This is a genomic window from Saccharomonospora cyanea NA-134, assembly GCF_000244975.1.
Classification (GTDB): domain Bacteria; phylum Actinomycetota; class Actinomycetes; order Mycobacteriales; family Pseudonocardiaceae; genus Saccharomonospora; species Saccharomonospora cyanea.
The window spans coordinates 5,041,498-5,097,929 of the sequence record NZ_CM001440.1 but is presented as its reverse complement, the minus strand read 5'-3'; the positions used below and the strand labels follow the sequence as shown (position 1 = coordinate 5,097,929).

General features: G+C 70.8%; 49 protein-coding genes, 1 tRNA gene and 3 pseudogenes. 36 read left to right on the top strand and 17 right to left on the bottom strand.

Annotated features, from left to right (window positions below; all coding sequences use genetic code 11):
* Positions 1 to 173 precede the first annotated feature (173 nt).
* Positions 174 to 1,697, top strand: coding sequence for a sugar ABC transporter ATP-binding protein (locus tag SACCYDRAFT_RS23765; protein WP_043536870.1), 1,524 nt, complete (start codon positions 174 to 176; stop codon positions 1,695 to 1,697).
* Here SACCYDRAFT_RS23765 and SACCYDRAFT_RS27085 read toward each other — a convergent pair.
* Positions 1,672 to 1,887, bottom strand: a complete 216-nt coding sequence (locus SACCYDRAFT_RS27085) for a hypothetical protein (protein ID WP_232283887.1) — start codon at positions 1,885 to 1,887, stop codon at positions 1,672 to 1,674. The genes SACCYDRAFT_RS23765 and SACCYDRAFT_RS27085 overlap by 26 nt on opposite strands.
* Between SACCYDRAFT_RS27085 and SACCYDRAFT_RS27215 the strand changes: the two are divergent.
* The 14 genes and pseudogenes from SACCYDRAFT_RS27215 to SACCYDRAFT_RS23700 form a co-directional block, all read left to right on the top strand.
* Positions 1,808 to 1,990 (top strand): annotated as a pseudogene (locus tag SACCYDRAFT_RS27215) (ABC transporter permease subunit); the annotation flags it as partial. The gene SACCYDRAFT_RS27085 and the pseudogene SACCYDRAFT_RS27215 sit on opposite strands and share 80 nt — an antisense overlap.
* 59 nt (positions 1,991 to 2,049) lie before the next feature.
* Positions 2,050 to 2,697: an ABC transporter permease gene (locus SACCYDRAFT_RS23760; protein WP_269744635.1), complete on the top strand. Its 648-nt coding sequence runs from the start codon at positions 2,050 to 2,052 to the stop codon at positions 2,695 to 2,697.
* Positions 2,690 to 3,721, top strand: coding sequence for an ABC transporter permease (locus SACCYDRAFT_RS23755; RefSeq protein ID WP_005460119.1), 1,032 nt, complete (start codon positions 2,690 to 2,692; stop codon positions 3,719 to 3,721). Before SACCYDRAFT_RS23760 ends, SACCYDRAFT_RS23755 begins: the two co-directional genes overlap by 8 nt.
* A 22-nt stretch (positions 3,722 to 3,743) precedes the next feature.
* Positions 3,744 to 4,835 carry a rhamnose ABC transporter substrate-binding protein gene (gene rhaS / locus SACCYDRAFT_RS23750; RefSeq protein ID WP_005460118.1) on the top strand — a complete coding sequence of 364 codons (1,092 nt, stop codon included), beginning with the start codon at positions 3,744 to 3,746 and terminating at the stop codon, positions 4,833 to 4,835.
* Between the two features lie 61 nt (positions 4,836 to 4,896).
* A complete protein-coding gene (locus SACCYDRAFT_RS23745; RefSeq protein ID WP_005460116.1) occupies positions 4,897 to 5,229 on the top strand; it encodes an L-rhamnose mutarotase in 333 nt (110 codons plus the stop codon).
* Positions 5,230 to 5,262: 33 nt separating this feature from the next.
* Positions 5,263 to 6,441, top strand: coding sequence for an L-rhamnose isomerase (gene rhaI / locus SACCYDRAFT_RS23740; protein WP_005460115.1), 1,179 nt, complete (start codon positions 5,263 to 5,265; stop codon positions 6,439 to 6,441).
* A 1-nt stretch (position 6,442) separates the two neighbouring features.
* Positions 6,443 to 7,897 carry a BNR repeat-containing protein gene (locus SACCYDRAFT_RS23735; RefSeq protein ID WP_005460106.1) on the top strand — a complete coding sequence of 485 codons (1,455 nt, stop codon included), beginning with the start codon at positions 6,443 to 6,445 and terminating at the stop codon, positions 7,895 to 7,897.
* Between the two features lie 13 nt (positions 7,898 to 7,910).
* Positions 7,911 to 9,956 carry a bifunctional rhamnulose-1-phosphate aldolase/short-chain dehydrogenase gene (locus SACCYDRAFT_RS23730; RefSeq protein ID WP_005460105.1) on the top strand — a complete coding sequence of 682 codons (2,046 nt, stop codon included), beginning with the start codon at positions 7,911 to 7,913 and terminating at the stop codon, positions 9,954 to 9,956.
* 84 nt (positions 9,957 to 10,040) lie between these two features.
* Positions 10,041 to 11,447, top strand: coding sequence for an L-fucose/L-arabinose isomerase family protein (locus tag SACCYDRAFT_RS23725; protein ID WP_005460104.1), 1,407 nt, complete (start codon positions 10,041 to 10,043; stop codon positions 11,445 to 11,447).
* A 1-nt stretch (position 11,448) separates the two neighbouring features.
* Positions 11,449 to 12,858: a rhamnulokinase gene (locus tag SACCYDRAFT_RS23720; RefSeq protein ID WP_005460103.1), complete on the top strand. Its 1,410-nt coding sequence runs from the start codon at positions 11,449 to 11,451 to the stop codon at positions 12,856 to 12,858.
* Positions 12,855 to 13,601, top strand: a complete 747-nt coding sequence (locus tag SACCYDRAFT_RS23715) for a (Fe-S)-binding protein (RefSeq protein WP_005460102.1) — start codon at positions 12,855 to 12,857, stop codon at positions 13,599 to 13,601. Before SACCYDRAFT_RS23720 ends, SACCYDRAFT_RS23715 begins: the two co-directional genes overlap by 4 nt.
* Positions 13,583 to 15,010: a LutB/LldF family L-lactate oxidation iron-sulfur protein gene (locus SACCYDRAFT_RS23710; RefSeq protein WP_005460101.1), complete on the top strand. Its 1,428-nt coding sequence runs from the start codon at positions 13,583 to 13,585 to the stop codon at positions 15,008 to 15,010. Before SACCYDRAFT_RS23715 ends, SACCYDRAFT_RS23710 begins: the two co-directional genes overlap by 19 nt.
* Positions 15,003 to 15,614: a LutC/YkgG family protein gene (locus SACCYDRAFT_RS23705; protein ID WP_005460093.1), complete on the top strand. Its 612-nt coding sequence runs from the start codon at positions 15,003 to 15,005 to the stop codon at positions 15,612 to 15,614. Before SACCYDRAFT_RS23710 ends, SACCYDRAFT_RS23705 begins: the two co-directional genes overlap by 8 nt.
* A complete protein-coding gene (locus SACCYDRAFT_RS23700; protein ID WP_005460091.1) occupies positions 15,611 to 15,820 on the top strand; it encodes a LuxR C-terminal-related transcriptional regulator in 210 nt (69 codons plus the stop codon). The genes SACCYDRAFT_RS23705 and SACCYDRAFT_RS23700 overlap by 4 nt, the downstream gene beginning before the upstream one ends.
* 10 nt (positions 15,821 to 15,830) lie before the next feature.
* Here the strand turns inward: SACCYDRAFT_RS23700 and SACCYDRAFT_RS23695 are convergent, their stop codons facing one another.
* Entirely contained in the window at positions 15,831 to 16,277 is a 447-nt protein-coding gene (locus tag SACCYDRAFT_RS23695; RefSeq protein WP_005460089.1) for a GbsR/MarR family transcriptional regulator, read from the bottom strand.
* On the bottom strand, positions 16,274 to 17,104 hold the full coding sequence (locus SACCYDRAFT_RS23690) for an alpha/beta fold hydrolase (RefSeq protein ID WP_005460087.1): 831 nt from the start codon (positions 17,102 to 17,104) through the stop codon (positions 16,274 to 16,276). The genes SACCYDRAFT_RS23695 and SACCYDRAFT_RS23690 overlap by 4 nt, the downstream gene beginning before the upstream one ends.
* 168 nt (positions 17,105 to 17,272) lie before the next feature.
* On the opposite strand from SACCYDRAFT_RS23690, the gene SACCYDRAFT_RS23685 reads away from it, so the two are divergent.
* Positions 17,273 to 19,993 carry a family 78 glycoside hydrolase catalytic domain gene (locus SACCYDRAFT_RS23685; RefSeq protein ID WP_232283735.1) on the top strand — a complete coding sequence of 907 codons (2,721 nt, stop codon included), beginning with the start codon at positions 17,273 to 17,275 and terminating at the stop codon, positions 19,991 to 19,993.
* Positions 19,994 to 20,010: 17 nt separating this feature from the next.
* Entirely contained in the window at positions 20,011 to 23,013 is a 3,003-nt protein-coding gene (locus SACCYDRAFT_RS23680; RefSeq protein ID WP_043537511.1) for a glycosyl hydrolase, read from the top strand.
* On the opposite strand, the gene SACCYDRAFT_RS27345 is transcribed toward SACCYDRAFT_RS23680, so the two are convergent.
* The 3 genes and pseudogenes from SACCYDRAFT_RS27345 to SACCYDRAFT_RS23670 form a co-directional block, all read right to left on the bottom strand.
* Positions 23,002 to 23,475, bottom strand: a complete 474-nt coding sequence (locus tag SACCYDRAFT_RS27345) for a DUF234 domain-containing protein (RefSeq protein ID WP_232283876.1) — start codon at positions 23,473 to 23,475, stop codon at positions 23,002 to 23,004. The genes SACCYDRAFT_RS23680 and SACCYDRAFT_RS27345 overlap by 12 nt on opposite strands.
* A 397-nt stretch (positions 23,476 to 23,872) precedes the next feature.
* Positions 23,873 to 24,382, bottom strand: a pseudogene (locus SACCYDRAFT_RS27075) (AAA family ATPase); the annotation flags it as partial.
* Between the two features lie 104 nt (positions 24,383 to 24,486).
* Positions 24,487 to 27,258 carry a sensor domain-containing protein gene (locus tag SACCYDRAFT_RS23670; RefSeq protein ID WP_005460081.1) on the bottom strand — a complete coding sequence of 924 codons (2,772 nt, stop codon included), beginning with the start codon at positions 27,256 to 27,258 and terminating at the stop codon, positions 24,487 to 24,489.
* 199 nt (positions 27,259 to 27,457) lie between these two features.
* Between SACCYDRAFT_RS23670 and SACCYDRAFT_RS23665 the strand changes: the two genes are divergently transcribed.
* Positions 27,458 to 28,657: a beta-ketoacyl synthase N-terminal-like domain-containing protein gene (locus tag SACCYDRAFT_RS23665; protein ID WP_005460079.1), complete on the top strand. Its 1,200-nt coding sequence runs from the start codon at positions 27,458 to 27,460 to the stop codon at positions 28,655 to 28,657.
* A 15-nt stretch (positions 28,658 to 28,672) separates the two neighbouring features.
* Here SACCYDRAFT_RS23665 and SACCYDRAFT_RS23660 read toward each other — a convergent pair whose 3' ends face one another.
* Positions 28,673 to 29,104, bottom strand: coding sequence for an OsmC family peroxiredoxin (locus SACCYDRAFT_RS23660; protein WP_005460077.1), 432 nt, complete (start codon positions 29,102 to 29,104; stop codon positions 28,673 to 28,675).
* Between the two features lie 73 nt (positions 29,105 to 29,177).
* Positions 29,178 to 29,918: a TetR/AcrR family transcriptional regulator gene (locus SACCYDRAFT_RS23655; protein ID WP_043537509.1), complete on the bottom strand. Its 741-nt coding sequence runs from the start codon at positions 29,916 to 29,918 to the stop codon at positions 29,178 to 29,180.
* 135 nt (positions 29,919 to 30,053) lie between these two features.
* On the opposite strand from SACCYDRAFT_RS23655, the gene SACCYDRAFT_RS23650 reads away from it, so the two are divergent.
* Positions 30,054 to 30,542: a nitroreductase/quinone reductase family protein gene (locus tag SACCYDRAFT_RS23650; protein WP_005460074.1), complete on the top strand. Its 489-nt coding sequence runs from the start codon at positions 30,054 to 30,056 to the stop codon at positions 30,540 to 30,542.
* Positions 30,543 to 30,554: 12 nt separating this feature from the next.
* On the opposite strand, the gene SACCYDRAFT_RS23645 is transcribed toward SACCYDRAFT_RS23650, so the two are convergent.
* Positions 30,555 to 30,857, bottom strand: a complete 303-nt coding sequence (locus tag SACCYDRAFT_RS23645) for a glutaredoxin family protein (protein ID WP_005460073.1) — start codon at positions 30,855 to 30,857, stop codon at positions 30,555 to 30,557.
* Between the two features lie 78 nt (positions 30,858 to 30,935).
* On the opposite strand from SACCYDRAFT_RS23645, the gene SACCYDRAFT_RS23640 reads away from it, so the two are divergent.
* On the top strand, positions 30,936 to 31,739 hold the full coding sequence (locus tag SACCYDRAFT_RS23640) for a hypothetical protein (RefSeq protein ID WP_005460072.1): 804 nt from the start codon (positions 30,936 to 30,938) through the stop codon (positions 31,737 to 31,739).
* A 10-nt stretch (positions 31,740 to 31,749) separates the two neighbouring features.
* On the opposite strand, the gene SACCYDRAFT_RS23635 is transcribed toward SACCYDRAFT_RS23640, so the two are convergent.
* Positions 31,750 to 33,210 carry an NAD-dependent succinate-semialdehyde dehydrogenase gene (locus SACCYDRAFT_RS23635; protein WP_005460069.1) on the bottom strand — a complete coding sequence of 487 codons (1,461 nt, stop codon included), beginning with the start codon at positions 33,208 to 33,210 and terminating at the stop codon, positions 31,750 to 31,752.
* A 141-nt stretch (positions 33,211 to 33,351) separates the two neighbouring features.
* On the opposite strand from SACCYDRAFT_RS23635, the gene SACCYDRAFT_RS23630 reads away from it, so the two are divergent.
* Complete coding sequence (locus tag SACCYDRAFT_RS23630; RefSeq protein WP_005460068.1) at positions 33,352 to 33,774, top strand: hypothetical protein; 423 nt, start codon at positions 33,352 to 33,354, stop codon at positions 33,772 to 33,774.
* A gap of 7 nt (positions 33,775 to 33,781) precedes the next feature.
* Here SACCYDRAFT_RS23630 and SACCYDRAFT_RS23625 read toward each other — a convergent pair whose 3' ends face one another.
* Both SACCYDRAFT_RS23625 and SACCYDRAFT_RS23620 read right to left on the bottom strand, forming a co-directional pair.
* Positions 33,782 to 35,434: an ABC transporter permease gene (locus tag SACCYDRAFT_RS23625; protein WP_005460067.1), complete on the bottom strand. Its 1,653-nt coding sequence runs from the start codon at positions 35,432 to 35,434 to the stop codon at positions 33,782 to 33,784.
* Entirely contained in the window at positions 35,431 to 36,336 is a 906-nt protein-coding gene (locus tag SACCYDRAFT_RS23620; RefSeq protein WP_043536865.1) for an ABC transporter ATP-binding protein, read from the bottom strand. The genes SACCYDRAFT_RS23625 and SACCYDRAFT_RS23620 overlap by 4 nt, the downstream gene beginning before the upstream one ends.
* 60 nt (positions 36,337 to 36,396) lie before the next feature.
* On the opposite strand from SACCYDRAFT_RS23620, the gene SACCYDRAFT_RS23615 reads away from it, so the two are divergent.
* From SACCYDRAFT_RS23615 to SACCYDRAFT_RS23585, 7 genes are all read left to right on the top strand, one after another.
* Positions 36,397 to 36,906, top strand: coding sequence for a GbsR/MarR family transcriptional regulator (locus tag SACCYDRAFT_RS23615; RefSeq protein ID WP_005460064.1), 510 nt, complete (start codon positions 36,397 to 36,399; stop codon positions 36,904 to 36,906).
* Positions 36,907 to 36,997: 91 nt separating this feature from the next.
* A complete protein-coding gene (locus SACCYDRAFT_RS23610) occupies positions 36,998 to 38,146 on the top strand; it encodes a C1 family peptidase (RefSeq protein WP_005460061.1) in 1,149 nt (382 codons plus the stop codon).
* Positions 38,147 to 38,163: 17 nt separating this feature from the next.
* Entirely contained in the window at positions 38,164 to 38,802 is a 639-nt protein-coding gene (locus tag SACCYDRAFT_RS23605) for a hypothetical protein (RefSeq protein WP_005460059.1), read from the top strand.
* Between the two features lie 131 nt (positions 38,803 to 38,933).
* Complete coding sequence (locus SACCYDRAFT_RS23600) at positions 38,934 to 39,296, top strand: protease inhibitor I42 family protein (RefSeq protein ID WP_005460057.1); 363 nt, start codon at positions 38,934 to 38,936, stop codon at positions 39,294 to 39,296.
* A gap of 98 nt (positions 39,297 to 39,394) precedes the next feature.
* The gene (locus SACCYDRAFT_RS23595; RefSeq protein WP_043536863.1) at positions 39,395 to 40,006 is read left to right on the top strand and encodes an RNA polymerase sigma factor; all 612 of its coding nucleotides are present in this window, start codon (positions 39,395 to 39,397) and stop codon (positions 40,004 to 40,006) included.
* Positions 39,999 to 40,472, top strand: a complete 474-nt coding sequence (locus SACCYDRAFT_RS23590; protein ID WP_005460053.1) for a hypothetical protein — start codon at positions 39,999 to 40,001, stop codon at positions 40,470 to 40,472. The genes SACCYDRAFT_RS23595 and SACCYDRAFT_RS23590 overlap by 8 nt, the downstream gene beginning before the upstream one ends.
* 10 nt (positions 40,473 to 40,482) lie before the next feature.
* On the top strand, positions 40,483 to 43,059 hold the full coding sequence (locus tag SACCYDRAFT_RS23585) for a CHAT domain-containing protein (RefSeq protein ID WP_005460051.1): 2,577 nt from the start codon (positions 40,483 to 40,485) through the stop codon (positions 43,057 to 43,059).
* Positions 43,060 to 43,189: 130 nt separating this feature from the next.
* Here the strand turns inward: SACCYDRAFT_RS23585 and SACCYDRAFT_RS23580 are convergent, their stop codons facing one another.
* The gene (locus tag SACCYDRAFT_RS23580; protein WP_005460049.1) at positions 43,190 to 43,828 is read right to left on the bottom strand and encodes a response regulator; all 639 of its coding nucleotides are present in this window, start codon (positions 43,826 to 43,828) and stop codon (positions 43,190 to 43,192) included.
* Between the two features lie 8 nt (positions 43,829 to 43,836).
* Complete coding sequence (locus tag SACCYDRAFT_RS23575; protein WP_005460047.1) at positions 43,837 to 44,973, bottom strand: sensor histidine kinase; 1,137 nt, start codon at positions 44,971 to 44,973, stop codon at positions 43,837 to 43,839.
* 133 nt (positions 44,974 to 45,106) lie between these two features.
* Between SACCYDRAFT_RS23575 and SACCYDRAFT_RS23570 the strand changes: the two genes are divergently transcribed.
* From SACCYDRAFT_RS23570 to SACCYDRAFT_RS23560, 4 genes and pseudogenes are all read left to right on the top strand, one after another.
* On the top strand, positions 45,107 to 45,808 hold the full coding sequence (locus SACCYDRAFT_RS23570; protein WP_043536859.1) for a class I SAM-dependent methyltransferase: 702 nt from the start codon (positions 45,107 to 45,109) through the stop codon (positions 45,806 to 45,808).
* Positions 45,730 to 46,296: pseudogene (locus SACCYDRAFT_RS27340) on the top strand (DedA family protein); the annotation flags it as partial. The gene SACCYDRAFT_RS23570 and the pseudogene SACCYDRAFT_RS27340, both read left to right, overlap by 79 nt.
* A gap of 229 nt (positions 46,297 to 46,525) precedes the next feature.
* Entirely contained in the window at positions 46,526 to 48,472 is a 1,947-nt protein-coding gene (locus SACCYDRAFT_RS23565) for an FUSC family protein (RefSeq protein WP_043537506.1), read from the top strand.
* A 57-nt stretch (positions 48,473 to 48,529) separates the two neighbouring features.
* The gene (locus SACCYDRAFT_RS23560) at positions 48,530 to 48,769 is read left to right on the top strand and encodes an antitoxin (protein WP_005460041.1); all 240 of its coding nucleotides are present in this window, start codon (positions 48,530 to 48,532) and stop codon (positions 48,767 to 48,769) included.
* Positions 48,770 to 48,788: 19 nt separating this feature from the next.
* Here SACCYDRAFT_RS23560 and SACCYDRAFT_RS23555 read toward each other — a convergent pair whose 3' ends face one another.
* Together SACCYDRAFT_RS23555 and SACCYDRAFT_RS23550 are read right to left on the bottom strand one after the other, a co-directional pair.
* Entirely contained in the window at positions 48,789 to 49,799 is a 1,011-nt protein-coding gene (locus tag SACCYDRAFT_RS23555; RefSeq protein ID WP_005460039.1) for a prephenate dehydrogenase, read from the bottom strand.
* A gap of 8 nt (positions 49,800 to 49,807) precedes the next feature.
* Positions 49,808 to 51,040, bottom strand: a complete 1,233-nt coding sequence (locus SACCYDRAFT_RS23550; RefSeq protein WP_005460038.1) for a M20 metallopeptidase family protein — start codon at positions 51,038 to 51,040, stop codon at positions 49,808 to 49,810.
* A gap of 83 nt (positions 51,041 to 51,123) precedes the next feature.
* Between SACCYDRAFT_RS23550 and SACCYDRAFT_RS23545 the strand changes: the two genes are divergently transcribed.
* The 4 genes from SACCYDRAFT_RS23545 (at position 51,124) to SACCYDRAFT_RS23530 (ending at position 55,108) form a co-directional block, all read left to right on the top strand.
* Positions 51,124 to 51,606: a tRNA adenosine deaminase-associated protein gene (locus SACCYDRAFT_RS23545; RefSeq protein ID WP_005460037.1), complete on the top strand. Its 483-nt coding sequence runs from the start codon at positions 51,124 to 51,126 to the stop codon at positions 51,604 to 51,606.
* A complete protein-coding gene (locus SACCYDRAFT_RS23540; RefSeq protein ID WP_005460035.1) occupies positions 51,603 to 52,118 on the top strand; it encodes a nucleoside deaminase in 516 nt (171 codons plus the stop codon). The genes SACCYDRAFT_RS23545 and SACCYDRAFT_RS23540 overlap by 4 nt, the downstream gene beginning before the upstream one ends.
* A gap of 24 nt (positions 52,119 to 52,142) precedes the next feature.
* Positions 52,143 to 52,230: transfer RNA gene (locus tag SACCYDRAFT_RS23535), tRNA-Ser, on the top strand.
* 166 nt (positions 52,231 to 52,396) lie between these two features.
* Entirely contained in the window at positions 52,397 to 55,108 is a 2,712-nt protein-coding gene (locus SACCYDRAFT_RS23530) for a PQQ-dependent sugar dehydrogenase (RefSeq protein ID WP_005460033.1), read from the top strand.
* Here the strand turns inward: SACCYDRAFT_RS23530 and SACCYDRAFT_RS27070 are convergent.
* A partial coding sequence (locus SACCYDRAFT_RS27070) for a helix-turn-helix transcriptional regulator (protein ID WP_005460031.1) occupies positions 55,053 to 56,432 on the bottom strand: 1,380 nt, incomplete at its 5' end. The two genes, SACCYDRAFT_RS23530 and SACCYDRAFT_RS27070, sit on opposite strands and share 56 nt — an antisense overlap.

Genomic DNA, 56,432 nt, shown 5'->3' with positions numbered 1-56,432 from the left:
GACCCCGAAGCATTGAAGCACTGAAGCGCTGAAACGTGTCAACCACGTCATCACGCTGAGAAACCGTCGTTACGAGCAAGTTAGCACAGGATCTTGACGTCTTGGGCCGCACTACCTTAGCTTTGGCGCACCTCGTGAATGAAACGTTTCACGATCACTCCAACGAAGGAGGCATGGTGGGAGCACCGGAACACTCCGCCGCACCACCGTTGCTGGAGCTGGTCGACGTCACCAAGTCGTTCCAGGCCGTCCGGGCGCTCCGCGGTGTTTCCCTCGCGTTGAGGGCCGGAGAGGTGCACGCGCTGGCCGGTGAGAACGGTGCCGGGAAGTCGACCGTCGTCCGGATCATCGGCGGCGAGCACCAGCCGGACACCGGCGAGGTACTCATGGACGGCCGTCCGGTGAGCTTCGGCGCACCACGCGAAGCCCAGCAACGTGGCGTCGCCGTCATCCACCAGGAACCGATCCAGTTCCCCGATCTGTCCGTCGCGGAGAACGTCTTCATGGGGCGGCAGCCGCTGCGCCCCGGACGCCGTATCGACAGGCGCACGATGCACCGCAGGGCCACCGAGGTGTTCGAGCGTCTGGGGGTGCCGATCGATCCCGCGCGGCAGACCAGGGGTCTGTCCATCGCCGACCAGCAGATCATCGAGATCGCCAAGGCGCTGGTGTCGGACGCGCGGATCATCGTGATGGACGAGCCCACCGCCGCGCTGTCGGCGGTCGAGGCGGAACGGCTCTTCCGCGTGGCCCGCGGTCTGGCCGAGGACGGAGCGGCCCTGCTGTTCATCTCCCACCGGCTCGACGAGATGTACGCGCTGTGCGACCGCGTCACGGTGCTCCGCGACGGCACGTTCGTGGCGACGTCGGCCATGCACGAGGTAGACCGGGACACGCTGGTGCGCAACATGGTCGGCCGTTCGGTCGAGCAGTTGTTCCCGAAGCGGGACACCACGGCCGGGGACGAGGTGCTGTCGGTACGGAACCTGACGCGCGAGGGCGTGTTCGCCGACATCTCCTTCTCCGTGCGTGAGGGCGAGATCGTGGGTCTGGCCGGTCTCGTCGGGTCCGGACGGTCCGAAGTGGCCCGCGCGGTGTTCGGCGTGGACGACTACGACTCGGGTTCCGTCTCGCTGAAGGGCAAGGCGCTGCCGAAGGGCGATCCGCGTAAGGCCATCGACGCGGGACTCGCCCTCGTTCCCGAGGACCGCAGGGAACAGGGATTGGTGCTGGAACTTCCCATCGAGCGCAACGCCGCACTCGCCCGGCTGCGTCAGGTTTCGCCGGGTGGGCTCACGAGGGCGGCGAAGGAACGAGAACTCGCGCGCAGCTGGGGCGAGAAGCTGTCGCTGAAGTACGGGCGCCTTTCCGACCCGGCGGGCACGCTGTCGGGTGGTAACCAGCAGAAGGTCGTGCTCGGCAAGTGGTTGGCGACCGAGCCGTCCGTGCTCATCGTCGACGAGCCGACGCGCGGTATCGACATCGGCGCGAAGGTCGAGGTGCACGCACTGCTGTCCGACCTGGCGGCGAAGGGGATGGCCGTGCTGCTGATCTCCTCGGAGCTGCCCGAGGTGCTCGGCATGGCCGATCGCGTGCTCGTCATGCACGAAGGACGAATCACCGCCGAACTGCCCGGCGACGAAGCGACAGAGGAGTCCGTCATGTACGCGGCTACCGGGAACGGGACGGCGACATGAGCCGCATCCGCGAAGTGCTGTCCGGGCGAGAGCTGAGCATCATCGGCGCCTTCGTCGCCGTGGTGGCGGTGACGACGGTGGTCAGCCCGTCGTTCCTCAGCGCCCAGGGCGTGCACGACCTCTTCCTCAACGCCTCGATCATCGGGTTGCTCGCCATCGGGCAGACCCTGCTTGTGATCACCCGCAACATCGACCTCTCCGTGGGCTCGGTGATGGGGTTGACGGCCTACCTGTCCGGGCAGCTGTTCCTGGCCGACCAGGAGACGCCGACGCTGCTCGTCGTGCTGGCGGGGATGGCGCTCGGCGCGGTGTGCGGTGCGATCAACGGTGCGCTCGTGGCACAGTGGCGAAGGTGCCCGCTCTCGTGGTCACGCTGGGAACGCTGTACGTGTTCCGCGGTCTCGACCACGGTTGGGCCAGCGCCACCGGGGTGTTGCAGATCAACGCCGACCAGATGTCGCCCGACTTCCTGGCCTTCGGCAGCGGTTCGGTGCTCGGCATCCCCAACCTCACGTTGATCATGCTCGTCGTGCTGGCCGTCGCGGGGTACGCGTTGCACAACTGGCGGTCGGGCCGCGAGTTGTACGCCATCGGGTCGAACCCGGACGCCGCTCGGCTGGCCGGTATCCCGGCGGGCAAGCGGGTGTTCTCGGCGTTCGTGATCTCGGGTGCGCTCGTGGGGCTGGCCGGAGTGCTGCACGCGTCGTACTTCGGAACGATCAACGCCTCCGTCGGTACGGGCGAGGAACTCAGTGTCGTGGCCGCCGTCGTGGTCGGTGGGGTCGCGATCTTCGGTGGCAGCGGCACGGTGCTCGGTGCGGTGCTGGGCGCGCTGCTGCTCACCACCATCACCTCCGCGCTTCCGATCCTCGGGGTTCCCGCCTTCTGGCAGCGCGCCGTCGACGGCGCGGCACTGCTGCTGGCGATCTCGTTGGACCGGGCCGTGATGGTCCGGCTGTCGGAACGACTGCGCAGGGAAAGGAGTGAGCGGCGTGCGTGAGAAGGTGCTGCGCTGGGAATCGATCCTGGCCCTGCTGTGCGTGGTGGTGTTCGTGTGGGGCTCGGTGAGCACACCGGGCTTCGCCGAGGCCGGAAACATCAGCTTCCTGCTGCTCGACTACACCGAGGTGGCGCTGCTGGCGCTGGCGCTGTTGCCGATCATCCTGACGGGACAGATCGACCTTTCGGTGGCCTCGATCCTCGGTTTCTGCTCCGCGCTCACCGGCGTGTTGTGGAACTCGGGTCTGCCGTTCGAGACGATCGTGCCGATCGTGTTGTTCGCCGGGGCCGTGCTGGGTTCGGTGAACGCCACTCTGATCGTGAGGTTCGGTCTTCCCGCGCTCGCGGTCACCATCGGCACGCTGGGCCTGTACCGGGGGCTGGCATACGTGGTGCTGGGCGACGGCGCCGTCACGGGATTCCCCGACAACTACCGGCCGCTGGCGACCGACTCGATCGCGGAGTTCCTGCCGTACGCCACGATCTTGGCGCTGGTGGTGGGCGTGCTAGTGGCCGTGCTGGTGCACCACACTCCGATCGGGCGCTCGCTGTACGCCATCGGGCTCGGTGAGCAGACCGCCGTGTTCTCCGGGATCAGGGCCGACCGCATCAAGTTCGCGCTCTACATCACCTCCGGTGTGCTGTGTGCCGTGGCGTCGCTGATCTACACGCTTCGCTACAACAGCGCTCGCGCCGACAACGCCCTCGGCATGGAGTTGACGGCCGTCGCCGCGGTGCTGCTGGGCGGGGTGTCGATCTTCGGTGGCCGGGGCACCGTGGCGGGCGTGGCGGGAGCCCTGCTGTTGATGGCGGGCCTGCGCAACGTGCTGATTCTCAACGACGTGACCAACGAGATCCAGAACGTGGTCAGCGGCCTGCTGCTGATCGTCTCGGTGCTGGTCCCGGTGGTCACCAACTCGATCCGTAACCGCAGGTCGAGGGTCTCGCGAAACGCCGAGCCCGCGCCGCCCGACCGGACGGCGGAGCCTGCGGCCGACCAAGCCGACGCGCCAGCGCGCTCGTAGTGACGACAGAGGAGGACCAACGATGATCCACTCGCGATGGAGGAGAAGCCGGACGGCGCTCGCCGTGACCGCCGCAGGCCTGGCGGCGGCGTTGATCGCGGGCTGCGGCGGGACGACGAAGGGTTCGGACGCCGCCTCGGGCGGTGGCTCCGAGGAGGGCCCGCAGGCGACCGCGAACCCGGACGCTCCCATCAAGGAGGGCCTGAAGATCACCTTCCTGCCGAAGGAGATCGACAACCCGTACGAGAACATCGTCGACGAGGGCGGCATCGAGGCCGTCACCGAACTCGGTGGTGAGGGCAAGGAGGTCGGCCCGTCCGACGCGTCCGCGTCGTCGCAGGTCTCCTACATCAACACGCTGATCCAGCAGCGGCAGGACGCGATCGTGATCGCGGCCAACGACCCCAACGCGGTCGCCCCGGCCCTGAAGGACGCGATGTCGAAGGGCATCGCCGTGGTGACCTACGACTCCGACGCCGCCACCGACGCCCGCCAGGTGTTCGTCAACCAGGCCGACTCGGAGTCGATCGGCCGGAAGCAGATCCAGATGGTCGCCGAGCAGATCGACCACAAGGGCAAGATCGCCATCCTCTCGGCGACGCCCAACGCGACGAACCAGAACACCTGGATCGAGTACATGAAGGACGAGCTGTCGAAGCCGGAGTACTCCGACATCGAGCTCGTCACGGTCGCCTACGGTGACGACGACGACCAGAAGTCCTTCCAGGAGACGCAGGCGTTGTTGCAGGCCAACCCGGACCTGAAGGCCATCGTGTCGCCCACGACGGTCGGCCTCGCCGCCGCCGCGCGTTACATCTCGTCGTCGCCGTACAAGGGCGAGGTGGTGCTGACCGGGCTCGGTACGCCGAACCAGATGCGGCAGTACGTCAAGGACGGCACGGTCACCGAGTTCGCGCTGTGGGACCCGAAGCAGCTCGGCTACCTCGCGGGCTACGCGGCCGCCGCGCTGGCGTCGGGCCAGATCACCGGAGCCGAGGGCGAGACGTTGAAGGCCGGTGAGCTGGGCGAACGCACCATCGGCAAGGACGGCGAGATCATCCTCGGCCCGCCGACGGTGTTCAACGCCGACAACATCGACGACTACGACTTCTGACGCGACCGGCGGGGCCGCGGGCGGGCTCTCCGCTCGCGGCCCCCTCGAAAGGACTCTTGCGATGGCAGACGGCGAACCGAGGCGGATCTGCTTCCTGCTGCGGGTCAAGCCGGACCGGATGGAGGAGTACCGCCGCAGGCACGCGGAGGTGTGGCCCGAGATGCAACAGGCTCTCCGCGACACCGGCTGGCGCAACTACTCGCTGTTCCTCGCGCCCGACGGCCAGCTCGTGGGCTACTTCGAGACCGACGACTTCGACGCGGCGGTCGAGGGCATGGCCGCCACCGACGTCAACGCCCGCTGGCAGGCGGAGATGGCGCCGTTCTTCGAGAACCTCGACGGCAGGCCCGACGAGGGCATCGTGCCGTTGACCGAAGTCTTCCACCTCGCCTGACGAGGCGATCGAGCAAGGAGGCACAACCTCATCATGTCCGCCGACCACTCCGACCGTGCAGCCGTCAAGGCCGCACTGCGGGCGCAGCACATCGAGACCCCGTCGTGGGCCTTCGGCAACTCGGGCACTCGCTTCAAGGTGTTCGCCCAGGAGGGCGTTCCCCGCAACGCCTACGAGAAGATCGACGACGCGGCGACGGTGCACCGCTTCACCGGGGTGGCCCCGAGCGTGGCCGTGCACATCCCGTGGGACAAGGTGTCCGACTACGCCGACCTGGCCCGGCACGCCGAGGACGCGGGCGTGCGGATCGGAGCCGTGAACCCGAACGTCTTCCAGGAGGACGACTACCGCCTCGGCAGTGTCTGCAACCCGGACCCGGCCGTGCGCCGCAAGGCCGTCGACCACCTGCTCGAATGCGTCGACATCATGGACGTCACTGGCTCGCGGGACCTCTCGGTGTGGCTCGCCGACGGCCTCAACTACCCGGGGCAGGACTCGATCGCCGACCGCCAGGCGCGGCTGGAGGAGGCGCTCACGACCGTCTACGAGCGACTCGGTGACGACCAGCGGATGTTGCTGGAGTACAAGTTCTTCGAACCCGCCTTCTACGCCACCGACGTGCCCGACTGGGGCACCAGCTACGCGCACTGCCTCGAACTGGGTCCGAAGGCGCAGGTACTGGTGGACACCGGGCACCACGCACCCGGAACCAACATCGAGTTCATCGTCGCGTTCCTGCTGCGCAAGGGCAGGCTGGGCGGGTTCCACTTCAACTCGCGGTTCTACGCCGACGACGACCTCATGGTCGGTGCGGCGGACCCGTACCAGCTCTTCCGCATCATGGTGGAGATCGTGCTCGGCGGTGGGCTCGACCCGAGTTCGGGCGTGGCGTTCATGCTCGACCAGTGCCACAACATCGAGCCGAAGATCCCCGCGTTGATCCGCTCGGTGATGAACGTGCAGGAGGCCACGGCCAAGGCCCTGCTCGTGGACACCGACGCGCTCGCCTCGGCGCAGCGGGCCGGGGACGTCCTCGGAGCGAACGCCGTGCTGGTGGACGCGTTCTCCACCGACGTGCGTCCCCTGCTCGCGGAGCTACGCGAGGAGATGGGACTCGACCCCGACCCGCTGGAGGCGTACCGGCGCAGCGGTCACGCGGAGAAGGTCAGGGCCGAACGCGTCGGCGGTAACGCCGCAGGGTGGGGGGCCTGACATGCGCCGTGCCGCACTCCGGTTCGCGGGCGCCGTGGCCGTGGCCGTGGCGCTGACCCTGACCTCCACGGCCACGGCGGTCGCCGGAGCGAAGCCGGGAAAGGGCCCGAAGACCGACCAGCCGCGGGTGGAGAAGCTGTCGGACACGCTGCTCGATCCGCGGGCGCTGTACTTCGTGTCCTACGACGGTCTGGTCAACAACAACTCCTTCCAGCAGGACGCCGTGCTCACCCACGCCGGCTACCAGTACGCGGCCTGGTACACCGAGACCCGGCACGCCGTCGTGGCCCGCAGGGCGCTGAAGGGCGGGACGCCGGGGGAGTGGGAGACGGTGCGGCTGCCGCACCGGCTGTCGGCCGACGACTCGCACAACGTCATCTCGCTCGGCGTCTCGCCGCGTGACGGCCGCCTGCACGTCGCCATGGACACCCACAACACGCGGCTGTACTACGTGAAGTCCGAGCCGGGACTGGCTTCGAGGCCCGCCGCGCACGACTGGACGATCGAGCGGTTCGGGGAGGTGCAGCGCACGCTCGACGGCGTGGAGCTGGGCGGCATGACCTACCCGCGCTTCCTGGTCACGCCGGAGGGCGAGCTGCAGCTCAGCTACCGCACGGGCGGCTCGGGCAACGGCACGCTGGAGCTGGCGGAGTACGCCGGGGGCACGTGGCGCAAGCTGGGCGTGTGGTCGTCCGCCACCGGGCCGTGGACCGGCCCGAACGGCGTGGTGTCGCAGACCCGCAACATGTACCTGCACGGCCTCACCTACGACGAGACCGGCCGCCTGCACGCGGCGTTCACGTGGCGCGAGGGCAACTGGGACGTGCTGTGCCACCCGGGCGGGCTGACCAACCACGACACCGGCTACGTCTACAGCGACGACCGCGGCCGCACATGGCGCAACGACGCCGGTGACGTCGTGGGCGTCACCGGTTCCGACCCGGTCGGCATCACCGACCCCGGGCTCGTCGTCGACCCGCTCGGCCCGAACCACGGCCTCATGAACCAGGAGAGCCAGGCAGTCGACTCGCGGGGCAACCCGCACGTCGTCGTCAGCTACGTGCCGGGCCGGTTCACCCAGTGCGTCACCGACTACGCGGCCGACCGCGCCCGCTGGGGCCGCACGTTCCACGTGTTCCGCGACTCCGACGGCACCTGGACCAAGCGTGAGGTGCCGGTGCCGCCGAACCACACCCAGCGCACGAAGCTGGTGTTCGACGACGACGACAACGCCTACCTCGTCATGCCGAAGGGACGGATCGTCGCGGCCAGCGCCGAGAGCGGGTGGAGTGACTGGACCGTCCTGTTCGACCAGCCGTCGATGAACGCCTACGGCGAGGTCAACGTGGACACCTCTCGCCTGGCGTCCGACGGAGTTCTGTCCGTGCAGTACCAGCAGTCGTCTTCCGGGACGTCACCGTCGCCGATCCGGGTCGTCGACTTCAAGCTCGGTTGAGAAAGGAGAGGCGTTGAGCAACGAAACACACCCGGCCGTCGCCGAACTGCTCGCACGTTCGCACGAGCTCGGGTCCGACCGCCGCAACACGAACTACGCGGGCGGCAACGCGTCGGCCAAGGGCGTCGACGTCGACCCGGCCACGGGGCGGGACGTGGAGCTGATGTGGGTCAAGGGCTCGGGCGGCGACCTGGGCACCCTCACGGAGGCGGGACTCGCCGTGCTGCGGCTCGACCGGATGCGCGCGCTGGTGGACGTCTACCCCGGCGAGGAGCGCGAGGACGAGATGGTGGCGGCGTTCGACTACTGCCTGCACGGCAGGGGCGGAGCCGCACCGAGCATCGACACCGCCATGCACGGGCTGGTGGACGCCGCCCACGTCGACCACCTGCACCCCGACTCCGGCATCGCGATCGCCACCGCCGTCGACGGTGAGGAGCTGACCCGCACGATCTTCGGTGACCAGGTGGTGTGGGTGCCGTGGCGGCGCCCCGGCTTCCAGCTCGGCCTCGACATCGCGAAGATCAAGGCCGAGAACCCGCAGGCCATCGGTTGCGTCCTCGGTGGACACGGCATCACGGCCTGGGGCGCGACCAGTGAGGAGTGCAAGCGCAACTCGCTGCACATCATCCGCACCGCCGAGGCGTACCTCGCCGAGCACGGCGCGGCCGAACCGTTCGGCAAGGTGCTGCCGGGCTACGAACCGCTGCCGGAGGCTCAGCGCCGCGAGCGCGCGGCGGCGCTGTTCCCCGTGCTGCGCGGGCTGGCGTCCACCGACTCGCCGCAGCTCGGCCACTTCACCGACAGCGACGAGGTGCTCGACTTCCTCGCCCGGGAGAAGCACCCGGCGCTGGCCGCGCTCGGCACGTCGTGCCCGGACCACTTCCTGCGCACCAAGGTGCGGCCGCTGGTCGTCGACCTGCCGGGCACCGCGCCGGTGGAGCAGGTGGTCGAGCGCGTGAAGGAGCTGCACGCCGCCTACCGGGAGGACTACGCCGCCTACTACGACCGGCACGCCACGCCCGACTCCCCGCCCATGCGGGGAGCCGACCCGGCGATCGTGCTGGTGCCCGGCGTCGGCATGTTCAGCTTCGGCCGCGACAAGCAGACCGCCCGCGTGGCGGGCGAGTTCTACGTCAACGCCATCAACGTCATGCGCGGCGCGGAGTCGGTGTCGACGTACTCGCCGATCCCCGAGTCGGAGAAGTTCCGCATCGAGTACTGGGAGCTGGAGGAGGCCAAGCTGCGGCGCATGCCGAAGCCGAAGCCGCTGGCCACCCGGGTCGCGCTCGTGACGGGCGGCGGTTCCGGGATCGGCAGGGCCATCGCGCTGCGGCTCGCGTCCGAGGGCGCGTGCGTGGCCGTGGCAGACCGTGACGTCGACGCCGCCAAGGCCGTGGCCGAGGAGATCGGCGGCAGCGACCGGGCCGTGGCCGTGGCCGTCGACGTCACCGACGAGTCGGCGATCGTCGACGCCGTGGCCGCCACCACGCTCGCGTTCGGTGGTGTGGACCTCGTGGTCAACAACGCCGGGCTCTCGGTGTCGAAGCCGCTGCTGGAGACCTCGGCGAAGGACTGGGACCTGCAGCACGACGTCATGGCCAAGGGATCGTTCCTCGTGGCGAGGGAGACGGCCCGAGTGATGATCGAGCAGGGCATGGGCGGCGACATCGTCTACATCGTCAGCAAGAACGGTGTGTTCGCGGGGCCCAACAACATCGCCTACGGCGCCACCAAGGCCGACCAGGCACATCAGGTGCGCCTGCTCGCCGCCGAGCTCGGCGAGCACGGCATCCGGGTCAACGGCGTCAACCCCGACGGCGTCGTGCGGGGCTCGGGCATCTTCGCCTCGGGCTGGGGCGCCCAGCGCGCCGCCGTGTACGGCGTCGCGGAGGAGGAACTGGGCGCGTTCTACGCCAAGCGCACCCTGCTCAAGCGGGAGGTCCTGCCCGAGCACGTCGCGAACGCCGTGTTCGTGCTGACCGCGGGGGAGCTGTCCCACACCACCGGGCTGCACGTGCCGGTGGATGCCGGGGTCGCGGCTGCGTTCCTGCGCTGAGGTCCGCCGTGGGGGCCTCAGCGCAAGCGTTTGCTCCGGTCCCCACGGCCCGCCGGCCCACCCGTCCGTAGGAAAGGAGTCTTCATGAGCACCAGCACACGACGGCCCACGATCGGACTGGTGGCCGGGGGTCTCGGCGCGTACTGGCCGCAGTTCCCCGACCTGTTGCCGACCCTGAAGAAGTCGGCCTCCTACGTCGGCGAGCGGCTCCGCGGTTTCGATGCCGAGATCGTCGACGCCGGGTTCGTCTCGGACGCTCAGGAGGCCGCGACGGCCGCCGAGAAGCTGCGCGCCGGGGACTGCGACCTCATCGTCGGGTTCCTCACCACCTACATGACCGCGACGATGCTCATGCCGATCGCGCAGCGCAGCGGTGCGCCCGTGCTGCTGATCAACCTCCAGCCGACCGCCTCGATGGACCACGCGACGGTCGACACCGGCCAGTGGTTGGCGTACTGCGGCGCGTGCCCGCTGCCGGAGATGGCCAACGCCTTCCGCCGGGCCGGGGTGGAGTTCCGCAGCGTTTCCGGTCACCTGCACGACGAGCGGGCGTGGACGAAGATCGGCCGGTGGGTGTCGGCGGCGTCGGTGCGCCGGGTACTGCGTCACGGCAGGCACGGCCTGATGGGGCACCTCTACCCTGGCATGTACGACGTGTCGACCGACCTCACGATGGTGAACGCCCACTTCGGCGGACACGTCGAGGTGCTGGAGTTCGACGACCTCCGGGTGCGCGTGGAGAAGGTGACCGACTCCGAGGTGTCCGAGAAGGTCGCGGAGGCCGAGTCGGTGTTCGAGCTGGACTCCTCGGTGAACCGCGAGGACCTGGAGTGGGGAGCCAGGGTGGCGGTCGGCCTCGATCGCCTCGTGGCCGACTTCGACCTCGACAGCCTCGCCTACTACCACCGCGGCCTCGACGGCGAGCTGCACGAACGCCTCGGCGCGGGCATGATCCTCGGCGCGAGCCTGCTGACCGCGCGCGGGATTCCCGCCGCGGGCGAGTACGAGCTGCGGACCAGCATCGCCATGCTGGTCATGGACGTCCTCGGCGCGGGCGGCTCGTTCACCGAGTTGCAGGCGCTCGACTTCGAACGGGGCCACGTCGAGATGGGCCACGACGGGCCCGCGCACCTGCGCATCAGCTCGCGCAGGCCGCTGCTGCGGGGACTCGGTGTGTACCACGGCAAACGTGGCTGGGGCGTGTCGGTGGAGTTCGACGTCGCCCACGGCCCTGTCACGCTGCTCGGCCTGGGCCAGGACCGCGACGGTCGTTACAGCTTCATAGTGTCGGAGGGCGAGGTCGTGGCGGGCCCGCTCATGCGTATCGGCAACACCACCAGCCGCGTCGACTTCGGGCGCGATCCGGGTGAGTGGACCGACGAGTGGGCCGCGAGCGGGGTCGCCCACCACTGGGCGCTCGGCGTGGGACATCGGGTGGCGGAGATCGAAGCGGTGGCGAGCCTGCTCGGCATCGCGGTGGTGGAGGTCTGAGGTGGTCGACAACTTCGTCGCCGTCGACCTGGGCGCGACCAGCGGCAGGGTCATGCTGGGCCGGGTCGACCGTGGTGCCGTCGAGCTGTCCGAACTGCGGCGGTTCCCCACGGGGCCGAGACAGCGGCCCGGTGGAGGTCTGCGGTGGGACGTCGACGCCGTCCACGACGAGATCCTGGCGGGGTTGCGGGACGCGGCGCCCGCGCGAGTGGTCTCGATGGGCATCGACTCGTGGGCCGTCGACTACGGTCTCGTCGGTCCCGACGGCGAGCTGGACGGTGACGTGCGGTGTTACCGGGACCCGCGCACGGACGGTATGACCGAGCGGCTGCGGGAGCTCGTCGACGACGAGACGCTGTACCGGATCACGGGCATCCAGCACCTCCCGTTCAACACGGTGTACCAGCTGCTGGCCGAGCCGCCGGAACGGCTCGCCGACAAGACGATGTTGCTGTTGCCCGACCTCCTCGCGTACCGCCTGACGGGTGCGGTGGGAGCCGAGGTCACCAACGCGTCCACGACGGCGCTGCTCGACGCGACGACACGGCAATGGTCGGACGACCTCGTGGCCAAAATCGGGCTTCCCCCGACGCTGCTGCCTCCGCTGCGGCAGCCGGGCGAGCTCGTCGGCACGGCTTTCGACGGCACCCCGGTCGTCGCCGTGGCCTCGCACGACACGGCCTCCGCGGTGGCCGCGGTCCCGGCCGAACACGACGACTTCGCCTACATCTCGTGCGGCACGTGGTCGCTTGTCGGACTGCGGCTTCCCGCCCCTGTCCTGGGAGAATCCGCCCGAAGGGCCAACTTCACCAACGAGGCGGGCATCGACGGCACCGTGCGTTTCCTCCGCAACACGATGGGTTTGTGGCTGCTCAGTGAATCGATGCGCCTCTGGCGTGAGAAGGGGCACCCCATTACTCTCGACCGCGTGTTGCGTGAGGCCATGAGGGAACCGGCGTTCAAGTCGGTCGTCGACCCCAATCATCCGATGTTTCTCCCGCCGGGGGACATACCGGCGCGGATCGCGCAGTTCTGTGCGGACACGGGGCAACCGGTGCCGACGACGCCGCCCGCCGTGGTCCGGACGATTCTCGAATCGCTGGCCGTGGCCCACGCCGACTCGGTGCGGACGGCGGCGACGCTGGCCGGGCGGGACCCACGGGTGGTCCACCTCGTCGGCGGCGGATCGCTCAACGAGCCGCTGTGCAGGCTGACCGCCGACGCCTGCGGCCTGCCCGTCGCGGCCGGGCCGGTGGAGGCGAGCGCGCTCGGCAACGTCTTCGTGCAGGCCAGGTCAGCCAGGGTGCTCGCGGACACGCCCGCCGTGACACCGCACGCCCGGTACGAACCGACGGGTCCGCGCCGTGAGTGGCGCGACGCCGCGAAGCGGGTAGGGGTGGAGCTGGAATGACGTCCGCATCGAAAGCCGGCCCGAAGGTGGCGTTGTTCGCCACCTGCCTCACCGACACCCTCTACCCGGACACGGCGAAAGCCGTCGTCCGGCTGCTGGAGCGACTCGGCTGCGAGGTGGACTTCCCGCTGGACCAGACGTGCTGCGGGCAGATGCACTACAACACGGGCTACCAGGACGAGACCGTTCCGCTCGCCCGCCGCTATGCCGAGGTGTTCGACGGCTACGACTACGTGGTGGCGCCCTCGGGCTCGTGCGCGGGCATGGTCCGCGAGATCCACCCCGGGGTGTGCGGCACCAGCCCCGCCGTCGAGCGCACGTACGAGTTGAGCGAGTTCCTGATCGACGTGCTCGGCGTCACCGACGTCGGTGCGTACTTCCCGCACAAGGTCACCTACCACCCGACGTGCCACTCACTGCGGATGCTGGGCGTGGGCGACCGGCCGCTGCGCCTGCTGCGGGAGGTACGGGGCCTGGAGCTGGTCGAGCTGCCGCAGGCGGAGCAGTGCTGCGGCTTCGGTGGCACGTTCGCGTTGAAGAACGCGGAGACGTCCACGGCCATGCTGGCCGACAAGATGCGCTGCGTGCAGCACACGGGCGCACAGGTGCTCACGGCGGGCGACAACTCCTGCCTCATGCACATCGGCGGCGGACTTTCCCGGCTGCGCACCGGCGTGCGCGCCGTGCACCTGGCGGAGATTCTCGCGAGTACGGAGGAGCAGCCGTGGGTCGCAACCCCGTGACGTGGCTTGGCAGTCCGACCTTCCCCCGCGCGGCACACGCCGCGCTCGGCGACACGCAGCTGCGCACCAACCTGCGCAAGGCGACGACCACCATCCGCGGCAAGCGCGCGCAGGCCGTCGCCGAACTGTCCGACTGGGAGCAGTTGCGCAGGGCGGGCGAGGCCATCAAGGACGACGTGCTCGCCAACCTCGACACCTACCTGGTGCGGCTGGAGGAGGCCGTCACCGCCCGCGGCGGTGTGGTGCACTGGGCGCGCGACGCGGAGGAGGCGAACCGCATCGTGTTCGACCTCGCCCGGGCCAAGGGGGCCGACGAGGTCGTGAAGGTGAAGTCCATGGCCACGGCCGAGATCGGGCTCAACGAGTACCTCCGGTCGAGGGGCGTGCGCCCGGTCGAGACGGACCTCGCCGAACTGATCGTGCAGCTCGGTGACGACCGGCCGTCGCACATCCTCGTGCCCGCCATCCACCGCAACCGGGCCGAGATCAGGGAGATCTTCTCGCGCACGATGGCGGAGGCACCCGCCAGTGACGACCCGCGCGTGCTCGCGGAGGCGGCGCGGCGGCACCTGCGGCGCAGGTTCCTCTCGGCGAAGGTCGCGGTGTCGGGTGCCAACTTCGCCGTGGCCGACACCGGTTCCATCGCCGTCGTGGAGTCGGAGGGCAACGGGCGCATGTGCCTCACCCTGCCCGAGACGCTGATCACGGTCATGGGCATCGAGAAGCTCGTGCCGACGTGGCGGGACCTGGAGGTGTTCCTGCAGCTGCTTCCCCGGTCGTCGACGGCCGAGCGGATGAACCCCTACACGTCGGTCTGGACCGGTGTGACTCCCGGGGACGGCCCGAGCGAGTTCCACCTCGTGCTCCTGGACAACGGCCGCACGGCCACGCTCGCCGACGAGGTGGGCAGGCAGGCGCTGCGGTGCATCCGCTGCTCCGCCTGCCTCAACGTGTGCCCCGTCTACGAGCGCACGGGCGGGCAGGCGTACGGGTCGGTGTACCCGGGGCCGATCGGGGCGATCCTCGCACCGCAGCTCGCCGGGGACATGACGGACAAGCAGGCGGCTTCGCTGCCCTACGCGTCGTCGCTGTGCGGCGCGTGTTACGAGGTCTGCCCGGTGCGCATCAACATCCCGGAGGCACTGACCCACCTGCGGGCGCAGGCCGTGAAGGCGAAACCGAAGCGGAGTCCCGAGGCGCTCGCCATGTCGAGCGCGGCGTGGGTGTTCCGCGATCCGCGCCGGTACGAGAAGGCGCAGCGGGTGGGGTCGCTGTCGCGGTTCCTCGCCGCCGACGACGGCACGATCTCGAAGCTCCCGTGGCCGGGCTCCAAGTGGACGGCGACCCGCGACGTTCCGGCGGTGCCGAAGGAGTCCTTCCGGATGTGGTGGAGGCGCAACCGTGGATAGTGCTCGCAGCGAGATCCTGGCCCGTATCCGCGCCGTTGCGAGGCCGAAGCCCGCGCCCGTGCCGAGGGACTACGACACCGAACGCGCCGCGGACGACCGCGTCGGCCTCTTCGTCGAACGCGTGGAGGACTACAAGGCGGTCGTCCACCGCGTGACGGAGGCGGAGTTGCCGCAGCGGATCGGCGACTGCCTCGCCCGCCGCGAGGTGTCGAGCATGGTGGCGCCGCCCGACCTGCCCGAGTCGTGGCGCGTGGCCGGTGTGCGGTGGCGACTCGACGATCCGCCGCTGAGTTTGCCCGATGTGGACTCCGTTGACGGCGTGCTGACGGGCTCCGCGGTGGCCATCGCCGAGACCGGCACGATCGTGCTCGACGCGGGCGCTGTGCAGGGCCGGCGCCTGCTCACCCTGGTGCCCGACTACCACCTCTGCGTGGTACGGGCCGACCAGGTCGAGGTCAGCGTGCCCGAGGCGTTGCGTCGCCTCGATCCCACCCGGCCGCTGACGTTCGTGAGCGGACCCTCGGCCACGAGCGACATCGAGCTGGACCGGGTCGAGGGCGTGCACGGCCCGAGGACGCTGGAAGTGCTGGTGGTGGACGGATGACGCTGTGCGAGCGAGTGAGGCTGGCCGACCGGGACGTCGAGCTGCTGCGGCTGTTGGCGAAGGGGTTGCCGCTGGACGCGGTGGCTCGGCGCGTGGGACTGTCCGAACGCACCGTGCGCCGGCGGGTCCGGGACGTCTGTGACCGCATCGGCGTGAGCACGCGCATCGAGGCCGTGGTCTGGGCGGTGCGGCAGGGCCTGTTCTAGGGCGTGTCGCTCACGAACCGCTTCGGCGGGCCCGGCGCAGCATCTCGTCGCCCACGTCCACGTAGGTCTCGAACAGGGTGATCACGTCCGCCAGCCTGCGTTTCGCGCCGTCGTCGTCGGTGAGTTCGCTTCCCTGCCGTAGCGTGCGGACGAAGGCTCTGGTCCGCTCGTGGCTCGCCGCGAGCAGCCGTTCGAACCCGGCCTCGGCCTCGATGAGCAGCCGCCTGCTACCGGGCTGCGGGATCGTGCGGGCGAGGCCCCAGGAGGAGAGCTCGCGCACCGACGTGCTCACCGCTCCCTTGCTGAGTCCGAGTGCGGAGCTCACCTCGTCGAGTGTCGTGGGTTCGGAGCACAGGAGCAGGTGACCGTAGACGCGTCCGGTGGCCCGTGGCAGGTTCCACGAGGCGAGGACGTCGCCCACGGTGTTCACGAAGTCCCGGCGCGCCGTGTCCGTCATGCCGTGCCCGCCTCGTTCCGCTCGTCCGTCTCCCACCCGGCGATGATGTCGCGCAACAGCCGTGCCGTCCGCTCGGGGGCGTCGACCGTCACGACGTGGCCCGCGTCCGCGACGACGTACTCGCGGACGCCGTCGGACCTCGCCCACCGGGGCATGGCCGCCGCGATGTTGCCCGTTCGGTCGTGCTCACCGCGTACGAGTGCCAGCGGTACCGGCGTGCGGTAGTCCGGGTCGGGGGCCACCAGGGTCGTCGTCGCCCGCCACACGTCGAGGAACCGTCGTTTCGGCATGGCCGTGAACGCGGCTTCGCACGCGGCCACGCCGGCGGGCGTGACCGCCGAAGCGCGAGCCAGCCGGGCGGGAAGTCCCGAGGCGGGGACGAGCGCCAGTACCGGGGCCGCCAGGGGGAGCAGCAGCCGCTCGACGAGGGTGAGCGGTCCCGTGTTCCACGTCGAGTCCAGCACCACCAGTCCCCGGACAGCCCGGGGGTGACGCCGGACGAACTCCTGGGAGAGGTTCCCGCCGAGGGAGTGCCCCACGAGGACGGGGCGGTCGAGGGCGAGGTGGTCGAGCAGCGCGGCGAGGTCGGCCAGTGCCGCGGCGGCTTCGAACCGGACGTCGCCGGCCAGGGTGGAGGCCCCGTGCCCGCGCAGGTCCCAGGTGACGACGCGATAACCGGCTCCGTGGAGGTCGAGGACCTGGCTGTCGAACATCGAATGGTCCATACCGGCGCCGTGGGTGAAGACCACCGGGCCTCGTGGCCCTGGGAGATCGCGGTACCGCAGTCGGGCATGACCTCGGTCGAGGACGCCAGTCAGATTCAACATATTCAGAACATAGCGAATATGGCCGTTTCCGGTTAGCGGTCTGGGCAGAGGGGGGTGCGCGACCTAGGGTGCATTGAAACGTTTCGATCACCGGTCGACGAAGCCTGGGGAGCGAAGATGCACCAAGGTCGGACCACACGAGGGATCGCACTGCTTTCCGTTGTGGGAGTGGGAATCGGCATTGCCGTCACGGCGCCCGCGGCGGTGGCGCAACCCCGCAACACCCCGCCGCTGGCGCCGACGGCACTGACGGTGGGCGACATGGCGGCGCCGTTGTCGGTGGAAGGCCTCCCGTTGTTCGGCTGGCAGCCACGCGACCGCGACCCGAACGAGCGGCAGACCGCTTACGAGATCGAGGTCGTGGCCACCGACTCGGGCAGGACCGTCTGGGACAGCGGCCGGGTGAACTCCGCCGAGCAGTCCTATGTGGCCTACGCCGGTGCGCCGTTGCGGCCGGGGGAGGACTACACGTGGACGGTCCGCACGTGGGACCGCGCCGGTGAGGTGTCCCCGCCCTCGTCGCCCTCGCGGTTCACCACCGCCATCGGTGACGGCGACTGGGAGGGCGCCGAGTGGATCCGGCGCGACAGCACCGAGACCGACGACTACACGCTGGCCCGCACGGAGGTCGAGATCGCCGACAGTCCCGTGGTCAGCGCACGGGCGTACACGGCGGCGAACCACACCTACGAGCTGTTCCTGAACGGCGAGCGCGCCGACCGCGGCGCGTCGTTCGGCTACCCCGGCGAAGGCTACTACCAGGTCACCGACGTCACCGAGCTGGTGAAGCCGGGAGCCGAGCTCGCCATCGGCGTCCGCTACCACTGGTACGGCAGCGGACAGGGCAGGCCCGCGTCGGAACGGGGGTTGCTGCACAAGCTCGTCGTCGAGCACGCCGACGGCACCCGGCAGGTCGTGACCAGTGACGGGAGCTGGCGGGTCACGCGGGACACGAGGTTCGTCGCCGACACCTCGCGGCGCAACGGCGAGGGCGAGTGGATCGACCACCAGGACGGCCGGGGTGTGATCCGGGGCTGGGCGGAGCCGGGCTTCGACGACTCGGCCTGGGCCTCCGCGACGTCGCTGGGCGCGCATCCCACCGAGCGGCTGCCGCACCTGAACGCGCAGCAGACCCGCATGGTCGAGACCGAGGTGCAGCCGGAGCGACTTCTCACCGCCGACGACGGCACCGTGGTGGCCGACTTCGGCACGGTGATCCCCGCGTTGCCCGGCGTCCGGTTCGACGAGGGCGTCGCGGGCCGGACGATCGAGCTGCGCGCGGGCTACGAGCTGACCGACACCGGAAGGGTCGACACCTCGAAGCTGTCCACGCAGAGCACCGACATGTCCTTCCCGTACGTGCAGGCCGAGGGCGCGCAGTCCTACCGGGCGTTCACGCATCTCGCCTTCCGCTACCTGGAGATTCCGGGCGCGGGTGAGGACATCGAACCCGACGACGTCTCGGCCGTGGTCCTCCACACCGCCGTGCCCGAGGACAGGACGGCGAGCCTGAGGACGTCCGATGAGACGCTGAACCGGGTGTGGGAGCTGCTGCAACGGTCGGCGCTGTACTCGGTGCAGGAACACTTCGTCGACACCCCGACGCGGGAGAAGGGCCAGTTCCTCGGCGACGCGGCCAACATCTCGTACGCCACCATGCAGGGCTTCGCGGAGCGGACCCACACCCGGCAGGCCATCAGGGAGTTCCTGGCCTCGCAGGAGCGGTTCTGGTCGAAAGGGCAGGACGCGGGCCGCTACAACGCCGTGTACCCCAACGGCGACGGCAAGCGCGACATCCCCGACTACACCGAGATGTTCGTCGACTGGGTGTGGCGCTACTACGAGGTGACCGGCGACGAGCACCTGCTCGCGGAGGCGTATCCCGCGGTGCGGGAGACGGCCGAGTACGTGTTGCGGCACATCCCCGACGACGGTCCCACGGCCGGGCTCGTCACGAACCTGTCGGGTGGCAGCGGCGCGTACCGGTACGGGATCGTGGACTGGCCCGCACCCGGGCGCTTCGGCTACGACATGGACACGGCCGCGCGCACGACGATCAACGCGCTGGCGGTGGAGGTGCTGCGCCGCACGGCCGACATGGCCGACGTGCTGGGCGAGCCGGACGCGGACGTGCGGCGGTACCGGCAGGCCGAGAACGACCTCGTGGACGTGATGAACGAGCGGCTGCGCGCCGACGACGGGCTGTACGTGGACGGCCTCCACACCGACGGCACCCGCAGTGACCACAAGGGACAGCACAGCACCTCGTACGCCGTCGCCTTCGGTGTCGCGCCCGAGTCCGACCACGCCGAGCTGGCGGAACACCTGGCGGGCATGGGCATGCGGCAGGGCCCGATGACCGCGCACTGGCTGCTCCAGGCACTGTCCGACGCCGACCGCCCCGACGCCGTGCTCGCACTGCTGACGAATCCCGACGACCACGGCTGGGCGAACATCCTGGCGCGGGGCGGGACGTTCACGTGGGAGGCCTGGACCCTCGACGAGGGCTCCAACCACAGCCAGTCGCACGGCTGGGGAGCGCAGGCCGCCGTGGACGTGGTGGAGACGCTGCTCGGTGTCCGTCCGGGCACACCGGGCGGTGCCACGGTGGACGTCGTGGTGCCGGAGTCGGGGCTGACCTCGGCCGAGGGCACCGTCCACACGCAACGCGGCCCCGTGTCGCTGTCGTGGAAGCGTGCGGGCAAGGGGACGCACGTGCGGCTCGACGTTCCCGTCAACGTCGTGGCCCGGGTGGAGCTGCCCGTCACGGACGGCATGACGTACCGGTCGGTGGGGCGTGCCGAAGCCGAGCACGTCGCGACCGAGGACGGACGAATGATCTTCGAGGTGGGCTCGGGTGGCGCGAGGTTCGTGCCCGTGCCCGCATGAGTTCGGAAGGTGAAGTGGTGAACGAGGACAGGGATTCGCACGACAGATCCGGCGCGGTCACCCGCAGGGTGTTCCTGGCCGGAGCCGGGGCGGCGGCCGTCGCCCTGGGATTGGGCCCGATGGGTGCCGCGCCGGCGGGTGCGGCACCGGCGGGTGCGGCGGGAGGTCCGGGACCGCGCGGTTTCGCCCGCGCGTTCGCCGACCCCGCGCGCGAGGTGCAGGCGAAGTTCCGCTGGTGGTGGCCACACGGCATGGTGGACGTCGCCGAGCTGCGGCGGGAGATCGACGCCATCGCCGACGCGGGCTTCGGCGGCGTCGAGATCGCCGACGTGCACCACAGCGTGGGTGAGGAGATCGACCCCGAGCGGTTCGGCTGGGGCACGCCCGCGTGGGTGGCCGCCCTGGAGACCGCGCTGAAGGCGGCCAACCGCCGCGGCGTCGTCGTCGACGTCACGATCGGGCCGTCGTGGCCCGCCGCGGTCCCGTCGGTGACGCCCGACGACGCGGGCGCGGTCAAGGAACTCGCCCACGGCGTCACGGTGGTGCAGGGCGGGCGGACGTACTCGGGCCCGGTGCCGAGGGCGGTGGCGGAAGCGGCCGAGGGAGTGAACCGGCAGGAGCTGTTCGCCGTGCAGGCAGCGCGGGTCAGCGCGGACAGCTCGCCCGACGCCCGCCGTCCCCGCCTCGTCGAGGACTCCGTGGTCGACGTCGCCACCGACGGCGAGACCGTCACGTGGACGGCGCCCGAGGACGGCACCTGGTTGCTGATCTCGTACTGGCTGCGGGGGTCCGGGCAGCGGCCGGAACGAGGCCCGCACACCACTCCGGTGTCGTACGTGGTCGACCACTTCAGTCGCGAAGGCACCTCGGCGGTCGTGGACTTCTGGGAGAAGCACATCCTCACGCCCTCGATCAGGCGACTGCTGCGGGCCTCCGGCGGTGCGATGTTCGAGGACTCCATCGAGATGGAGACCGAGGCGACACTGTGGACACCCGGCCTGCCGGAGGAGTTCGAGGCCCGCCTCGGCTACTCACTGCGGCCCTACCTGCCCGTGGTCGTCACCTACGACGAGGACCCCGTGTTCGAGTTCGACTCGGGTGTGTCGAGCCGGGTCCGCGACGACGTCAACGAGCTGCTCAGCCAGCTCTACCTGGACAACCACCTGCGCCCGTTGCAGGAGTGGTTGCACGGCCTCGGCATGAAGCTGCGCATTCAGCCCTACGGACTGCAGACCGACGCGGTGGCCAAGGCGGCCGTGGTGGACATCGCCGAGGGCGAGACACTCGGGTTCAAGAACCTCGACGACTTCCGCTCGCTGGCCGGCGGGCGGGACATGGGCGGCAAGACGATCCTGTCCAGCGAGGCGGCCGCCGTCTACGGCGGGTCGTACAGCGTGACCTGGAAGCGCGCCGCCCGCACCATCAGCCGCGAGTACGCCGCGGGCGTCAACCAGGCGGTGCTGCACGGCTTCTCCTACGCCGACGCGCCGGGGGCGCAGTGGCCGGGTTTCGCGGCGTTCACGCCCTACGACGGCGGTGTCGGCTACAGCGAGTCGTGGGGCCCGAGGCAACCGACGTGGCGACACGCCGGTGACGTCGCGGGCTACCTCGCACGCACGCAACTGGTGCTGCAGACCGGAGTGGCTCGCTGTGACGTCGCGTTCCTGCGGCAGAAGGGCTATGCGGGGTCGGGCTTCGGCGCGGCGTGGTTCTCCGCCACCGGGGTGACCCACGGGTGGACACACGAGTTTCTCAGCCCGCGCCTGCTGGAGCTGCCCAGCGCCACCGTGTCCGGTGGCAGGCTCGCACCAGGCGGACCGGGGTTCAAGCTGCTCGTGTTCGAGGGCGACGCGTTCTCCGGCAGGGCGAACACGATGCCCCTCTCCGCGGCCCGCAAGCTGCTGGAGTTCGCGAAGGCCGGGTTGCCGATCCTCGTGGTGGGTCCGTGGACCGAGCCGAGCGTGCCGGGCGTGCCGCTGCCGGGGGAGAACGACGAGCTCGCCGAGGTGTTCCGGCGGCTGCTGGCCCAACCGTCGGTCCACCGGGTCGACGACCGCCCCCAGATCCCCGACGGGATCGCGGCACTGGGCCTGCGTCCCGACGTCCGCTACGCGGAGCCGTCCCCGCTGCTGCACGCACGCCGTCTCGACGGGAAGACGGGGCTGTACTACTTCGTGAACTCGTCGGACAACGAGGACGTCGACCACGACGTCTGGCTGCCGAGGACGTCCCCGGCAGCGGTGCCGCACGTGCTGGACGCCTGGACCGGTGAGGTGCGGAAGCTGGCCGTCTACGCGTCCGACGGCGACGAGATCCGGGTGCGGATCACCCTCCGGCCGGGAGAGTCCACGATGGTGGTCGTGGCCCATCCGAGCTGGCTCCCCGGAGCGGGCGGGCCGGGACGGCACGTGGTGGCCACCGAGGCGGCTGAGACGTTCTGGTCCGATCGCGAACTGCGGGTCCGGGACACGCGGGCCGGCACGTACTCGGTGACGCTGTCGAACGGCGGGCGGCGGCAGGTGGACCTGCCAGACGTGCCCGCCGCGCGCACGCTTTCGGCGTGGACCCTGCGGATGTCCGACTGGAGACCCGGTGGTTCGGCCACCCGGACCGAGGAGGTACTGCACGAGCGTGAGCTGTCCGAACTCCTGCCCTGGTCGCGCATCCCCGGGCTGGAGGACGCCTCCGGCGTCGGGCGCTACCGCACGACCGTGGAGCTGCCGAAGGCGTGGACGGGCGGTCACGGCGCCTACCTCGACCTCGGCGCCGTCACCGACACCGCGCGGGTGTGGGTCAACGGTAAGGCGACCGAGCCCGTGAACCTGTTCCGTCCCGTGGTCGACGTCGGCGGGTACCTGCGCACCGGCCGCAACGTCATCGAGGTGGAGGTGGCGGGCACGCTGATCAACCGCATGCGCGTGACCCAGCCGGACGTCTACGGCGGCGTGGCGCGGCAGGACTGCGGGCTTCTCGGGCCGGTCCGGCTCGTGCCGTACGGCGAGGCGCGGCTAAGGCCCTGAGCCGGGACCGCCGACGACGTCCGCCGGTGTCAGGAGCGTGAGCTTGGAGTCGTCGTCGGCGTACGCGCGCAGGCGCGCGGAGAACCCCGTTCGGGAGCAGAGCACACGGTGCGGCCGTGCCTCTCGCTCCACGAACGGGGTCAGCCGGTCGAGCGGGTTCAGCTCGTCGAAGTCGACGGGTGAGGTGGTCCACTTGCACATGCCGACGACCGACACCCGCTGGTTGGGGTCCACCCCCACGATGCCGATCTCCCGTTCCTCCGTGCGCCTGCCGTCGCCGGTCGGCACCTGACCCCACCACCGGCCGAGGTGGCTCGCCTCAGCGAAGGCCAGGAGAACGTGTTCGCGGCACACGTCCTCCCAGGCCGACGAGACGTGGTGGTCGAACCGCGGCAGCACCTCCCCGTGCGGATAGGCCTCGGCGAGTTCGCGGGCCCGCGTCCGGGTGCGTGCCGGCTCCACGAACCGGCAGTGGAAGCGCAGGAAGTGGTCGCGGACCCGGTACGTCGTCTTCTTGCTGCGCTGCGACGCGGTGACCGGGCGTTGCTGCTCCACCAGTCCCAGCCGTTCCAACGTGCGCAGGATCTTCGTGATCCCGGCGGGTTCCAGGCCGGTCCGCGCGGCGATGGTGCTGTTTGCGGTTGTGTCCGTCGGCGATGGAACGCAGGACGGCGACGTGCCCGGCCGGGTCGCGAAGGGACTGCCGCAGCAGCAGCTCCGCTTCGTCGTGGAGCAGGCCACCTCGGTCGAAGACCTCGTCGAGCAGGTGTTCGGGCAACGGGCGGTCGTCGGTGAACCGGTCGAGGTAGTAGGGGACACCTCCACAGACGGCGAAGGCCCGCACCCTGTCCTCGGCCGAGTACGCGGGATGGAACAGTCCCGTGTCCCTGGCGAGGAACGGCTCCACCTCGAGCCGGCCGGTGCGGCGGCCGTAGAGACGCCCGGCGAGTACCTCGTCCTCGAAGAACGAGATCTCGCTGCCCGCGAGGACGAGTACGAGCGGCAGGGTCCGTCCCGTCGTCCGCCACCAGCGACTCAGCACGCTCTCCAGCTCGGGGGCCTGCCCGGCGAGCAACTGGAACTCGTCCAGCACCACGAGGGTGCGCCGGTCTCCCACGAACCGGGTGAGCGCGGCGAGCGCGGCCTCCCAGCTCGTCAGAGGCTGTCTGGCCAACAGGTCGTCGCCCGACACCCGGGCCAGTTCGGCGGTGAAGTCGGAAAGCTGCTCCTGCTTCACCGTCTCGGTGGCTTCCAGGACGAAGGAGCGCACCTCGGTGGCCAGGTGGTTGAGCAGCTCGGTCTTGCCGACCCGGCGGCGACCGTAGACGACGAGCAGTTCGGCTCGGTCACCGGCGAGCCGCCTTCGCAGGAAGGCGAGTTCGTCGGCCCGGTTGAAGAAGCGCCCAGAATTCTCCTACGCGGGATTATCCTGCACGGGATTATCCTGTGCGGGAAAATCCCGTGTCGGTGTCGTCAGTTCCCGAACACCTCGTCGGCGGGTGCCGGCCTGCCGAAGTGGAAGCCCTGTGCCTGGTCACAGCCGAGTTCCCGCAGGATCGCCACCTGGCGTTCGTTCTCGGTGCCTTCGGCGATCACGGTGAGGCCGATCGAGTGGGCCATCGTGACGATGCCCTTGATGATCGCCTCGGCATCTGCCTGGTCCGGACCGTCGAGACCGGCCACGAACGAACGGTCGATCTTGAGGGTGTCCAGGGGCAGCTTCCACAGCTGTGCCAGCGACGAGTAGCCCGTGCCGAAGTCGTCGATCGCCAGCCGGACTCCGAGGCCGCGCAACGAGGTGAGCACCTCGGCCGCCGCTCCGGGGTCCCGCATGAGGGCGCTCTCGGTGATTTCGAGGCAGAGCTCCCCGGGCGGAAGGCCCGTGCTGCGCAGCGCGTCGTTGACGGCGTCGACCACGGAGTCGTCGTCGAGCTGCCGAGCGGAGAGATTCACGGTGAGCCTCGTGCGCACGCCCTCGCGCAGCCTGCGCCGCGCGAGCTCACGCGTGGCCGTCCTCATCATGTGCCCGCCGATGAGGTTGATGAGGTCGCTCTCCTCGGCCAGCGGGATGAACTCGGCCGGCGAGATCGACCCGTGCACGGGGTGCTGCCAGCGCAGCAGGCCCTCCACGGCCACCCGCTGGTAGGTGCGCAGGTCGACGACGGGTTGGTAGGCGACCCAGAGTTGCCCACCCCGAACCGAGTCGCGCAGGTCCTGCTCCAGCCGTAGCTGCCGCTGCACCCGCTCCCGCAACTCGACGTCGAAGAACTCGTGCCTGCCCCGACCGCGCGTCTTGGCCTGGTACATCGCCACGTCGGCGTCGCGCAGCAGGTCCTCGGCCGAACGCTCGTCACCCTCGCGGGCCGTCACGACTCCGATGCTCGCGTCGACGCGCAGCCTGCGCCCCTCCACCGTGATGGGTTCGGTGAGCGCGGTGCGGATGTGGTCGATGAGCGCCTGGATCTGCTTGCCGTGCTCCACGTCGAAGGTCACGACCGCGAACTCGTCGCCACCGAGCCTGCCGACCACGTCGTGGCGGCGCACGCAGTTCTTCAGCCGCTGCCCGGCGATCCGCAGCACCTTGTCACCGATGCCGTGGCCCAGGGAGTCGTTGATGACCTTGAACTTGTCCAGGTCGATGAACAGCACGCAGGCCGGCGACCTGCCGTCGCGCCGCCGCAGGGCCTCCTCCAACCGTTGGAGCACGAGCGTGCGGTTGGCGAGGTTGGTGAGCGGGTCGTGGGTGGCGTCGTGTTCGAGCCGCTCGCCGATGGCCTTGCGCTCGGTGATGTCGGTGAAGGACGTGACGACCTGGTAGGGAGGGGTGGCGTTCGGGTCCAGCGGACGGCAGCTCATCGACAGCCACACCCAGCGCCCGTCGGGACGACGTGCCCGCACCACGCGGCCGTTCATCGCCAGGCCCGTGGTCCGCGTCGTCGCCGAGGGGTACTCACTCGGCGGGATACGCGCACCCGACTCGTCGTACAGCGGGAACAGGGTCGGCGAGCAGCCGATCATCGCTTCGACCGGTAGCCCCAGGATCCGGCCCGACGCGGGGTTGGCCGAGGCGACGAAGCCGTGGGCGTCCGTCACGACGACGCCCTCGTCGAGCGCGGCCACCACCGTGCGATAACGGCGTTCGGCGGCCCTGCGGGCGGTCTCGTCGGCACAGACCAACACGTAACCGCGGTCCATCGGGGAGGCCGACACCCGCACGGTCAGTGCGGATCCGTCGGCCTTGCGATGTTCCGCCTCGACCACACCACCCCCGGCGATCACGGCCTGCGGATCGAGTGTCGCGCCCACGAGTTCGCCCACCGGTCTGCCGAGCGCGGCGTTCTCCCCGTGCCCGTAGATGCGTTCGGCGGCCGGGTTCCAGCTCGTCACCATGCCGTCCGACGTCGTGCCGATGATCGCGTCGCTGACGTGGCTCACCAGGGCGGCCTGGTAGCGCAGCGCCGCCTCCGCGGCCTTCTGCGCCGAGATGTCCCGCATGATCACCTGGTAGGCGGGCTTGCCCTTCCAGGTGGTGCGCACCGACACCGACTCGATGAGCATCGAGCCTCCGTCGAGCCGGGAGAGCCGCACCTTGGTGGGTTTGGTGGCCTCACCGGGGCTCCCGAGGGAGGACACCCGCCGCAGCAACTCCGACACCGCCGACGGGCTCACGAAGTCGATGATCGGGCGGCCGAGCAGCGCCGCGGGTTCCTCGGCCGCGACGAACCGGGCCGCGGCGGGGTTGACGTAGACCAGATCGCCGTCCTGGTGCACGCAGATGCCGTCGGGGCTGAACTCCACGAGCAGGCGGTAGCGGTCGGCGAGATCGGCCAGTGCCTGCGTGTTTCCGCGCCGTTCAGTCACGTCCGTGGCGATTCCCACGAGTCGGTCCACCCTGCCGGTGACGGCATTGCCCTGCGCGCGGGCGAGAAAGCGGGTCCATCGAGTTTCACCGCCGGGCGTCGTGTGGCTCTGCTCGAGATCGAAATTGTGCCACACCGGGCAATTCTCTGCCGCCATGGTCAACGGCTCGATCAATTCGAGCAGCCGCTCGCGCACCGCCTCGGCGCTGTCGTGATCCGCTCCGAGGACCTCGGGCAGCTCCGCACTCCACGTAACGCCGTAGCCGGGGAACTCGACAGACCACGTGCCCGCGGCGCTCGCGGCAAGCGCGAGCTCGACGACGTCCTCCCGGTTCCGCCCGGTGGAAACCTCGTCTTGGGTGTACGCCTCCATGATCAAGTCCATCCGCTGCTCGTCACCGGGAGTTTGATTACAGCATGAAATCACCGCTAGGCGAATAGGAGGAATCGTCCTCATCTGTCGCGGCATGCGTCTTGCGGTCTCTCGACCGGCCGTCACCAGAGTAGGCGGTCATTTCGCGCTGCGCCGTTCGACAGCGTCGGGACGGCCCGTCAGGAATGCGAACCGAAGTGAGGGGTGCATCGTGAGCCCACGAGGCGGAATCGGGATTTGTGGAGTCGGGGCGGTCACCGGCTACGGCTGGGGGCGCGAGGCCCTGTGGGAGGGGCTGCGGACGGCCAAGCCCGCGGCGACGCTCACCCGGGGGTACGGCTGTGGGGAGGGCAGTGTCCCCGGCGTCCCCGGTGTCCCCGGCGTCCCCGGCGACGGCTGGGTGGCGCGGGTCCCGGAGGGGGGAGACCCGTCGGACGGCAGGGGGCGGTTCGCCAGAGCCATGCGGGCGGCTGCTCGCGAGGCGATCGACGACGCACACCGGCGCGGGTGGCGCGAGGGTCGCCGGGTAGGTCTGCTCCACGCGGTCGTGCTCGGGGAGGTGGACCTGTGGCGAGACTTCTACCTGCTGGAACACGGTGACCTCAGGGCGAGGGACTACCTCGCGCTGATGCCGTCGACGCCGATGTCCACGCTCATGCAGGAGTACGGTTTCCACGGTCCCGCGATGAACGTCTCGGCCATGTGCGCGTCCGGCAACGCGGGCCTGCTCACCGCGAAGCTGTGGCTGGAAGCGGGCCTCGTCGACGACGTCGTGCTGGTGGCCACCGACCTGTCGTTGACGCCCGAGAACGTCCGGCACTTCGTGCGGCTGGGGGTCACGGTGGTGGACACCGACCCGCTCGACGGGTGCCGCCCGTTCCAGGAGGGCAGCCGCGGGTTCGTGATGGGCGAGGCGTCGGTGGCCTTCGTGGTGTCGAGGCGGGCGCGGGCGCCGTACTCGACGTTGCTGGGCGGTGCCATGTCGCACGACGCCTTCCACGCCACGTCGATCGATCCGGAGCTGCCGCAGGTCAGGCTCGCCTTCCATGAGGCCCTGCGCGACGCGGGCGTGCCGGCCAGCGCGGTCGGCTACCTGAACGCCCACGGCCCCGGCACCCGGCAGTGCGACACGGCGGAGGCGGCGATCGCCGACGAGTTGTTCGCCGACGACGCGGGCCTGTACTCGGTGAAGCCGCTGGTCGGGCACTGTCAGGGGGCGGCGGCTGCCGTGGAGGTGGCCGTGGCGGCGCTCGGCTACGACCGTGGTCACGTACCCGCGCCACCCCGAGTCTCCGAAGCTCACCCGAGGCTGCTGCACGGGACCGTGGACGTGGACGACCGCCTCACCGTGAAGTCGTCTCTGGGCATGGGTGGGCACAACTCCGTGGTCGTCCTCGCGCCACCTGCCTGAGCCGGACGGGCGGCGTCAGGCGAGGTCGGCATCCATCGTGATCGTGGTCCCCGCGAGCGCGCGGCTGACGGGACACGTCTCCTTCGCCTTCTCCGCGAGGCGGCTGAACCGCTCCTCGTCGACGCCGTCCACGGCGGCTCGCAGGGTGATGTCGACGGTGTTGATGCTCAAGCCCCCGTCGGCGGGTTCGACGGTCACCGAGGCGGTGACGTCGATGGTGCTCGGGGTCAGCCCGTCCTTCTCCAGGGTTCCGGCGAGGTTCATGGCCAGGCAGGACGCCTGTGCCGCGGCGATCAACTCCTCGGGGCTCGTCGTGCCCTCGGGCTCGCCGACCCGGCGGGGGAACGAGACGTTGAACCGGGCCGAGTTCGACGAGTCGAGCGTGAGCTCGCCCGTTCCCGAGTTGAGCCCGCCCTTCCAGTGAGTGGTCGCGTCGCGTGTGGCCATGGCTTCTCCTTCGGTGACCTCGGGGCTTTGACCGGCTGCTGTCCTCCCTAGTCGATGGTCGCGCCGTTGCCTTTCACCCGCCATTCCGGCGTCCACCGGCAAGCCCGACGAAGTCGGCCATTCGTTCGATCGTGTGGGAGAAGAAGGCGTCGGCCGGGTCGAGAGTGCCTGTGAACTGGCCTGTCAGCTCGAAACTGACCATCCCGAACAACTGTGTCCATGCGACGAGTCCCCTCGTGAGCAGTGGAGCGGGCACGTCGACATCGAGCGCGGCGACGACGGCGTCGAGCTGTGGGAGCAGCGGGGCGGGCAGCCGGGCTCCGTCGGGGTTCTCCGTGGTCCCCGGGGTTTTCGTGAGTTCGCCGCGGGAGACGGCTGTTGCGAGTGCCCCGACGAGCACGCGCGGGACGCGGCTGGCCGGACCGATCGTGTCCTGTGGTGCCTGGTAGCCGGGAACCGGTGAACCGTAGATCAGCAGGTATTCGTGTGGGCTTCGCAGCGCCCAGTCGCGTACGGCGTGACAGGCCGCGGTCCACTGTGCGCGTGCGCCGTCGTGGTGGCGCACGGCCGACTCGGCGGCCTCGCCCAGGCTGTCGTACGCGTCGATGATCAGGGCGGTGAGAAGGTCGTCGCGGCTGGTGAAGTAGCGGTACAGCGCTGACGACACCATGCCCAGTTCTCTGGCGACGGCGCGCAGGGACAGCGCCTGGGCGCCCTGGACGCCGAGCTGCCGCCGGGCTTCTTCCTTGATCGCGAGCGTGATCTCCGCTCTGGCGCGTTGCCGGGCGCTCCGGTGGACGGGAGTCGGGGCCATGCCCGTCAGTCTGACACATCCGAGATCGACGAACACAGACGAGAGCACTGCTCTTGCTTTGTCGCGACTTCTCGTGTTCACTGAACACAATCGAGAGCAGTGCTCTCTGAATCTCCGCGAGGGAAGGGGCTCCCGATGACCGACGCCGCCAACAGGACCGGCACGACCCGCTACCTGCCGCCCGGACGGCTGTCCAGGGCCGTGAACCGCATCGTCGCCGCGCTGACCCGGCGGGGTCTGAGTCTGTGGGGAAGCCGGGTGCTCTCCGTCGCGGGACGTAACACCGGGATCATGCGCTCGACGCCGGTGAACGTGCTCACCCTCGACGGCGAGCAGTACCTGGTCGCGGCACGCGGCAACACCGAGTGGGTGCGCAACCTGCGGGCCGCCGGACGCGGCAGGCTCACGGTGGGCAGGCGCGAGCAGTGGTTCACCGGTGTCGAGGTTCTCGACGACACCCGGTTGCCCGTGCTCCGTGCCTACCTCCGCCGCTGGGCCTGGGAGGCCGGCGCGTTCTTCGACGGAGTGACCGCTGGTACGTCCGACGACGAACTCCGGGCCGCGGCCGGTAAGCACCCCGTGTTCCGGATCGTGCCCACGCCGACGCCGGAGGACCGGAGCTGAGGTGAAATCGCTTCAGTGCCGCGAGCCGTGGCCCTGGGCGGCGGGCTGGGCCAGCGCGAACAGCTCCGGCGCCTCCTGCTCGATCACGGCCGTCAACTCGTCCATGCTCGGGTTGACCAGCGCCCGCTCCCCGATGAAGACGGTGGGGACGGTCTCGTTGCCGCCGTTGACCGAACGCACGCGTGCGGCGGCGTCCGAGTCCTCCCAGATGTTGGTCTCCCGCACCGGCAGGCCGCTCTCCCGCAGTCGACCCCGCAGGATCGCGCAGAACGGGCATCCGGGGCGCCAGTAGAACTCGATCGTGTCAATACCCAAGGTGTGTCCTCCCTCTGGCGACACCGTAACCGCGACAATCCACGCCTCGATCGCCCGCCCCGCGGGAATCCGGGACGCATGGCAACGACCGACAAGGGCCTCGAAGCCGTGGTCAACGAGGTGTACGGCGTCGATCCCGGCGAATTCGTGAGGGAGCGTGACCGCCATGCGGCGCAGGCGCGGGAACGGGGTGAGAAAGATCTCGCCGAGAAGATCCGGAGACTGCGCAAACCCACCAAGGCCGCAGCACTCGTGAACCGGTTGGCGCGTCACCACGCGGACGAGGTCGCTGTGCTGCCCGAACTCGGTGACCGGCTGCGGGAGGCGCACCGGCAGCTCGCGGGCGACCGACTGCGCGAGCTGACACACGAGCGCAACAAGCGTGTCGCCGCTCTCGTCGAGCTGGCGTGTTCGCCTGCCGGGGGTTCCGTCGGCGAGTCGATCCGGCAGGAGATCGCGGCCACGCTTCAGGCGGCGGTGGGCGACGAGGAGGCCGCCAGGGCGGTCGTCGAGGGCCACCTGGTGTCGGCGTTGTCGCCACCGGACGTCTTCGAATCGGACTGGCTGCCCACCGACCTCCCCAGCACACCGACTCGCCGCGACGGTTCCGCGTCCCGCCCGGGGCGGACCGAGACCCCGCGACCGGCCGAGCCGCCCGCCCCGAGCACCCGCGAGCCGACCGTCTCACGACGGGACAACGAGCGGGTCGAGGCGGAACGCCGGCGCCGCGACGCGGAGGTGCGGGCCCGTCGCGTCCGCGACGAGGCCCGCAGGGAGCTTCGGGCCGCCGAGCGGGAGGAGGCGAAGGCGCATCGGCGGACCGAAGCGGCCAGGGCCGCCCTGGAAGCGGCGGAGCGGCAGGTGCGGCGGTACACGCGGTGAACCGCGCGCGTCACGACCGCAGGGCCAGCGACAGGTACTTGGTGTCGAGGTACTCGGTGATGCCCTCGTGGCCGCCCTCGCGGCCGAACCCGGACGCCTTGACCCCGCCGAACGGGGCGGAGGTGTTGGATACGAGCCCGGTGTTGATGCCGACCATGCCGGTCGCCAGGCCCTCGCCCACCCGCACGGCACGTTCGAGGTCGCGGGTGAAGACATAGCCCACGAGCCCGTACTCGGTGTCGTTCGCGCCGGCCAGCGCCTCGTCCTCGTCGGCGAACGTCGTCACCGGGGCGACCGGGCCGAACACCTCCTCGCGGAGGATGCGGGCGTCGTCTCCGACGTCGGCGAGCACCGTGGGCCGGTAGAAGTAGCCCGCTCCGTCACCGGGTTCGCCACCCGTGGTCGCGCGCGCACCGCGACTGACGGCGTCCTCCACGAGTTCGGACACCTTGGCGCGCTGCCCGTCGTTCACGAGCGGCCCCACGACGACGTCGGGTTCCGTTCCGTGACCCATTCGCAGGCCCGCCATCCGGTCGGTGAGCCTGCGGGTGAACTCCTCGGCGATCGAGGTGTGCACGAGGAACCGGTTCGCCGCCACGCACGACTCACCGTTGTTCCGCATCTTCGCGGTCACCGCGCCCTCCACGGCGGCGTCGAGGTCGGCGTCCTCGAAGACCAGGAAGGCGGCGTTGCCCCCGAGTTCCATGGACATGCGCTGGAGGTTCGGAGCACACTGCTCGACGAGCTTGCGGCCCACCTCCGTCGAACCCGTGAACGACATCTTCCGGATGCGGGGGTCGGCGAGCACTGGGTTCACGACCCGGCTGGCCGACGTGCTCGGCACGACGTTCAACACGCCGCCGGGAAGCCCAGCCTCCGTGAGCAGGTCCGCGAGGGCGAGCATCGACAGCGGCGTGAGCTGCGCGGGTTTGACGATCATCGTGCAGCCCGCCGCGACCGCGGGCCCGATCTTGCGGGTGCCCATGGCGAGCGGGAAGTTCCACGGCGTGATCAGCAGGCAGGGCCCGACGGGTTGACGGGTGACGATCATGCGGGCTTTGCCGTCCGGCGTGCGCGAGTAGTCGCCGTCGATGCGCACGGCCTCCTCGGAGAACCACCGGAAGTAGTCGGCGGCGTAGGCGACCTCGGCCCGTGACTCGGTGAGGCTCTTGCCCATCTCCAACGTCATGAGTGTGGCGAGCTCGTCGGTCCGGTCGGTCATGAGCTGCCACGCCCGCCGCAGGATCTCGCCGCGTTGCCTCGGGGGAGTGGCCGCCCACTCCTCCTGCGCCTCGACGGCGGCCTCCACCGCGGCCTTCGCGTCGTCGGCCTGTCCGTCGGCCACCTCGCACAGCGTCGATTCCGTGCCGGGGTCGTCCACACCGAACACGCTGCCGTCGGACGAGGCGCGCCAGGCGCCGTCGACGAAGACCTGCTTCGGAACCCGGTCGATGATGTCGCGCTCGCTCATGCCCCTGGGTTACCCGAGTGCCGTGATGGTGACACCCGTGCAACCCGAGGGGCGGGGCGTCACGTCCTTACCGTCGTGCGTGCCTTTCTCGTTCTCTCCCTCCTCCTGCTCGCCGGATGTGGTGCCGCGCCCGGTGGACAGATGGCCTGCACCGCGATCGGCGCTCCTGCCGGGATCGGTGTGGACACCGCGCCCGGCCTGCCCGCCCACACCGCCGAGGTGCGGGTGTGCTGGGAGGGGGAGTGCCGTTCCGCGGAGGCCGTGCTGGACCCGGCCACCGAACCCGTCGACGAGGGCTGCCAGGGCGACGCGCCCGAGGACGTGTGCTCGGCCCGCTTACGCCCGACCGGGGGTGCCGTCGGGTTCGCGAGCGTCCCCGGACTGCCGGACGGGCCGGTGGAGCTGACTCTCACGGTCACCGACCGGTCCGGGGAGTCGCTGGTGACCAGCACTCTGGAGGCCACGCCGCGCTGGGTTCACCCCAACGGCCCCCACTGCGGCGCCGCCGGCCCCCAGCTCCAGCTCGACGTGGCCGCCGACGGTCGGGTGACCGTCGGCCGCTGAGTGACGCTCACCCGATGTCGCGGCCCCGGAACCGCACGACGCCCGCCGCCGTCAGCGCGACCGCCGCCAGGGCCAGCCAGAGCAGCGGCGCCGCGGTGACGTCGACACTCGGCACCTTGGGCACGTGCTGGAACGGCGACGCGTTCAACACGGCCTGGTCGAGGTCGAGCACCGGACCGAACATCGTCAGCAGCAGGAGCACGGCCGCCACGGCCCACGCCGCACCGGTGTACGCGGGCAGGATGCCGAACAGCGCCACGGCGGCACCACCGACGACGAACACGGCGGGAAGCTGCACGAGGCACGCCAGCAGCACGTCCGGGGCCTGCCCGGCGACGTCGCCCGTCCGGACCCCGTGGGCGAGTCCCATGCCGACTCCCGACGCCAGCAGCAGCGCGGTACCGCCCCCGAACACGAACACCAGGTGTCCCGCGATCCAGCGGAGCCGGGAGACGCCGGTGGTCAGCAGGGGCTCGGCCCGCAGCGCGGTCTCCTCGGAGCGCATCCGCAGCGCCGACTGCACGACGTACAGGGCGGCCACCATGCCCAGGATGTTGGCCGTGGAGGCGAGGTAGGCGTCGACCACGCCCTGGCTGCCGCCCATCCGGGCCAGTACCTCGCGCATCTGTTCGTTGCCGCCGACGATGTCGCCGATGTCGGAGGCCAGCGCTCCGAACAGCGCGCTCAGCAGTGCGAAACCGACGACCCAGCCGATGAGGGTTCCCCGGTGCAGGCGCGTGGCGAGGGCGAACGTCGTGCGCAGCCGGGGCCCGGCGGAGGCGGGACCGAGCGCCGAGGGCAGCAGCCCGAGTCCCACGTCCCGCCTGCGTTGCAACACGTACGCCACGGCGACGAGCACACCGGTGACCACCAGCGGGAGCAGCAGCACCCAGAACCGGTCCCCCGCGAACGGGCGAGCCTGGGTCGACCAGGCGACGGGCGACAACCACGACAACCACGTCACCTCCGCCGAGTCGCCCACGGCTCGCAGTGCGAACGCGACCCCGAGGATCGCGCCCGCCAGCCCGTTGGCCGTCCTGGAGTACTCGGCGAGCTGCGCGGTGACCGCCGCGACCCCGGTGAAGACCAGCGCCACCGCCGTCAGCCCGAGCCCGAACGCGAACGCGCCCGCCGCGGCGATGCCCGTGGCCGCCAGCGCGACCGCGGTGGCGACCCCGGTGACCAGCGCGAAACCCATGCACACGGCGAGCGCCGCGGTGAGGGGCGCGTACCTTCCGACCACGGTGGACGACAGCAGTTCCTGCCTGCCGGTGTCCTCCTCCTGCCGCGTGTGCCGCACCATCGTGAACACGCACACCAACGCGGCGAACACCGACAGCATCGTGCCGAACCGCCAGGCGGTGAAGCCGCCCGCCGTCGACAGGTCGTGGGCCGGGCCGTACAGCAGCGAGATCGAGGGGTTGTCGCCGAGGCTGGTCGTCAGTGAGGCCCGCTGCGCCGGATCGGGATAGAGCTGTTCGTAGGCGCCCGCGCTCGCGGCGGGCAGGGCGGCGATCACGACGGTCCACAGCGGCAGCAGCAGGCGGTCGCGGCGCAGTGCGAGGCGCACGAGCTGTCCGGTGCCGGTGAGTGCTCCGCCCGCCGGGGTGAGCACGGTGCCGGTGGGTGAGGTCCGCGTGGCGGTGTTCGTCTCGCTCATCGCGTCCCCGCTTCGGCGGCGGAGTGCGTGTAGTGGCGCAGGAACAGCTCCTCCAGAGTGGGCGGCTGGCTGGTGAGGCTGTGCACGCCGATGGAGGTGAGCGTGCGCAGCGCCTCGCCGAGCGCGCCGCTCTCGACGGCGAAGCGCACCCGGCTGCCCTCGACACGGAGGTCGTGGACGGTGCCGAGGCTCGTCAGACCGTCCGGTGGGCCCGCCAGCTCGGCGGTGATCGTCGTACGGGTGAGGTGGCGCAGCTCCGTGAGCGTGCCGGACTCGACCGTGCGGCCCGCGCGGATGATGCTCACGCGGTCGCAGAGGTCCTCGACCTCGGAGAGGATGTGGCTGGACAGCAGCACCGTGCGGCCCCGAGCGCGCTCCTCCCTGACCACGTCGCGGAAGGTGGCCTCCATGAGCGGGTCGAGGCCGGACGTGGGCTCGTCGAGCACCAGCAGGTCCACGTCCGAGGCCAGCGCGGCCACGAGCGCCACCTTCTGCCGGTTGCCCTTCGAGTAGGCGCGGCCCTTCTTCCTCGGGTCGAGGTCGAACCGTTCGATCAGCTCTGCTCTCCGGCGGGCGTCGAGGCCGCCGCGAAGCCGTCCGAGCAGGTCGATGACCTCCCCGCCGCTCAGGGTCGGCCACAGGTTCACGTCGCCGGGAACGTAGGCGAGGCGGCGGTGCAGCCGGGTGGCGTCCCGCCACGGGTCTCCACCGAGCAGCGTCACCGATCCGCCGTCGGCCTTGAGCATGCCGAGCAGCACGCGGATGGTGGTCGACTTGCCCGAGCCGTTGGGGCCGAGGAAGCCGTGCACCTCGCCGGTCGTCACGGAGAGGTCGAGACCGTCGAGGGCGACGGTGGGCCCGAACGCCTTGCGCAGTCCTGATATGGAGATGCAGTTGCCCATACGATGGAACATACAGAACATTCATAAATTTGTGAATGTTCAGAACGGAGAGTGATCCACATGTCGAGCAGGCCGCAGTCGCAACGGGACCCGAGCGAGGGCAGTGAGGACACCGTGCGCTCCTACGTGGAGAAGCTCGCGATCACCCTCACCGACATCGGCCTTCAACGCACGGCGGCGAGGGTGTTCGCCGCGCTGACGGTGTCGCAGAGCGGCAGGATGACGGCTCGGGAACTCGCCGAGGAACTCTCCCTCAGCCCGGCGGCCGTCTCCGGCGCGGTGCGCTACCTGGAGCACGTGGGGATGGTGGCCCGAGAGCGTCTCCCCGGTGAGCGCCGGGACCACTACCGGCTCTACGACGACCTCTGGTTCGCCTCCTTTCTGAAGCGGGATCGCATGCTCAAGATGTGGCGGGACGCGACGATCGAGGGGGTCGACGCGGTCGGCGCGGGCACCCCGGCGGGACGGCGGCTGGCCGAGATGGCCGACTTCCTCGACTTCCTCGTCACGGAGATCCCCGCACTCTTCGACCGGTGGCACGAGGAACGCGGCCGACGTGCGGAAACGTGAGCGCACAAGAATTTTCGATCGCCGATGTATCTGAGGGGCCGCCTCACCCTCCTGTGGAGTGTCAGCCGATTCGGTGATCTTTGGAGGACCCGTGAGCCCAGAGCATCCCTGCGCCTCGGAGATCGCGGCGATCCGCGACTCCCTGGCCGCACTGGGTGATCCGTGGCAGTGCGGTGAGACACCCGTCGGCAGGCTCGCGCGCGACGCCCGCCGACGCCGACTCGGCGTGCCCGCGCCCGCGGCCGAGGAGATCGACGCCCGAGCCGAGCTGCCTGCCCGCATGGCCGAGGCGGCGCTCGCGCTTCGTGGCGGGGACACCACGGCTCCGCACGCGTCGACTCCGCACCTGCCCCGGGCGTTCGACCTCCGCGACGTCGACGGCGCCGACTACGTCACCGCGGTGAAGGACCAGGGTGACTGCGGCTCGTGCAGCGCGTTCGGAGTCCTGGCCACGCTGGAGTCCACGGCGGCGTACACGCGGCGTGCGCCGGGGCTGGCACTGGACCTGTCCGAGGCCCACCTCTTCTTCGGGCACGCGGCGGCACGCGAGGCGATCCTGCCCGACGGCACCTGGCCCGACGAGCTGCTCGCCGACTGTCGCGACATCGGTGTCACGTTCGAGGACCACTACCCGTACACCGACGACGACGCCGGCGCCCTCAACCCGGGATGGCGCGACCGGACGGCCCGGGCACGTGACGTCGTCGACCTCAGCCGCGATCCGGTCGCGATCAAGGAGCACCTGTACGCGTACGGGCCCGTCACGGCGTGCCTCGTGGTGTACGACGACCTGTTCCACTACACCGGGGGCGTCTACCGGCACACCACCGAGCAGACCAGCGGCGGACACTGCGTCGCGCTGATCGGCTGGGACGACGACGCCGGGTGCTGGATCGCCAAGAACTCGTGGGGACGCGACTGGGGGGAGAGCGGGTTCCTGCGTGTCGCCTATGGAGAGGCCTTCATCGAGGACTATCCGGACCCGCGCCCGACCACCCTCGGCTGCACGGGTGTGGATCTGCGCGCCTGGCTTCCCGCCCAGCGCGCGCTCGGACTGTTCACCTCGGCCCATGAGGGCAACAGCTGGGCGTACCTGGAGAACCTGGGTTGGGCCCGGCTGTCGCGGAAGGGGGACCAGACCACCGATCTCGCCGTGCTCGGTCTGGCCAGGGCGCGAGGACTGAGCTGCGCGCCGTTCGTCGTGGGGCAGGAACTCGGCGCCGTCCAACTCGCCGGCTGAACGAAGGAAGAACGCACATGACGCAGGACATGGTCACCGACCAGGACAACGGCACCGAGCCGGAGGAGAAGCCGACGGCCGACGAGCAGCCGCCGCTCCCCCCTACCGGGTGGGACCCGTACACGCCGCCTGCCCGGCCGGTGGCGCCGACCGGCTGGGATCCGTACTCACCTCCGGTGCGGTCGGCTCCGGTGACGCCCGCCGGGTGGGATCCGTACACCCCGCCCGTGCGGACCGCGCCCGTGCTGCCCATGGGATGGGACCCGTACGCACCGCCCGCTCGACCGGTGATGCCGACCGGGTGGGATCCGTACCAGCCGCCGCACAACGGTACGGCGGGCCTGACGGGCACCGCGGGTACCGCCGGCGCCCCGGTGCCGGCTCCCGTGCCGGTGCCGCACACCGAGGCGAGGCCCGCCTCGGTCGCCTCGGCAGGTGGTTGGGTCCAGGGAGCCTCGATCACCCACCTGTGGTCGGCGTCCGAGAGCCCCGGCGTGTGGATCGCGATCCACGGCATCGGGTGGAGGCTGCTGTCGTCGGCATCGGACTCCGGGCACAGCCACCTGGTGCTGCTGGCGTTGCTGGCGAGGACCCACCGGCTTCCGGTGGCGTATCACGAGGACTCACGTGGGCACATCGATCAGCTGCTCGTCTGAGGGCGTGACCCACGTGTCGAGCAGGTGGCCGGCAGTCGAGGGGGCCGCCGGCCACCGCAGTACCGCCGGATCGGGGGTTGTCACCGGGTGCTGGGGGAGCCCGGTGACATGTCGCCGGTGGTGGGAGGCAGGTGAGAGGTGAGGTGACGATCGTCCGGCTCACCGAGGCCGACGCGGACCGCCCGGTGCGGCTCCGCGTCGGCGACACCGTGGAGCTGCGGCTCCCGGAGCGCAGGACGTCCGGTTACCACTGGTCATCGCGCCTTTCCGAGGGGGTCCGGCTGGTCGCCGACGAGTACGTCCGTGGGGGTGGCGGCCATCCGGAGAAGGGGCCCGTTGGGGGTGGGGCCCCTGGGGGAGGTGGGGTGCGTCGGCTGGTGTTCGACGTCGTCGTCGCCGGCCGGCACCTCATCGAAACCGAGCTGGCGCGGCCCTGGGACCCACGGCCGCGCCGCTCGGTTCGCTTCGTCGTGTCCGCTAGCCCGAACGAGTGAGTATGGGATTGGTTTCCACCAAGACGCTGTGTCGGTCCGACCAGCCGGAGATACTGCCTTCGCGAATATCGACACCGAGATCCGGGAAGGCGAATGCGTTGACCGACGCCAGAACGGCCGAGGCCGATCCGTCGTGGGACGGTTTGGACGGTCACGAGCTGTACGCGGCGTGCATGCACGCGGCGAAGGCCGGTGACCGCACAGCCATGAACCGGCTGGTCAAGGAACTGACCCCGCTGGTGTGGCAGGTCGCGCGAGGTAACGGTCTCGACAGACACACGGCCGAGGACGTGGTGCAGACCGTGTGGTTGGCCCTTTTCCGGAATCTGGAGAGGATCGAGGATCCGAAGGCGCTCGCGAAGTGGTTGATCACCACGACGCGGCGTGAGTCCCGGGACGTCGCCCAACGGCTGAGCCGCCCGGTGCCGCTGACCGACGAGCTGGCCGAGACCGTGCCGAGCAGCCAGCCCGAGCCGGAGGCCGAAGCGATGCGGGCCGACCGCGACCGGCGCATCTGGGCGGCGTTCCGCACGCTGCCCGATCGCTGCCAGGAACTGATCCGGCTGACGGTGCTCGCGGGCCGCGCCGAGTACGGGTTGGTGGCCGACGTGTTGCGGATGCCGCGCGGGAGCATCGGGCCCACCAGAGGCCGGTGCCTGCGGCGCCTGCGGGAGACGCTGGACGCTCAGGAGGGGGCAGCGGATGCATGAGGGCAGTTCCTACCCGGACGACGACACACTCGACACACTGCTTCTGGACCTCGACCGGCTGGTCGACGAGTTCGATCCACCTCCCGCCGACCTCGTCGAACGGGTGCAGTTCGCCCTCGCGCTGGAGGATCTCGACGTCGAGGTGGCTCAGTGGGAGCGGGCCGACGCTATGGCGGGCGTGCGCAGCGTCACCCAGGGGACGATCACCTTCACCGTCAGCGACCTCACCGTCATGATCAACCTTACGAAGACGGGGCCGTGCCACCGTATCGACGGCTGGCTCGTCCCCGAGGGGGAGCATGCCGTCGAGGTCCGGGTGGCGGGCCACGACACGTGTTCGACCGTCGCCGACGACGGAGGCCGGTTCGTGTTGAACGACGTCCCGAGCGGTACCACCCAGATCGTCGTCCACGTCGGCGGTGAAGGCGGACGGCGAACAGTGGTGACGCCCGCGGTCGTTCTCTGACGTCGGCGGAGTGTCTCCTCACCACACGCGCCTCCCCGCCGTTCTCGCACTTCACCGTCGGGCGAACGACGCGGCGGCGAGCGCGCACAACGTCGAGGCCATCCGCCTGCTGCGGAAGGCGCTGCGCCTGATCGACGGTTCCGGTCGCGACACCCCGGAGTGGGTGGCCGCCCGGATCCGGGTGCGCATCAGCCTGGCGTTGGCGACCGCCGAGGTCGGTTCGACGGCCGACGGGTTCCGTGGGTTGAAGCGAGCGAGAGCCGAACTGGAGCGGCTCCCGGAAGGCCCGCTACGGCAGGAGCTCGGCGCCGTCATCACCGGACAGCGTGCCCTGCTGCTGTTCCGGGTGGGGCGTGCGTCCGAGTCCGTCGCGCTGTTCGACTCCATCATCCCGGCACTGGAGAGGCTGCACCTCGACGACGGGCTGCTGCTCGCGCGCACGCTGACCAACCGGGCGCAGATCCACGCCGAGACGGGCGACCTCGACGCGGCGGCCAAGGACTTCGACCAGGCGATCCGGTTGGCGGCCGAACACCGGCTCACCCGCATCGAGGGCAAGGCCCGGCACGGACTGGGAGACCTCGCCCAGCTCACCGGCGACATCCCCGGTGCGCTGCGGCACTACGACGAGGCGGCGCGCATCCTGGAGAACGCCGCACCGGGCTGGGTGGCGAGGGTGCGACTCGACCAGGCGCGGGCGTTGCTGGTGGCGGGCCTCGCAACGGAGGCCGCGCGCCACCTGGACGAGGCGCTGCCGGAGTTCCGGCGCAACCGCGTGATCCAGGACCTGGCCGAGGCGGAGGTGGCGAGAGCCGCTGCCGCGCTGCTGGAGGGTGAGTTCGACACCGCTCGTCGCCTCGCGGTGTCGGCGCGACGACGGTTTCTGAGGCGCGGCAACCTGCCGTGGGCGGAGGTCGCCGCGCTCGCGCGGCTGCGGGCCGACGCCACCGAGGTACTCGAACAGTGCGCGCGGCCACCCGCCCGGCTGCCGTCGGCGCTCGTGGACCTGTCGCACCGGCTGGAGCGACTCGGGCTGCGCGACGAGACCGCGGCGGCACGCCTGCTCGCCGTCCGCCTCCGGCTGCGGCGAGGGGAGCTGGAGACGGCGAAGGCCCTGCTCGCGCAGGTGCCGAAGCCTCGCCGTACCAGCCCGGTCGACCACCGGATGCTGTTACGGCTGTGCCGGGCCGAACTCGCGGTGGCCACGCGGAACCGGCGCTCGGCGCTGGCCCAGGCGCGGGCCGGGCTGGTGGAACTCGGGTGGGCACGTGATCGCATGGGTGGTCTGGACCTGCTTTGCGGCACCGCGGTGCACGGCCACGAACTGGGCACCCTGGCCGTCGGGCTGGTGCTGGAGAGCGCCCGGGGGCAGGCCGGGGCGCGCCGGTTGTTCGGCTGGCAGGAACGCACGCGAGCCCAGGTGTACCGCTACGAGCCGATGCCCACGATCGACGATCCGGTGCTGGCGAAGTACCTCGCGGAGATGCGGCACGTCCAGCGCTCGGTGCAGCACAACCGGCTCGCGGGCAAACCGGTGACCGCGCTGGAGAACCGCTACGCGTGGTTGCAGCGGGAGGCGAGCAGACTCGGCTGGTACACGAGCCAGTGGGGCCGCCCGCGCCCGGTGGCGGCGCCGGACCAGGTGGCCGCCGAGCTCGGTGAACGCGTGATGGTGAGCTTCGTGGGGCACGCGGACACCCTCGCCGCCGTGGTGGTGCGCGACGGCCGGTTCGAACTCGTGCGGCTGGGGCCGCTCGGGGACGCCGTGGAGATCACTCACCAGCTCCGGGCCGACCTCGACGCGCTCGCTCCGGACCATCTGCCCACGCCGCTCGCCACGGCGGTGCTGGCGTCGGCACGCCGTCGAGCCGACCGGCTCGACGAGGTGCTGCTCGAACCGCTCGGGCCGCTCCTCGGCGACCGGGAGCTGGTGATCATCCCGACGGGTTCGTTGCACGCGCTGCCGTGGGCCGCGTTGCCGAGCATGCGCGGGCGACCGCTTTCGGTCGCTCCGTCCGCCACCGCGTGGCTCGGCGCGGCGAGCGCCGGGAGATCCGAGCCGGTGGTGCTGGTCGGCGGGCCCGGTGTGCCGGGCGCGGTCGGTGAGGTGGGCAAACTGACGTCGGTGTACCCGTCGGCGAGGCTCGTGGACGGTGAGAAGGCGACGAGTCACGCGGTACTGGAGGCACTGGACGGTTCGGGGCTCGCTCACCTCGTCGCCCACGGAGCCCACGAACCGGCGAACGCGCTGTTCTCCCGCCTGGAGCTTGTGGACGGACCGCTCTTCGCGCACGAGGCCGCGCGACTGGCGAACCCACCGGACCGCGTGGTGCTCGCTGCCTGTGAACTGGCGTTGAGCCACATCCGGCCGGGCGAGGAGGCGCTCGGGTTCGCGGGTGCGCTGCTGGCGAGCGGGTGTCGCACGGTGGTCGGCGCGGTGGCGCGCGTCGGTGACAACGCGTCGGCGGAAGCGATGGCCGACCTCCACGAACGGCTCGCCTCCGGCAGGTCGCCCGCGGTGGCCCTCGCCGAGGCCACCGCCGTGGATCCGTTCCGCCGCCCGTTCCTCTGTCTCGGCGCGGGCTGACCACTGCCGCACCGTCTTGGGCTCCCTGACAGCGCGTCCCGTGTTCCGGCTCCTGTGCCGTCGGATCACCGGCTTCTTCTCCACTTCGGACGGTCACCGGCGACCGGTGCGGAGCGCGGCCGTCGAGCGGTCAGTGGGCGATCCCCGCGTCCCGGGCGAACAGGGCTGCCTGCACCCTGTTGCCCACTTCCAGGGCGGACAGGATGCGGCTGACGTGTGCCTTCACGGTGCTCTCCCGCATTCCCAGGGTGGTGGCGATCTCGGCGTTGGACGCTCCGTCGGCGAGCAGCGCCAGTACGTCCCGTTCCCTCGGGGTCAGCCGGTCGGCGCGGGAGCGTTCGGCGGCCGTCAGGGTGCGGGCTGTGCGGTGGTAGCGGTCGATGAGGCGCCGGGCGGCGGACGGGTGCAGCATGGCCTGGCCCTCCGCGACGACCCGCAGGGCCTTGACGATCTCCTCCGGCTCGGTGTCCTTCAGCAGGAAGCCCGAGGCGCCCGCGGCCAGGGCGTCGTAGACGTACTGGTCGAGGTCGAAGGTGGTCAGCACGACGACCTGGGGTGGCCGGGGCAGCGCGCGCAGGTGTCGGGTGGCGGTGATGCCGTCCATGCGGGGCATGCGCACGTCCAGCAACGCGACGTCCACCTGGCGAGAGCGCGCCACCTCGACGGCCTCGGCGCCGTCGCCCGCCTGCGCCACCACCGTGATACCGGGGTCGGTGTCGAGAATGTCGGCGAGGGCCAGCCGGACCAGGTGGTCGTCGTCGACGATCATCGTCCGGATCACGTCGCTCCCGAGGTCGTGTGGTCGTGGAGGGGGATCTCGGCGACGAGACGCCACCCGCCCGGCTCGGTGGGGCCGTACTCCAGGCGGCCGCCGAGGGAGGCGATCCGTTCGGTCAGCCCGGCCAACCCGTACCCGCTGTCCACCTCGGCGAGCCCGGCCCGCGTTCCGGCCTCGTTGCTCACCTCGATCGCGGACTTCGGAGGCCCGTATCGCACCACGACCCGCACCGCGGCACCGGACGCGTGCTTCCTGGCGTTGGTGAGGGCCTCCTGCACCACGCGGTGCACGGCGAGCCGGTGGCTGACCGGTACCGCGGTCACGTCGCCCTCGACCACCGCGTCGATCCGCTGCCCGGCGGTGCGTGCCTCGTGCAGCAGTGTCGGCAGGTCGCGCGGTCCCGGTGACCGGGTTCCGTGCTCGCCGTCCGGCTCGCTGTCGCGCAACACCCCGAGCACGTCCCTCAGGTCGCGCAGGGCCTCGGTGGACGTCGTCCGCAGCAGGTCGACGCGGTCGGCCACCGGCGCGGGGAGGACGGCGGCGCGGCGCTGAAGCGCGCCCGCGTGCAGGGCGAGCACGCTGAGCCGGTGGGCCAGCACGTCGTGCATCTCGGCGGCGATCCTGGCCCGCTCCCCCAACCGGGCCTGCTCGGCACGCAACTCGCGTTCCACCCGCAGTTGCTCGACCTGCCGGTCGAGGGAGGCGACCAGGCGCCGACGGCCGCCCATCCACAACCCCAGGGCGAGCACGGCCACCGGCAGCAGCAAGGGGCCGTACGACCGGGTGGTCCACAGGCCGTGTTGTTCCTGCAGGACCAGGTTGCCTGCCATGGCACAGACGGCGCAGGCCACCGCGACGGTCACGCGACCGACGTAGGCGAGGTGGAACAACACGGCCATGAGCGGCAGCGCGATACCGAGGAAGGCCGCCACCGCCACGGTGCAGGCCGAGACGGCCACCGGCCACCGGTGGCGCACCGCCAGGGACAGCCCCGCCGCGGCGGCCAGGGCCACCTGCGGGCTGGCCAGGGTGCCTCCGGCGCCCACGTACGCCTCCTGGACCGACAGCGCCCCGACGCCGAAGAGCAGCAGCACCTCGGCCCACCACGGCCACGTCCGCTCCACCGCGCTCAGCACAGCGTGAGCATAGGCCGAGAGGCACCGGCCGGTGCCACCGTCGAAACGCCCGGCGCGCCCTCTACTTTCGTAGGGGTGTGCCGTCGCACAACGGCCGATGGTGCCGAAAACGGCGTTCCATAGTGTCACCGCCATGGAAGCGACACACACCGAATCAGCAACCCTCGCCGGACGACTGGCTTTTCTGCGCGAGGCGACCCGGACCTTTCGTACCACCGGGGCGATCGCCCCGAGCAGCGCCGGCCTCGCCGCCCGGCTCGCCGAACGGCTGGCAGGGGAGCGGCACCGGTCTCACCGGCCGCTGTCCGTGCTGGAGGTCGGCGCCGGAACCGGTTCGGTGACGCGGACCCTGGCCGGGCTCCTCGGTCCCCAGGACCGCCTGGACGTGGTGGAACTCAACCCGAGGTTCGTCGATCTCCTGGACCGTGCTCTCGTGACCGACCCCGCGCTGTGCGCCGCGTCCGGGGACATCAGGATCGTGCCCGGATCGATCACCCGGCTGGAGCTGGGCCGTCGTTACGACGTGATCGTCTCCTGCCTGCCCTTCGCCAACTTCGAACCCGGGGAGGTACAGGAGATCATGGACCGCTATCTGTCCCTGCTCGTTCCCGGCGGACACCTGTCGTACTTCCGTTACCTGGGCACGCGTGTCCTGCGTACGCTGCTGCCCGGCCGCGCCGAGATCGTGCGGCACCGGTCGGTGACCGCCCTGCTGACCGGGATCGAGTCCCGTTACGGCACCGGAGGGGGCGTGGTGTGGGGCAACCTGCCGCCCGCCAGGGTCGTGCACCTGCGGTCCGAGCGGACGGTGGCCCGGGCGGCGGACGCCGCGTGACCTTCCACCTCGCCGCGGTGCCGGACCCGGTCGCGCTGCTGGAGGGAGTTCCCTCCCCGCTCGCGTACGGCGTCGTGCTCGGTGCCGTGTCGCTGGAGTCGGTGCTGTTGGTCGGCGTCTTCGTGCCGACCCTCAGCCTGCTGCTGTGCGCGGGTTTCCTGGCGTACTCCGGGCCGCTGTCCCTCCCCGTGGTGATCGGTTGTGCCGTCGCGGGTGCGGTCGTCGGCGAGCTGCTGGCCCACCGGACGGGGCGCAGACTGGGGCCGGGCCTGCGCGGCTGCCGCCTGGGCCGCCGGGTGCCCGCCGAGGTGTGGGACCGGACCTGGTCGGTGGTGCGGCGGTTCGGCGGCCCCGCCCTGCTGCTGTGCCGCTTCGTCCCGGTGGTGCGGACCTTCGCCCCGTACGTCGCAGGCGCCGCGGGTACGCGCTACCGGGACCTGGCCCCCTACAGCGGGGCGGGGGCCGTGGTGTGGGCGTCCGCGGAGGCCGGTGCGGGGTACCTGGCCGGGGCGTCGTACGAACGGCTGGCCGCCGCCGGGGTCGTCCCGCTCGTGGTGGTCCTCGCCGGACTCGGCGTGGTCGTGCTCCGCGTCCACCGCCGGAACAGCCGGAACACCGCCGGGGTGGCACCGCGGCCGTCCGTGGAACGGGCACCGGTGGGGCGGCGTCCGCCACCCGGCCACGTCCGGAACCGTGCGTCAAGATGGGCACGTGGAGGTGTCCGGCGAGCGCGCGGGCGGTGTCACCCCCCGGTGGGTCGTGAACCTGCTGCGTGTCGCACCGAAGCCGATCCAGTGGACGCAGCTCGTCCGGGCTGCGGTGATCCTGTCGGTGCCGATCGCGCTGGGCTACCTGTTCGGCAACGTCGGCTACGGCGCGCTCGCGTCCACCGGAGCGTTGCCGTCGGTCACGGCCGACATCTCCGACACGTACCGGGCGCGGGCGGTGCGACTGACCGGAGCGCTGTGCGCGGCTGTGCTCGGGTTCGCCCTCGGGCTGCTCGCCGGAGGCGACGCCGCTCTGTCCGTGCCTCTCGTCATCGTCGTCGCCGCGGTGTCCGCACTGGTCAGCGAGGCGGGTAGCAACGCCTCGATCGCCTCGCTGCAGCTCTTCGTCTTCACCGTGCTCGGCATCGGGCACTCGACGGACGAGGTGTCGGCGGGCACCTCGCTCACCTGCTTCTGCGTAGGCGCCGTATGGGGGTTGTCCGTGGCTCTCGCGGGCTGGACGGTGCGCGCCACCAGCCCGGAACGCAGCGCCGTCGCCCAGGTCTACCTCGAACTCGCGACGATGCTGTCGGCCGTCTCGGTGGGTGACGAGAAGTCGGCGCTGGATGCTCGACACCAGCTCACGGAGGCGCTGAACACCGCGTACGACCGCCTGCTGACAGCGCGGTCGTGGCTGTCGGGCCGCGACGACACCTACCGCAAGCTGCTCAACCTGCTCGCCGCCACCACACCGGCCATCGAGGCCACCGTCGCCGCGGTCAATGCGGGCGTGCACCCACCGCGTGCGCTCATCGGGCACTTCACCGACCTCGCGACGGCCGTGCTGTCCGACACGCGGCTGCCCGTGTTGCAGCCGCCTCGGGACGAGCGTCCAGAGCAGGCCCCCGCCGTGACGGCGTTGTACGAGGCGCTGAGCGACATCGGCACGGAGGAGCGACGTCTGCACCGCAGCAGGACGTCGGCTCGGGAGCGAATCACCGAGTGGGCGCACTCGCTCGTGTCCGGACCGCTGACCTGGCTCGCGGCGGTGCGGCTCACGGTGTGCGTGGCGCTGGCCGAACTGACGCGGTTCCTCGTGCCGACCGAGCAGTCGTACTGGATCACGCTCACCGTCGGCCTCGTGCTGAAGCCGGACTTCGGGTCGGTTTTCGGGCGGGCGGTGTTGCGCGGGGCCGGCACCGTGCTGGGCGCGGGCCTGGGTACCGCGGCGCTGCTGCTCGTGCCGCACGGAGCGCTGCTCGTACTCCTGATCGCCCTGTTCGGTGCGGGCCTCGCGTTCGGCAAAGGACGTCACTACGGGCTGTTGAGCGCGTTCGTGACCCCGCTGATCCTGGTGCAGATGGAGCTGTCGTCGGATGTCGACGAGGTCGCTTCGGCCCGGATACTCGACACCGCGATCGGTTGCGTGCTGGTGCTCGTGTTCGGCTACCTGCTCTGGCCGGGTAGCCGAAGGCCGGTGCTCGGCGGCAGGCTGGCCGACGTCGCCGAGACGATCGCGGAGTACGCCGAGTACGCGCTCCGGCCGGTCGGCGACGAGGCCGACCGCATCGAACGCTCCCGCCGCCGCAGGCGGGCCTACCGGGGTCTGTCCGACCTGCGGACGGCCTTCCAGCAGATCGTGGTGGAACCGTCGGCCGCCGGGCGGCAGGCCGTCGCGTGGTGGCCCGCGATCGTGTCCCTCGAACAACTCACCGACGCCGTCACCGCGGTCGCCGTGGCCGTCGGGCAGGAGGCGGCCGAGCCGCCCGAGGACAGCGAAGTGCGTAAGGTCCGTGCGGCGCTTGCGGAGTTGTCCCTCGCCGTGCGTACGGGGGCCAGGCCCAACGAGGTCGAACTGCCCCGTGGCGAGGTGCTGGCGGGGGTCCGCAGCCAGCTCGCGGGTGCGTTGGACTCCGTCACCGGGCCGGACCTACGGACGTTCCGGCACGTGCGCTGACGATCCGGGCGTGGCGCTCACGTTGCGAGATCACGCGGATGCTGGTGCATTGGTGGTATGGGCATCAACTTCAACGAGCTGAAACACAAGGCACAGGACGCGCTGACCAAGAACAGCGACAAGATCGAGCAGGGCTTGGACAAGGCGAGCGGCATGGCCAAGTCCCGGTTCGGCAAGCAGTCGAGCAAGATCGACACCGCCACGGAGAAGGCCAAGAAGTTCCTGCACAAGAACACCGGCGGCGGTGACACCGGCCAGCCGGGCGGCCAGCCGCCGCCTTCCGGTCCGCGCCCCTGACCCCGCCCCTGACCCGCTGTCAGGGCACCTCGGCCAGCGCTACGTCACCGTCGAACGCGGTGACGTAGCCGCCGCGTTCTCCGACCGCGAGCAACGCGTCGCGGGCGTCGGGTGCGGACAGCCGCACCCGCACGCTCGTCGTTGGCGCGTGCCGGTGTTCCGCCAGCTTCCGGGCGGCTTTGTGGCCCGCGTCGATGGTGGAGGCCAATCCTCCGGTGGAGGCGAGCGAGCCGCGCGCCGCCCCGAGGGCACCCAGTGCCTCGTCGAGCACGGGTAGCAGCGCCGTGCGGTTTCCCTCGGTCATGGCTCGCACGAGCGCGGGCCGCGTGCCCGCCACCCGGGTGCCGTCGGCGAACGAACCGGCCGCGAGTGCCGCCGCGACCGGGCCGCCCGCCGCACCGACCGACGCCAGCACCGCCGCGAGCAGGTGCGGCAGGTGCGAGATGCGCGCCACCGTCTCGTCGTGGGTCCCGGCGCCCAACGGCACCACTCGCGCACCGAGGTCGACGGCCAGGGTCGCCACCTCCTGCCAGGCCGCCAACACGGTGTCGGGCTCCACGGTCGTCACCCACGCGGCGCCCGCGAACAACTCCGCCGCCGCCGCGTGCCAGCTGGACTCGGCCGTCCCGGCCATCGGATGCCCACCCACGAACGTCACCGACGGCGCCACCGCCCGCGCCGCGTCCCGAACCGGCACCTTCACGCTCGTCACGTCGGTGAGCAGGCAACCGGGCGCGTGCCGCTCGACGAGGGCGAGCACCGACTCCACCGCGGTGAGGGGGACGGCGAGCACCACGACGGCCTCCGACGAGGCCGCCCGGCGCAGCGCTTCCACCACGTCGGTGCCCGCGTCGTAGCCGTCGGCCGCGGCGGCGTCGGCGTCCGAGACGGACGCCGTGGCTCCCCACGCGTTCCTGCCCGAGGAGACGGCGGCCCGCAGCACCGACCCGCCGATCAGCCCGAGCCCGATCACACACACGTCACGCACTGCGCCACCCTTGCCCGTTCCCTCGCCCGTGTCCCCGCTCATCCGAACCGTCACTTCCGCAGACTGTCGAGCGCGTAGGCGGCGTACATGGCGACGCCGTAGGCCAGTGCGTCCTCGTCGTAGCGCACCCGGTTGGAGTGGTTGGACGCCGCCTCGGCGGGGTCGGCGTCCGGCGGGCACGCGCCGAGGAACGCGAACGCGCCGGGCACGCGCTGCAGTACGTAGGAGAAGTCCTCCGCGCCCATGATCGGACTCGGCATCCGCCGCGAGCGGTCGACCCCCAGTACCTCGGCGGCGAGGTCGAGCACGCGCTGGGTCTCGGTCTCGTCGGTGACCGTGGCGGGGAAACCGGGCCTCAGGTCGGCCACCACTCGGCAGCCGTGTGCCTCGCCGATGTGTTCACTCACCCTGGGCACCTCCGTGCGCAGGCGCGCGCGGGTGCGTTCGGACAGCGTCCGGATGGTGCCCTCGATCTCGGCGGACTCGGGGATCACGTTGTCGGTCGTACCGCCCGCGATCCGGGTGACGGTGACGACCGCGGGGTCGAACACGTCGACCGTCCGCGTCACGCGGGTCTGCAACGCCGTGACGATCTCGGCGGCGGCGGGGATCGGGTCCACCGCGCTGTGCGGCATGGAGCCGTGCCCGCCCTTGCCGATGAGCCGCACCAGGAAACTGTCCTCGGAGGCCATCACCGGCCCCGACCTCGTGGCGATGACACCCGTGGGCAGGTTGGCGAAGGTGTGGAGGGCGAACGCGCTGCGCACCCGGGTGCCGGGCGCGTCGAGCACGCCTTCGTGGATCATGTGCCGGGCACCGTGGTGGCCTTCCTCGCCGGGCTGGAACATGAACACCACCGAACCCGCCAGCTCGTCGACGTGGTCGGCCAGCAGCCGGGCGGCTCCCACCAGCATCGCCACGTGGGTGTCGTGGCCGCACGCGTGCATGGCGTCCGGCACCTCGGACGCGAACTCGAGGCCGGTGTCCTCGGACATCGGTAGCGCGTCCATGTCGGCTCGCAGCAGCACGGCGGGCCCGGGCTCGGCGCCTCGCAGCACCCCGGTGACGGACGTGGTCGTGGTGCCCAGCGTGGTCTCGATCGGAAGCCCGTCGAGCGCGTCGAGCACCGCCTGCTGGGTCACGGGCAACCGCAGTCCCACCTCGGGGTGGCGATGGATGGCGCGCCGCAGTGCGACGGTGCTCGGCTGGAGGGCCTTCGCCTCGTCGAGCAGCCCGGCGAACCGGGCGTCGGGCAGCGAGGGCAGGTCGGTCGGTCCAGTCATGGCTCGATCCTGGCATGGCGGGTCGTTCCGTTCGCCGGTCGTCTCGTCGGTCCGGAAGGCCCCGCTCGGTATACGGTGGACCTATGGCGGTGAAAGAGCAGGTCACGGGGTTCGCGGTGGCCGTCGTCAGGGAGGACGGCCGGTGGCGTTGCGGTCGACTGGCCGATGCGGCACTGACCGAGCTGGACACCGCCATCACCGAACTGCGCAAGCTTCGGTCGACCGGCGCGGTGTTCGGGCTGCTCGCGGTGGACGACGAGTTCTTCGTCATCATCCGGCCGACGCCGGGCGGTGCGTCGCTCCTGCTCTCCGACGCGGCGGCCGCACTGGACTACGACATCGCGGCCGACGTGCTCGACCTGCTGCGGGCCGACGCGCCCGATGACGACGACGACGTCGTGTGGCCCGCCGGGGACCTGGAGATCCTGGCCGACCTCGGTATGCCGGAGGCGGAACTCGAGGTCATCGTCAACGAGGTCGAGCTCTACCCCGACGAGCAGTTGCAGATGATCGCCGAGCGGTGCGGGTTCTCGGAGCAGTACACGGCGGTGCTCGACGAGCTGTGATCCCCGACCGCGCAGACCTGGACGCCGTGCGTGTGGCTCTCGGATTCGCCGAGCGCGCGCGGGGCACGGCCGACGTTCCCATCGGCGCCGCGGTGTTCGCGCCCGACGGGCGGTTGCTGGCCGGTGCGCACAACGCGCGGGAGGAGTTGGCCGACCCCACCGCGCACGCGGAGGTGCTGGCACTGCGGGAGGCGGCGCGGGTCCACGGTGACGGCTGGCGGCTGGAAGGCTGCACGCTCGCCGTCACCGTGGAGCCCTGCACGATGTGCGCGGGGGCGCTCGTCCTGGCTCGGGTGGCCAGAGTGGTGTTCGGTGCGTGGGAGCCGAGGACGGGAGCGGTGGGCTCGCTGTGGGACGTCGTGCGTGATCGCAGGCTCAACCACCGGCCCGAGGTGCTCGGCGGCGTGCTGGAGGTCGAGTGCTCGGCGTTGCTGAACGACTTCTTCGCCGGGCACCGGGGCCGGGCCGACCTGGGCCGAGATCCGTGTGCGGACCCGTCGGAGATCGGTTGACGGCCATGCGGTACCGTATTCGGCGGTAGCGTGTCCGAGCGGCCGAAGGAGCACGACTCGAAATCGTGTGACGGGCAACCGTCCGTGGGTTCAAATCCCACCGCTACCGCCACGGGAAGCCGGGCGATCCACATCGGGTCGTCCGGCTTCTTCTTTTTCATCCGACTGCCGCGACGGTCCCCTCGAACGGGTGGGCGTGTTCACCCGAACCGGGGGCTGAATAACACGATCGGCGTGTCGGCGGAAACACCTGGGCCGTCGCCGTCGAAGGTGACGGTATGTGCTCTGATGGGAACCGTCTGTTCGCGCGTCTGGCCGCCGTCGTCATCACGATGCTGCTGACGGCCGGCCTCACCACCGTGATCGGACTGACTGGGGGTGGCAGTGCGCAGGCGGAAGAGCCGCACCTGCCCGAAGGTTTCTCGCTGAAGGAGCTGCCGAGTGGTCAGTCACCGGGAAACCTGACCGACTTCGCCTACCTGCCCGACGGGAGCGCGCTCACCACGGGCAAGACGGGCACGGTCGCGTGGGTGTCGACCGACGGTCGTTCTCGGACACTCCGCAGCCTCGCCGTCGAATCGCAGCAGGACATGGGACTCGTGGGGCTCGCGGTCGCGTCCGACTACGAGACCACCCGCCACGTCTACCTCGCCCGGTCGGTCCCCACCGGCGGCGGTTCCTACGACCTGACGCTCGCGCGGTGGGAGGTCACGGGAGCTGACGAACCGACGGGCCTGACTGGTGAGACGGAACTGCTGCGCCTGCCCGGTGACTCCAACGTGCACGGCATCACCGGCATCGTGCCCGACGACGACGGCACCATCTGGGTGTCGGTCGGCGACGTCGCGAGCTACACCGAGACCGACCGCCTGGCCCTGCGGGCCCAGAAGCCGCACGCGTTGCAGGGCAAGATCCTGCACCTCACCGCCGACGGGCAGGGCGTCGAGAGCAATCCCTTCTACGACCCCGCCGCCCCCGACTCCGCACGCAGCAGGATCTTCGCCAGCGGGTTCCGCAGCCCGTTCCGGCTCTCCCTCGACCCACGCACCGGGCTGCCCGTCGTCGGCGACGTCGGGTGGAACCGGTGGGAGGAGATCAACCTCGTGCAGCCGGGCCGCGACTACGGCTGGCCGTGCTGGGAGGGCTCCGACCCCACGCCCGGCTACCGTGAACTGCCCGAGTGTGATCACGCGCCCAACACCCCGCCGCTGGTGAAGTTCCGCCACGGCAAGGGCGTCGACAACGGAAACAGCGTCACCGGCGGAGTGGTCTACACGGGATCGACCTATCCGGAGAAGTACCGGGGCGCTTACTTCTTCGGCGACTACACCCACCAGAAGCTGTGGTCGATCCGCTACGACCACCAGGGCAGACTGACCCAGGCACCGCAGAGCCCGCCGCTGGGCACGCACGTGGGGCGTCCCGTGAAGTTCGGTACGGCCGCGGGTGGCGACATCGTGTTCGCCGACATCGCGTCGGGGAAGCTGAAACGCCTCGTGTACACGGCGGGCAACCAGGAACCCGTCGCGCGCATCTCCCTGGAGACCGACCCGGACACCCGCACGGTCTCGTTCGACGGCTCGGAGTCGTTCGACTTCGACGGTGACCACCTGACGTACGAGTGGGCCTTCGGTGACGGCGGCACCGCCACCGGCGCGCAGGTGGAGCACACCTACGGCGAGGCCGAGGAGCGGTTCACCGCGAAACTCACGGTCACCGACGCCGCGGGAGCCGAGGGGACGGCGGAGGTCACCGTGGTGCCTGGCAACCACACGCCGGTGCTGCGTGCGAAGGCGCCGGAGGACAGGACTTACGCGGTGGGCGAGCGGGTGTCGGTGAGCGTGATGGCCACCGATGCCGAGGACGGGCTGGTCGACGTGCGGTGGCAGGCCACGGTGGTGCACTGCCCGGAACAGGAGACGTGCCACGCGCATCCGACGGAGTCGGGTGAGGGGATGGTGTTCTCCGTCCCGTTCACCGATCACCCCGACTCCCACATGGAACTGACGGCGACGGCCACCGACAGCGAAGGAGTTTCGAGCACCTACACCTACGAGGCGATGCCGAGGGAGCACCGCCTTTCGCTGTCGAGCAACGTGCCCGCCGCCGTGGAGATCACCAGCGAGGGAGACGACGACACGTCGAACGGCACGGCCGGAACGGCCATGGTGACCGCGGGCGCCACCGTGGGCATCGCGGCGGCACGGACGGCGGCCGACGGCGTTTCGGTGTTCTCGCAGTGGGACGACGGTGTCTCCGAGCGCACGCGCACGATCACGATGCCCGACGAGGACCTCACGGTCAGCGCGGTGTACGCCACCCCCGTCGAGCAGCGCTACGACGCGGAACCGGAGCTGAGGGAGGTGCTGGGCGAGCCGACCGGCCCGGTGGTGATCGACGGCGGCATGTACTACCGCCAGCACGCCGAAGGGCGGCTGTACTGGTCGGCCCGTTCGGGGACGCACGAGGTGCACGGTCCGATCGCGGAGAAGTACGTCGAGCTGGGTGGGCACGAACGGTTCGGGCCGCCCATCACCGACCAGACCAGCACCCCCGATGGCGAGGGCCGGTTCAACCACTTCCTCGGCACGTCCTACACGCGCACCGCGTCCGTCTACTGGACTCAGCGGACGGGAGCCCACGCGGTCTGGGGCGAGGTGCGTAAACGCTGGGCTGCGATGAAGTGGGAGCGGGGGCCTCTGGGTTATCCGACCACCGACGAGCGGAGGACGCCCGACGGCATCGGCAGGTACAACCACTTCACCAAGGGCGGTTCGGTGTACTGGACGCCCCGCACGGGAGCGCACGCCGTGTACGGCGCGATACGGGTGCGGTGGGCGGAGCTCGGATGGGAGCGTTCGTACCTCGGTTATCCGCTGACCAGCGAGTACTCCGTACCCGGCGGTCGGCGTAACGACTTCCAGAGCGGTTCCCTCACGTGGCGCGCGGCCGACGACCAGGTGATCGTCCGCCGGGCGAGTTCGTCGTGACGAGCTCGCGTAACTGAGCCAGCAGGTCGGCTCTGCTGGTGGCACCGAGTCGCTGCCGCATCCGCGCCATGTGGTGTTCGACCGTCTTGGCCGAGATGAACAGCCGGTCGCCGACCTGCCGGTACGTCAGACCGGACACGACCAGCTCCGCCACCTGGCGTTCGCGTTCGCTGAGCACACCGACCTCGGGCCGGGGCGCGGGTTGTGCGGTACCCGACGGCGAGGTGCCCTGCAACGCGCGGGCGCATTCGAGCAGAGCCACCATCGCGGCGCGGTCGGTGGTGCGGATGGCGGCCTGCCCGGCGAGCCGCGCGGCGTCCCAGCGCAGTCCCGCCGCGTGCAGTGCCCTGGCCGCCGCGTCGACACGGGCGGCGTCGACGGTCCCGCCGAGAGTGTCGATCCAGCATCCGGCGGCCTCGGCGAGGGCCCGGTGGTAGCCGGTGTGGTCGGAACTGCGGTCGGCGCAGCGCGACAGCGCCCGCGCGTGCTCGGCCGCCTCGTCCCGTTGATCGGCGGTGATGGCCGCGTGCAGGCCACTCCAGTGCAGCGAGGCCGACCACAGGGGCGGCTCGCCGAGTGCGTTCAGCAGGTTCCGCGCGCGTCCGAGCTGGTGGCTGAGACGTTCACGCTCGCCGAGGCGCGCGGCAGCGACGGCGAGTTCACCGAACGGCAGGATGGTGAACAGCTCGACCCGCAGCCGGATCACGGCCTCGCGCACGTCGTTCCAGAGTTCGCGCAGCGCGGCCAGGTCGCTGGACCTGCGGGCCACGCCCGCTCGGAGCCCGACGGCGAGGAGCCAGTCGCGGGGGGACAGCTCGCAGCCGACCGCCTTGAGCGTGCGGTCGGCCGTGTCCGTGTCGCCCCTGAGCATCGCGGTCCACGCCGACAGCAGCCGGTGACGGGTGCGGGCGGTGCGACCTCCGCTGTCGGCCTCGATGGCGTGGTCGAGCAACGTCTCGGCCAGTGACAACTCCCCGCACTGCATTCCGACGAGCGCTCCCACGGCGGCGGGGGTGTCGGGCAGGAACAGTGACCGTCCCACGGGATCGAGGGCTTCCGCCGCATCGGCCAGTGTGGACAGCGCGAGCGTCGGTCCTGCGGTCACCGACTCGACCGTTCCCCGAACCAGCGCCGTCATGGCCGTGCCGACCAGCGTCGGAGGTTCGTCCCCAGTCGGCGTGTCGAGCAGCGACTCCGCCTCGGCCAGCTTTCCGTTCCGCACCGCGACGAGGGCGGAGTGGACGCGGGAGAGCCGGGTGCCCGACCACCGGTACAGCTCGCTCGCGCGTTCGAGCTGGCCTTTGTGGACGAACGCGGTGGCGGC

What these genes read in the sequence shown, in the direction of transcription:
- SACCYDRAFT_RS23765 (WP_043536870.1), top strand. Translation starts at nt 174, where the DNA reads ATGGTGGGAGCACCGGAACACTCCGCCGCACCACCGTTGCTGGAGCTG.
- SACCYDRAFT_RS27085 (WP_232283887.1), bottom strand. Translation starts at nt 1,887, where the DNA reads ATGTTGCGGGTGATCACAAGCAGGGTCTGCCCGATGGCGAGCAACCCG.
- rhaS (WP_005460118.1), top strand. Translation starts at nt 3,744, where the DNA reads ATGATCCACTCGCGATGGAGGAGAAGCCGGACGGCGCTCGCCGTGACC.
- SACCYDRAFT_RS23745 (WP_005460116.1), top strand. Translation starts at nt 4,897, where the DNA reads ATGGCAGACGGCGAACCGAGGCGGATCTGCTTCCTGCTGCGGGTCAAG.
- rhaI (WP_005460115.1), top strand. Translation starts at nt 5,263, where the DNA reads ATGTCCGCCGACCACTCCGACCGTGCAGCCGTCAAGGCCGCACTGCGG.
- SACCYDRAFT_RS23735 (WP_005460106.1), top strand. Translation starts at nt 6,443, where the DNA reads ATGCGCCGTGCCGCACTCCGGTTCGCGGGCGCCGTGGCCGTGGCCGTG.
- SACCYDRAFT_RS23725 (WP_005460104.1), top strand. Translation starts at nt 10,041, where the DNA reads ATGAGCACCAGCACACGACGGCCCACGATCGGACTGGTGGCCGGGGGT.
- SACCYDRAFT_RS23715 (WP_005460102.1), top strand. Translation starts at nt 12,855, where the DNA reads ATGACGTCCGCATCGAAAGCCGGCCCGAAGGTGGCGTTGTTCGCCACC.
- SACCYDRAFT_RS23700 (WP_005460091.1), top strand. Translation starts at nt 15,611, where the DNA reads ATGACGCTGTGCGAGCGAGTGAGGCTGGCCGACCGGGACGTCGAGCTG.
- SACCYDRAFT_RS23695 (WP_005460089.1), bottom strand. Translation starts at nt 16,277, where the DNA reads ATGACGGACACGGCGCGCCGGGACTTCGTGAACACCGTGGGCGACGTC.
- SACCYDRAFT_RS23690 (WP_005460087.1), bottom strand. Translation starts at nt 17,104, where the DNA reads ATGTTGAATCTGACTGGCGTCCTCGACCGAGGTCATGCCCGACTGCGG.
- SACCYDRAFT_RS23670 (WP_005460081.1), bottom strand. Translation starts at nt 27,258, where the DNA reads ATGGACTTGATCATGGAGGCGTACACCCAAGACGAGGTTTCCACCGGG.
- SACCYDRAFT_RS23660 (WP_005460077.1), bottom strand. Translation starts at nt 29,104, where the DNA reads ATGGCCACACGCGACGCGACCACTCACTGGAAGGGCGGGCTCAACTCG.
- SACCYDRAFT_RS23655 (WP_043537509.1), bottom strand. Translation starts at nt 29,918, where the DNA reads ATGGCCCCGACTCCCGTCCACCGGAGCGCCCGGCAACGCGCCAGAGCG.
- SACCYDRAFT_RS23650 (WP_005460074.1), top strand. Translation starts at nt 30,054, where the DNA reads ATGACCGACGCCGCCAACAGGACCGGCACGACCCGCTACCTGCCGCCC.
- SACCYDRAFT_RS23640 (WP_005460072.1), top strand. Translation starts at nt 30,936, where the DNA reads ATGGCAACGACCGACAAGGGCCTCGAAGCCGTGGTCAACGAGGTGTAC.
- SACCYDRAFT_RS23635 (WP_005460069.1), bottom strand. Translation starts at nt 33,210, where the DNA reads ATGAGCGAGCGCGACATCATCGACCGGGTTCCGAAGCAGGTCTTCGTC.
- SACCYDRAFT_RS23630 (WP_005460068.1), top strand. Translation starts at nt 33,352, where the DNA reads ATGGCCTGCACCGCGATCGGCGCTCCTGCCGGGATCGGTGTGGACACC.
- SACCYDRAFT_RS23625 (WP_005460067.1), bottom strand. Translation starts at nt 35,434, where the DNA reads ATGAGCGAGACGAACACCGCCACGCGGACCTCACCCACCGGCACCGTG.
- SACCYDRAFT_RS23620 (WP_043536865.1), bottom strand. Translation starts at nt 36,336, where the DNA reads ATGGGCAACTGCATCTCCATATCAGGACTGCGCAAGGCGTTCGGGCCC.
- SACCYDRAFT_RS23615 (WP_005460064.1), top strand. Translation starts at nt 36,397, where the DNA reads ATGTCGAGCAGGCCGCAGTCGCAACGGGACCCGAGCGAGGGCAGTGAG.
- SACCYDRAFT_RS23605 (WP_005460059.1), top strand. Translation starts at nt 38,164, where the DNA reads ATGACGCAGGACATGGTCACCGACCAGGACAACGGCACCGAGCCGGAG.
- SACCYDRAFT_RS23590 (WP_005460053.1), top strand. Translation starts at nt 39,999, where the DNA reads ATGCATGAGGGCAGTTCCTACCCGGACGACGACACACTCGACACACTG.
- SACCYDRAFT_RS23580 (WP_005460049.1), bottom strand. Translation starts at nt 43,828, where the DNA reads ATGATCGTCGACGACGACCACCTGGTCCGGCTGGCCCTCGCCGACATT.
- SACCYDRAFT_RS23570 (WP_043536859.1), top strand. Translation starts at nt 45,107, where the DNA reads ATGGAAGCGACACACACCGAATCAGCAACCCTCGCCGGACGACTGGCT.
- SACCYDRAFT_RS23560 (WP_005460041.1), top strand. Translation starts at nt 48,530, where the DNA reads ATGGGCATCAACTTCAACGAGCTGAAACACAAGGCACAGGACGCGCTG.
- SACCYDRAFT_RS23555 (WP_005460039.1), bottom strand. Translation starts at nt 49,799, where the DNA reads ATGAGCGGGGACACGGGCGAGGGAACGGGCAAGGGTGGCGCAGTGCGT.
- SACCYDRAFT_RS23550 (WP_005460038.1), bottom strand. Translation starts at nt 51,040, where the DNA reads ATGACTGGACCGACCGACCTGCCCTCGCTGCCCGACGCCCGGTTCGCC.
- SACCYDRAFT_RS23545 (WP_005460037.1), top strand. Translation starts at nt 51,124, where the DNA reads ATGGCGGTGAAAGAGCAGGTCACGGGGTTCGCGGTGGCCGTCGTCAGG.
- SACCYDRAFT_RS23530 (WP_005460033.1), top strand. Translation starts at nt 52,397, where the DNA reads ATGTGCTCTGATGGGAACCGTCTGTTCGCGCGTCTGGCCGCCGTCGTC.